The organism is Pseudomonas sp. VI4.1, from assembly GCF_002029345.1.
Classification (GTDB): domain Bacteria; phylum Pseudomonadota; class Gammaproteobacteria; order Pseudomonadales; family Pseudomonadaceae; genus Aquipseudomonas.
Map to the genome: position 1 here is coordinate 1 of NZ_MULM01000185.1, position 56,959 is coordinate 56,959.

A 56,959-nucleotide genomic window follows, 5' to 3' on the forward strand; every position below is an offset into this window, starting at 1 on the left:
GCTCGCAGCGAGGCGCCTTGCATACGCATGATCATTAGCGTTACGCGCTCTTCGATGGTCAAGTGGGTGTAGTGAGTAGTCATGCAGCACCTTACCTCGGGTGTTGCACTTGGTCACTGAGACCGCCCAACTCAAATGCGCTTCCGTGGAGCAGTCCATTCAGAAGAGAACCTGCCAGCAGGCTGACCGCAATCAACGCAAGTGTCTCGATAAACGAAAATGGCGTGATCGAGCGCTCTTTATTCGGCTGCTCAAAACCTTTTGGCACCCTTGGCTTTTCTGGCTCAATGCAGCCAGGTACTTGTGTACGTTTGATCAGCAGGCGAGCGACCGGCCCACCAATCAAACCACCCAGCACCAATCCAAACGTCGCGGAGGCCATCGCAAGCTCAGAGGCCGACGCCAGACCATACTTCTCACTGAATGTTGCGCCCCACGCTGCGCCCGTGCCGTGGCCGCCCGCCAAGGTAATCGAGCCGGTCAGCAGGCCCATCAGAGGATCGAGCCCCAGCGCCGTTGCGAGACCGATACCCATGGCATTCTGCACCACTAGAAGGCCGATGACCGCCAGCAGAAAAACCCCCACTACCCGCCCGCCTTTCTTCAGGCTGGCGAAATCCGCGCTCAAGCCAATGGTGGCGAAAAACGCCAACATCAACGGCGTTTGCAACGAAGTATCAAATCGGACTTCTACATCGAAGCTTCGCAAAGCCAAGAGAACCAAGGCCACCACCAGGCCACCTGCTACAGGTTCGGGGATGTTATAGGCGCGTAAAAAACCAATACGTGTAACCAGTCCGCGCCCCAGCAAAAGCACTAAAGAGGCGGCTACCAGTGTTCCATAAAAATCGAGTTGAACCATTGGGATTATTCTTGGATATATATTCAGGGGCGAACTTTTTACCTGGACACGCCTCTTGAACAGGTTGACTGTCTCAACACTGATTAATTTTAGATTCAAGGACCTTCAATGGTTTGAATATGTCGAAATATTTCATGAAATATTTCGTGAGGGCAACTTTATCAACCGCCAAGTCTTATTGCCAAGCATATAGGCAGCACTGTCACTGTGCAGTTGTGACTAAAAGTGTAAGATCCAGCGGTGCTCTTGGCGACAAGTAGCTTGCGACACTAATTGTCGTAAATTGCAAGTGACGCACATAACCAGAAACATTTATCCAACTTCAGAAAAGCAAATACCCCCATTCAAGGGGGTATTTACTTTAATTGGCAAACCGGGCTGACGGCCTGTTAAAGGCACTGGCTTTTAGTGGGTGAGGGTTTGATACCCTGAGACGTTGAAAATTATTTGATCAGGCGCCACGTGAACGGGTAGCGATACGGAAACCCTTCATTAGCTTTCACCCCGGCAATAATCGTCAGCACCACCGCACCAATCGCCACCAGCCCGATCAGGAAGAACCCGACGACCACCACCATCAGCAAGATGGAAAGGCCGGTGGCAATCGCGACGGTGATCTGGAAGTTCAGCGCCTCCTTGCCCTGCGCATCGATAAACGGGTCCGTCTCGCGCTTCATCTGCCACAGAACCAGCGGGCCGATCAGCGTTCCGAACGGAATCCAGATCCCCAACAAGGCGGACAGGTGACAAAACATCGCCCATTGCCGAACCTCTTTGCTCGGCGTGGGTAGCAGCTGTTGCTCGTCACTCATAACGCCCTCCTTGCCTGGATCGGGTTCGATCAGTCGGCCAGTGCAGCCTTCTGCAGCTCGAAGATTTCGCTCATGCCTTTCTTCGCCAGCTCCAGCATGGCGTTCAGCTCTTCAGGCTGGAACGGCGCGCCTTCGGCAGTGCCCTGTACTTCGATGAATCCGCCGGTGCTGGTCATCACCACGTTCAGGTCGGTCTCGGCAGCCGAGTCCTCCAGGTAGTCGAGGTCGAGCACTGGCTCGCCTTGATACATGCCCACCGAAACAGCAGCGATCATCTGCTTGAGCGGGTCGCCGCCTTTCAGGCCGCCGCGCTTCTTGATCACTTTCAGGGCGTCGACCAGTGCAACCATGGCACCGGTGATGGACGCTGTGCGGGTGCCGCCGTCAGCCTGGATCACGTCGCAGTCGACGTACAGGGTGACGTCGCCCAGCTTGGACATGTCCAGCGAAGCGCGCAGGGAACGACCGATCAGACGCTGGATTTCCAGGGTGCGACCGCCTTGCTTGCCACGGCTCGCTTCACGCTGGTTACGCTCGCCGGTGGCGCGCGGCAGCATGCCGTACTCGGCGGTCAGCCAGCCCTGGCCCTGGCCCTTGAGGAACCGCGGCACGCCGTTCTCGACGCTGACGGTGCAGATGACTTTGGTATCACCGAACTCGACCAGTACAGATCCCTCGGCGTGTTTGGTGTAGTTGCGGGTAATGCGGATCGAGCGGAGCTGATCGGCAGCGCGACCACTTGGACGTTTCATAGGGAATACCTGTACGGGGACGGAAAACTGCGGAGCATTATAGAGCCGTGGGCCGCGCGTGGGCACTTCTAAAAAAAATCAGCCGACGACTGAAGGCCCGCAATAGAGCATAACCGACGGCCTGCAGCTCTTTGTCACACGGTGTGTTTGGGCGCATCCACCCCACTGCGCTACAATCCTGCGCCTTTGCTGCCTCTGGGCATACATTCATATTGATCGGGTCCGCGAAACCTTTGGTGACGCATGAACCTGAATTGCGAGGTACCTCCATGGTGCACAGCATGACCGCCTTCGCCCGCGTCGAGAAAGCCGGTGCCCAAGGCACCCTGAGCTGGGAACTGCGCTCGGTCAACAGCCGCTACCTGGAGCCGCACTTGCGTCTGCCGGAATCGTTTCGCGACCTCGAAGGCGCGGTCCGCGAAGCGCTACGCCAGGGCATCTCCCGCGGCAAGCTCGAGTGCACCCTGCGCTTCACCGAAGAAAACACCGACAAACCCCTGCAAGTGGACCGCGAGCGCGCCGCGCAATTGGTCGCGGCTGCCGAGGCCATCGCGGACCTGATCAAGAATCCGGCCGCACTCAATCCGCTGGAAGTCCTGGCCTGGCCCGGCGTACTGGTGGGCGATGCCACCGACCCGCAAGCCTTGAGTGCCGAAGCACTGACGCTGTTCAACGAAGGCTTGAAAGAGCTCAAGGCCGGCCGCGAGCGCGAAGGCGCGGAGCTGGCGCGATTGATCAACGAGCGCCTGATGTCCATTGAAGAAGACGTGGTGACCCTGCGTGTACTGGTCCCGCAGATGCTCGCCACCCAGCGCCAGAGAGTCCTCGACCGCTTTGCCGACATGAAAGCCGAAATGGACCCGCAGCGCCTGGAGCAGGAAATGGTCATGCTCGCTCAGAAGAGCGACGTCGCCGAAGAACTGGACCGCCTGAGCACTCACATCATCGAAGTTCGCCGGGTGCTCAAGTCCGGCGGTGCTGCCGGTCGGCGCCTGGACTTCCTGATGCAGGAGCTCAACCGCGAAGCCAATACATTGGGCTCCAAAGCCTTCGACCCGCGCAGCACCCAGGCGGCGGTCAACCTCAAGGTGTTGATCGAGCAGATGCGCGAACAAGTGCAGAATATTGAGTAAGGCAAACCCGACATGACCCACAGCACCGGCACCCTGTACATCATTTCCGCCCCCTCGGGCGCGGGCAAGAGCAGCCTGGTCAAGGCCCTGACCGACGCTGACCAGGAGATCCGCGTTTCGGTCTCCCACACCACCCGGGCCATGCGCCCCGGTGAAGTGAACGGCGTGAACTATCACTTCGTCGAACGCGGCGAGTTCGTGAAGATGATCGAACACGGGGATTTCCTCGAGCGCGCCGAAGTGTTCGGCAACCTCTACGGCACCTCGCAAAGCCACCTGCAGCAGACCCTGGACGAAGGCCACGACCTGATTCTGGAAATCGACTGGCAGGGTGCCGAGCAAGTGCGCAAGTTGATGCCCCAGGCCCGTTCGATCTTCATTCTGCCGCCGTCCCTGCAGGCCTTGCACCAGCGCCTGACCAATCGCGGCCAGGACAGCGACGAGATCATTGATGGCCGGATGCGTGAAGCCGTCAGCGAAATGAGCCACTACGTCGACTACGACTACCTGATCATCAACGACGATTTTGCCCATGCACTGCGCGATTTGCAGGCGATTTTCCGTGCCAATCAGCTGCATCAGAAGCGCCAGCAGCAGCGCAACGGAAAACTTTTGGCTGAATTGCTTGGCTGAACAGCACTTCCCAAAAGTGCTTCAAGGGCTTTACATTGGCACTTATAGCGCGTTGAAGAGTCTGGTCAAAAAATCAGCGCTTCCCTAAACGCTGGTGATTTTTTAAACTGTCGAGTCCGCTCGCCCAACCGGGCAGCGCGCATATTGCATTCGCTCCGAGGAATACCATGGCCCGCGTAACCGTTGAAGATTGCCTAAACCACGTGGAAAACCGCTTTGAGCTGGTCATGCTGTCTACCAAGCGTGCCCGTCAACTGGCCACCGGCGGCAAAGAGCCCCTGGTTCAGTGGGAAAACGACAAGCCTACCGTTGTAGCCTTGCGTGAAATCGCTGAAGGCCTGATGAGCTACGAGTTCATCGCCAATGCTGAAATCGTCGAAGACGAACCGCTGTTCGCAGCGTTCGAGGACGAGTCCAACGAGGCCGTCTAAGCCATGCCTGGTCGACGTAGCACGGCGCGGGGTCACAACGAACGGCAGGATTTATCATGCCGAGCATAGACGCCCTCGCCGCTCGCTTATCGACCTACCTCGGCAAGGACCAGGTCAACCTGGTCCGCCGAGCGTACTTCTACGCCGAACAAGCCCACGACGGCCAACGCCGCCGTAGCGGTGAGGCGTACGTCACGCATCCTCTTGCGGTGGCGAATATTCTTGCCGACATGCACATGGACCATCAGAGCTTGATGGCCGCCATGCTGCATGACGTGATCGAAGACACCGGGATTGCCAAGGAAGCGCTGCAGGCGCAGTTTGGCGAAACCGTGGCCGAACTGGTCGACGGGGTCAGCAAACTGACCCAGATGAACTTCGAGACCAAAGCCGAAGCCCAGGCCGAAAACTTCCAGAAAATGGCCATGGCCATGGCCCGCGACATTCGCGTGATCCTGGTCAAGCTGGCCGACCGCCTGCACAACATGCGCACCCTGGAAGTGCTGTCCGGCGAAAAGCGCCGACGGATCGCCAAGGAAACCCTGGAAATCTATGCGCCCATCGCCAACCGGCTGGGCATGCACGCCATCCGCATAGAATTCGAGGACCTCGGCTTCAAGGCCATGCACCCGATGCGTTCCGCGCGGATCTACCAGGCGGTCAAGCGCGCCCGGGGCAACCGCAAGGAAATCGTCAACAAGATCGAGGAATCCCTCAGCCACTGCCTGGCCATCGACGGCATTCAGGGCGAGGTCAGCGGTCGTCAGAAACACCTCTACGGCATCTACAAGAAAATGCGCGGCAAGCGTCGGGCCTTCAACGAGATCATGGACGTCTATGCGTTCCGGATCATCGTCGACAAGGTCGATACCTGCTACCGCGTGCTGGGTGCTGTGCATAATTTGTACAAACCGTTGCCGGGGCGTTTCAAGGACTACATCGCGATCCCCAAGGCCAACGGCTATCAGTCGCTGCACACCACGTTGTTCGGCATGCACGGTGTTCCGATCGAAATTCAGATCCGCACCCGTGAAATGGAAGAGATGGCCAACAACGGCATCGCCGCCCATTGGCTGTATAAATCCAGCGGCGACGAGCAGCCCAAAGGCACTCACGCCCGCGCCCGCCAGTGGGTCAAAGGCGTGCTGGAGATGCAGCAACGCGCCGGCAACTCGCTGGAATTCATCGAGAGCGTGAAGATCGACCTGTTCCCGGACGAGGTCTACGTGTTCACGCCCAAGGGCCGGATCATGGAGTTGCCCAAAGGCTCCACGGCGGTCGACTTCGCTTACGCGGTGCACACCGACGTGGGCAACAGCTGCATCGCCTGCCGGATCAATCGTCGTCTCGCACCGCTGTCCGAACCGCTGCAAAGCGGCTCCACGGTCGAGATCGTCAGCGCCCCCGGCGCTCGGCCGAATCCGGCATGGCTGAACTTCGTGGTGACCGGCAAGGCGCGAACCCACATCCGCCATGCGCTGAAGCTGCAACGCCGCTCCGAGTCCATCAGCCTGGGTGAACGCCTGCTGAACAAGGTCCTCAACGGTTTCGACAGCTCCCTGGACAATGTCCCGGGCGAGCGCGTCAAGGCGATGCTCACCGAGTACCGCCTGGAATTGATCGAAGACCTGCTCGAAGACATCGGCCTGGGCAATCGCATGGCCTATGTCGTCGCCCGTCGCCTGCTCGGTGAAGGCGAACAGCTGCCCAGCGCAGAAGGTCCGCTGGCGATTCGCGGCACCGAAGGCCTGGTGCTCAGCTATGCCAAATGCTGCACGCCAATCCCGGGCGACCCGATTGTCGGCCACCTGTCCGCAGGCAAAGGCATGGTCGTGCACCTGGACAACTGCCGCAACATCAGCGAAATCCGTCACAACCCGGAAAAATGCATCCAGCTCTCGTGGGCCAAGGATGTCACCGGCGAATTCAACGTCGAACTGCGCGTCGAACTGGAACACCAGCGTGGCCTGATTGCCCTGCTGGCCAGTAGCGTCAACGCCGCCGACGGCAATATCGAAAAAATCAGCATGGACGAACGTGATGGTCGCATCAGCGTGGTCCAACTGGTGGTCAGCGTGCACGACCGCGTGCACCTGGCCCGCGTGATCAAGAAACTGCGCGCCCTGACCGGGGTGATCCGCATCACCCGCATGCGTGCGTAGCCCATCCATTACAAGGAGTCATTCATGACCAAGACTGTTATCACCAGCGACAAGGCCCCGGCCGCCATCGGTACTTACTCCCAGGCGATCAAGGCTGGCAACACCGTCTACATGTCGGGCCAGATTCCCCTGGACCCAAAAACCATGGAACTGGTCGAAGGCTTCGAAGCCCAGACCGTCCAGGTGTTCGAGAACCTCAAGGCCGTGGCCGAAGCCGCCGGCGGTTCGTTCAAGGACATCGTCAAACTGAACATCTTCCTCACCGACCTGAGCCACTTCGCCAAGGTCAACGAGATCATGGGCAAGTACTTCGACCAGCCTTACCCTGCCCGCGCCGCCATCGGCGTCGCCGCCCTGCCGAAGGGTTCGCAGGTCGAAATGGATGCCATCCTGGTCATCGAGTAAATGCGCACGGCGCAGCCTTCTCCAGGCTGCGCCGCTGATGCTGCAAAAAGAAGCGTTCTGAAAGGATTCCACCCATGCGCCACGCGCTAGCTCTTTCGCTGCTCGCCCTACTCTTGGGCGGTTGTGCCAGCAACCCTGCCGACCGTGACATCAGCGGCACCTGGATCAACCAGGTGGCGATCGATGCTGCATCCAGAGGCGGTCCCCTGCGTGAAGCGCTCCAGGCCTATGGCCCGAACCTGGAGTGGGACGTCAACACCAAGGCCGCTCAGGCCCGCTACACCAACGGTTTTGAAAACGTCGACGGCAAGCTGCTGGGCGAAAAATCCGGCGCCTGGAAAGTCGACTTTTATGGCAGCGCCGGTAGTGAGCTCAAGCGCGATGGCAAACAATTGAGTCAGGCCGCCAGCGAGAACGAGCCGGAACAGGTCTTCGACCGCGCACAGGTTCAGGTGCCAGACGGTGCACCACTGGGCGCCAGTTTCGAGCGCGCGCTGTACTCCTCTTATTTGGGAGGCAGCTGGAAAGTCGTCAACGGGCCCGGTGAGGGTAACACTGTGCAATTCCAGGCCGACGGCCAGATAGCCGGCCTGCCCGGTGCCGATCGTTATGCCCTCTGCCTGGCTGGCGATTGCGCTTCAATGAGCGGCGGCAATGACAACATGTGGCTGCAACTGAACGGCCAGGGCAACACCTGGATCTTTGCTCGTAAAGGCAAAGAACTGGAAATTCTCCAGGCTGTGAATACGGCGCAGACGGACGAAATGCCTCAGTTCACGCCGGGTGAGCGCAAGTGGTTGCTCGAGAAGCAGTGACCCGGTCTCACAGCCAACGCATGACAATGTAGGAGCCGGCTTGCCGGCGAAGGGGCCGTAACATTCAACATCACTGTTGACTGATACATCGCCTTCGCCGGCAAGCCGGCTCCTACAGGTGTTTTGAATGTCCGGAGGTCAGCAGCGACCTTCGAGAATCGCGGCATACCCTTCGCGATAGCTTGGATACTTCGGCATCCACCCCAACGCCTTTACCCGGGCATTGCTGCACTGCTTGCTGCCCGTACGACGCACGCTCGCATCCTCAGCCCACTCCGTCACGCCCAGATACTCACGCAGCCAGCCCACCACTTCCGCCAGGGGTGCAGGCGCATCGTCCACGCCGATGTAACAGTCATCCAACAGCACACCGCGTCGATCCGCCTCCAGCAGAAACGCCAACAGCCCCGCCGCGTCGTCGACGTGAATCCGGTTGCCATACAACGGCGGCTCGATCGCCACGCGATACCCTCGACGAACCTGGGTCAACAGCCACTCACGGCCTGGACCATAAATGCCGGTCAGGCGCACGATGCTGGCGGGGATCCCGCTCTGCAGCGCCACTTGCTCTGCTTCCAGCATCAAACGGCCTGAGTAGCCTGCTGCAATAGTCGGCGAAGTCTCATCCACCCACTCCCCCTCCTGCTGACCGTAAACGCTGCTGCTGGACACAAATAGCACCCGCGTTGGCTGCTGGCCATGCTGCTGCAACCAGCCCAGCACATGCTGCAAACCCTCGACATAGGCGGCGCGATAGCCCGCTTCGTCATGGTCGGTGGCGGCAGCGCTGTACACCAGATAGTCCAGCGGACCCATGGGCCAGTCAGCCGGACACTGCTCGCTGAACAAGTCACCGGCAACTCCGATGACCCCGGCCGGCAGCCGCGACACACTGCGTCGCAGACCATAAACCTGCCATCGTTCGGCCAGCAATTGCGTGGCCAGACGGCTGCCGACATCACCGCAGCCGGCGATCAAAACAGAGGGCGCGGACATCAAAAAACTCCTATCGCAAAGCTACAGACTAGCGCCGGCAGTGGACGAGCGGCTAGTAATGCAAGAAAAAAAGATACTCTATTACTTCTGTTAACAAGAATTACTTGCAATAATGCCCGCCACTTTTGTTCTCGGCCTCACGAGGCCTGGAAGAGCATTTACCGATTTTCTTTCTCAGGTCCGGCCAGCATGACACCCAATCAATTCCCCGCTTCGCCAACCAAACGACCTCGCGCCTGGAGCGCAGTGGCCGCCCTGCTGCTCAGCCTGATGCTGGCGCCAACTGCCGCTTTCGCTGACGCACAAGCCCCAACAACCCCGGCCGCTACGGCTGCGGCACCCGCCGATCAAGCGCCAGCTGGCGCACCAGCCGTGACGCCAGCCGCGACTGACCCGGCCCAGGCGGTAGACAGCATCGCCGAAGACGCTCCTGAAGTCCTCGAAGCCGACAACACCCTCGGCATGGCCCACGACCTGTCGCCATGGGGCATGTACCAGAACGCCGACATCATCGTGAAAATCGTGATGATCGGCCTGGCCATCGCTTCGATCATCACCTGGACCATCTGGATCGCCAAGGGCTTCGAGCTGATGGGTGCCAAGCGTCGTCTGCGCACCGAGATCGTCCACCTGAAAAAAGCCACCACCCTTAAAGAAGCCAGCGTGACCGCCACCAAGGCTGGCACCCTGGCCAACCTGCTGGTCCACGATGCGCTGGAAGAGATGCGCCTGTCGACCAACAGCCGCGAGAAAGAAGGCATCAAGGAGCGCGTCGCCTTCCGCCTCGAACGCCTGGTGGCCGCCTGCGGTCGCAACATGAGCAGCGGCACCGGCGTACTCGCCACCATCGGTTCCACCGCGCCGTTCGTCGGCCTGTTCGGTACCGTGTGGGGCATCATGAACAGCTTCATCGGCATCGCCAAAACCCAGACCACCAACCTCGCCGTCGTGGCGCCCGGCATTGCCGAAGCGCTGCTGGCGACTGCGTTGGGCCTGGTGGCCGCCATTCCGGCGGTGGTGATCTACAACGTGTTCGCCCGCTCCATCGCCGGTTACAAGGCGCAGGTATCCGACGCGTCGGCAGAAGTCCTGCTGCTGGTCAGCCGCGACCTGGACCACCAGCCTGAGCGCAGCTCGCAACCGCACATGGTGAAAGTGGGGTAATCGGCCATGGGCCTGCATTTGAAAGAAGGCGCAGACGACGATCTGGCCGAGAACCACGAAATCAACGTCACGCCGTTCATCGACGTGATGCTGGTGCTGTTGATCATCTTCATGGTGGCCGCGCCGTTGGCCACCGTGGACATCAAGGTCGACCTGCCCGCTTCCACCGCCAAACCGGCGCCACGGCCAGAAAAACCGGTGTTCCTCAGCGTGAAAGCTGACCAACGCCTGTTCCTCGGCGAACAAGAAGTGAAAGCCGACGCGCTCGGCGCCACGCTGGACGCCAGGACCCAGGGCAAGAAAGACACGACGATCTTCTTCCAGGCCGATAAAGGCGTGGACTACGGTGACCTGATGAGCGTGATGGACAACCTGCGCTCCGCCGGCTACTTGAAGGTCGGCCTGGTGGGACTCGAGACGGCAGTCAAGAAATGATCACGACGCGCCATAAGCTGACGCGTTACGGCGGGAGCCTGGCCGTGGTGCTGGGCGTCCATGCACTGGCCATTGCGCTGGCACTGAACTGGACCTCGCGCCCACCGATCGAGTTGCCGCCGCAGGCGATGATGGTCGAGTTGGCGCCGATTCCGGCACCGCCACCGCCGGCACCGCCCAAGGTGATAACGCCGCCACAGCCACCCGCCCCGGTGGAAGAACTGCCAATCCCGAAACTGGCTGAAGCGCCGAAAGCCGAGATTGCCGTGCCGAAGCCGGTCAAACCCAAGCCCAAGCCTCAACCGCCCAAGCCAGTAGAGAAAAAGCCGGAGCCGCCGAAGGAAAAACCTTCCGAGGAAAAACCGGCCGACACTCAACCGACCCAGGCACCGACGGAGAAATCCGCGCAACCGGCACCGGGCCCTTCGGCGGCGCAGCAAGCGGCCAAGGCCAGCTGGCAAGGCACCCTGCTCGCCCACCTGGCCAAGTACAAGAAGTACCCGGCCAGTGCCCAGGCGCGAGGCAAGGAAGGCTTGAACCGTCTGCGCTTTGTCGTGGATGGCGAAGGTAACGTGTTGTCGTTCGAACTGGTGGGCCGTTCCGGCAACGCCGATCTGGACCGGGCCACCCTGGAAATGATCCGCCGCGCCCAGCCGCTGCCCAAGCCACCGGCTGACATGTTGACCAATGGCGCCATCGAAATCGTTGCACCCTTTGTTTACTCGCTGGAAAAGCGCCGGCGCTAAAACACCGCCGACCTACTGTAGGAGCGAGCTTGCTCGCGAAGTAGGCGAACGATAACGCTCGAAACCTGAGACCCCGCGGCGGTCTCAGGTTTTTTCGCGAGCAAGCTCGCTCCTACGTCTGATAACGTGCGTCTATCGATTGCAGCCGGTATGCTTGGCCCGCAACTTCATGGACGCTTGCTATGACCCTCACAGAATTACGCTACATCGTTACCCTCGCCCAAGAGCAGCACTTCGGCCACGCGGCCGAGCGTTGCCATGTCAGCCAGCCGACGCTGTCGGTGGGCGTGAAAAAGCTCGAGGATGAACTCGGTGTGCTGATTTTCGAGCGCAGCAAAAGCGCCGTGCGCCTGACCCCGGTTGGCGAAGGCATTGTGGCCCAGGCGCAGAAAGTCCTGGAACAGGCCCAAGGCATCCGCGAACTGGCCCAGGCCGGCAAGAACCAGCTGACCGCCCCCCTGAAAGTCGGCGCCATCTACACGGTCGGCCCATACCTGTTTCCGCACCTGATTCCGCAACTGCACCGGGTCGCTCCGCAGATGCCGTTGTACATTGAAGAAAACTTCACCCACGTGCTGCGCGACAAACTGCGCAACGGCGAGCTCGACGCGATCATCATCGCCCTGCCGTTCAACGAAGCCGATGTGCTGACCTTGCAGCTCTACGACGAGCCGTTCTACGTCCTGATGCCGGCCCAGCACCCCTGGACGCAAAAGCAATCCATCGATGCCGCCCTGCTCAACGACAAGAGCCTGCTGCTGCTCGGTGAAGGCCACTGCTTCCGCGACCAGGTGCTGGAAGCCTGCCCGACGCTTGCCAAAGGCAACGACGGCGCCAAGCACACCACGGTGGAATCCAGTTCGCTGGAAACCATCCGCCACATGGTCGCTTCCGGCCTGGGCATCTCGATCCTGCCGCTGTCGGCGGTGGACAGTCACCACTACGCCCCCGGCGTGATCGAAGTGCGCCCCTTGTCGCCCCCGGTGCCCTTCCGCACCGTGGCCATCGCCTGGCGCGCGAGCTTCCCGCGGCCCAAAGCCATCGAGATCCTCGCTGACTCCATTCGCCTGTGCTCGGTGGCCAAGCCGCCGGCACCGGTAGTTGCCGGTTAAGCCGCAGCCATGACCGAGTTGTCGCAAGTGTCGGTGACGGCGCTCAAGGGTGTCGGCGAAGCCATGGCCGAGAAGCTGGCCAAGGTCGGCCTGGAGAATCTCCAGGACGTGCTGTTTCACCTGCCGCTGCGTTATCAGGACCGTACCCGTGTGGTGCCGATCGGCCATTTGCGGCCCGGGCAAGATGCGGTGATCGAAGGCACCGTCAGCGGCGCGGACGTGGTCATGGGCCGACGCCGCAGCCTGGTGGTGCGCTTGCAGGATGGCACCGGCGGGCTCAGCCTGCGCTTCTACCATTTCAGCAACGCCCAGAAAGAAGGCCTCAAGCGCGGCACCCGCATTCGCTGCTACGGCGAAGCACGGCCCGGGGCGTCGGGGCTGGAAATCTACCACCCGGAATACCGCGCCATCACCGGCGACGAGCCGCCGCCGGTGGATGAAACCCTGACCCCGGTCTATCCGCTCACCGAAGGCCTGACCCAGCAACGCCTGCGCCAACTGTGCATGCAGACCCTGACGATGCTCGGCCCCACCAGCCTGCCCGACTGGCTGCCGACCGAACTGGCGCGGGACTATCAACTGGCGCCGCTGGCCGATGCGATCCGCTACCTGCATCACCCGCCGGCCGATGCCGATGTCGACGAACTCGCCCTCGGCCACCACTGGGCGCAGCACCGTCTGGCGTTCGAAGAACTGCTGACGCATCAACTGTCCCAGCAGCGTCTGCGCGAGAGCATGCGTTCCCTGCGTGCGCCGGCGATGCCGAAAGCGTCGAAGCTGCCGGCCAAGTACCTGGCCAACCTGGGTTTCACCCCGACCGGCGCCCAACAACGGGTCGGCAACGAGATTGCCTACGACCTCAGCCAGCACGAACCCATGTTGCGGCTGATTCAGGGCGACGTCGGCGCGGGCAAAACCGTGGTCGCCGCCCTCGCCGCCTTGCAGGCGCTGGAAGCCGGGTATCAAGTGGCGCTGATGGCGCCCACCGAAATCCTCGCCGAGCAGCACTTCATCACCTTCAAGCGCTGGCTCGAACCGCTGGGCATCGAAGTGGCGTGGCTGGCGGGCAAACTCAAGGGCAAGAACCGCGTGGCCGCACTGGAACAGATTGCCAGTGGCACCCCCATGGTGGTCGGCACCCACGCGCTGTTCCAGGATGAAGTGCAGTTCAAGAACCTCGCGCTGGCGATCATCGACGAACAGCACCGCTTCGGTGTGCAACAGCGCCTGGCGTTGCGGCAGAAAGGCGTCGGCGGGCGGATGTGCCCGCATCAATTGATCATGACCGCCACCCCGATTCCACGAACCCTGGCCATGAGCGCCTACGCCGACCTCGACACCTCGATCCTCGACGAATTGCCGCCCGGCCGCACGCCGGTAAACACGGTGCTGGTCACGGACACCCGGCGGGTCGAAGTCATTGAACGGGTGCGCGGCGCCTGCGCCGAAGGGCGCCAGGCCTATTGGGTGTGCACGCTGATTGAAGAGTCGGAAGAGCTGACCTGCCAAGCCGCCGAAACCACGTATGAAGACCTCACTGCCGCCCTTGGCGAATTGAAGGTCGGGCTGATCCACGGCCGCATGAAGCCCGCCGAGAAAGCCGCCGTCATGGCCGAATTCAAGGCCGCAAACCTGCAACTGCTGGTCGCGACCACGGTGATTGAAGTCGGCGTCGACGTGCCCAATGCCAGCCTGATGATCATCGAAAACCCCGAACGCCTCGGCCTCGCGCAACTGCACCAGTTGCGCGGGCGCGTCGGTCGGGGCAGTGCCGCCAGCCATTGCGTGTTGCTCTACCATCCACCGCTGTCACAGATCGGTCGTCAGCGGCTGGGCATCATGCGCGAAACCAACGACGGTTTTGTCATCGCCGAAAAAGACCTCGAGTTGCGTGGCCCCGGCGAAATGCTCGGCACCCGCCAGACCGGCCTGCTGCAATTCAAGGTCGCCGACCTGATGCGCGACGCCGATCTGTTGCCTGCCGTGCGCGACGCGGCGCAGGCGCTGCTGGAGCGCTGGCCGGATCACGTCAGCCCGCTGCTCGACCGCTGGCTACGCCATGGGCAGCAATACGGCCAAGTGTGAGCAGCGTCGCAGTTTCCAGACCGGCGTGTTAAACATGATGGTTATACTCCTGCAACTGTTCGAGAACGGATCGACACCATGACTGACGCTGCCCTCGCCCCCGAAACTCCGCGTACGCCGTCTGCAATTCGGCTGCTGCTGGGCAAGCAGGGCATTGCCTTTGATGAAGTCTTCGACCACCGCGGCCTGAGCGCCGCGCGCAAAGTGCAGGCGGTTCTGCTCGACGATACGGTCGGCACGCTCATGGTACTGTTTCCTCAAAGCCAATTGCTGGACCTCCACCGCCTCACCGAACTCACTGGCCGCCGCCTGACCGCCGTGTCCCCCGAACGTCGGGTTAAAATGCTCGGCAAGCACAACCTGAGCCTGCTGCCCGGCCTGCCGGCGCTGACCAGTTCGCCGTGCCTGTACGAAGAAAGCCTGCTGCGCGAACCGACCTTGTTGATCGACTCGGGGGAGCCAGGCGTATGGCTGGAAGTCGCCCGCGAAGACTTCAAAACCCTGCTGACCAAGGCCAGCGCCGCCCACTTCGGCGAAACCCTGACCAGCATCCGCCCCAACCTCGATCGGCCCGACGATGACCGCCAGGAAATCACCCAGGCCGTCCAGGCGTTCACTGCACGACGCATCCAGCAACGCCTGGAAGAGACCATCGAAATTCCGCCCCTGGCCACGACCGCGCAAAAAATCATCAAGCTGCGGGTCGATCCCAACGCCACCATCGACGACATCACCGGCGTCGTCGAAACCGACCCGGCCCTGGCCGCACAAGTCATCAGCTGGGCGGCGTCACCCTACTACGCTTCGCCGAGCAAGATTCGCTCAGTGGAAGACGCCATCGTCCGGGTGCTGGGCTTCGACCTGGTGATCAACCTGGCGCTGGGCCTGGCCCTGGGCAAAACCCTGAGCCTGCCCAAGGATCACCCGCAACAGACCACGCCGTACTGGCAGCAGTCGATCTACACCGCCGCCGTCATCGAAGGCCTGACCCGCGCCATGCCCCGCGCCCAGCGTCCCGAAGCCGGCCTGACCTACCTTGCGGGTCTGCTGCACAACTTCGGCTACCTGTTGCTGGCCCACGTGTTCCCGCCGCACTTCTCGCTGATCTGCCGCCACCTGGAGGTCAACCCGCACCTGTCCCACAGTTTTGTCGAGCAACACCTGCTGGGCATCAGTCGCGAACAGATCGGCGCGTGGCTGATGCGCTACTGGGACATGCCCGATGAACTGGCCACCGCCCTGCGCTTCCAGCACGACCCGAGCTACGACGGCGACTACGCCGAATACCCGAACCTCGTCTGCCTGGCCGTACGTCTGCTGCGCAGCCGCGGCGTCGGCGCAGGCCCGGTCGAAGACATCCCCGACGCGCTGTTGGAGCGCCTGAACATCAGCCGCGACAAAGCCGACGAGGTCGTCAGTAAAGTGCTGGAAGCTGAAATGCTGCTGCGCGAACTCGCGTCCCAATTCACCCACCCCTGAAAAGCATCCCACAGGATCGCGTCGCTCACCCCATTTGGTAACGACGCAAAACCTGTGGGAGCGTGGCTTGCCCGCGATGAATCCACCTCGGTCTGACTGACTATCTCAAACCTTGGCTTTGGCCTTGCGCGGCTTCAAATACTTGGTCAACCCCTGAAACCAGATCACCAGCGCCGGGTTGCCCTTGATCTGAATCGACTTGTCCTGAATCCCCGTCATGAACGCCAACTGCTTGTTCTTCGCCTGCATCGTGGCAAAGCCATAGGCGGCGTCTTTAAAGGCAATCGCAAACGCCGGCTCGGCATACACACCGGACTTGCTGGTAATGCGCTGATCCTTCACCCGGAAATGCCGCGCCACCTTCCCATCAAGAGTCTGCAGCTGGAACACCAGATCCTTGTCACCCAACTGCTGCTGGAACGCAGGATTAGTCCGGCTGGCCTTACCCATCAACAGACCCAAAACCCACAGAAGAAAACGAAATTTCATACGCACAGCCTCAAAAAAAATAAACGGCCGGCGCAGTTTAGCGACTTCAAGTCAGAACGCCACCATCGATTGCGATAGCAGAAGATAACGTGTTTTTTGACGCCGATGACTACCAAGTCATTAACGAAACGCACCATTTAAGCGCCAATCCGACCTCTCTGTAGCAGCTGCCGCAAGGCTGCGATCTTTTGATCTTGACCCTCTCAATCTTTTCGGAAGTTTCCTGCAATACGCGGCGCCCGCCATGAACTATCCGCGCTTCGCCTTTTGCCGCTAATCTCTGGCCGTCATCGCAAAATCGGTGACACGGATGTGCAAGTCCGTAACTCGGGAGAACACTTGTTAATCCATGAGGTTCATCATTATGAAAAACCCAAGCTTCCATCCTGACAAACTCAATTCATCCAGGCCCAAAACCCTAAATGGCCACCTCTTCACTGTTTCCCCCGACATCCACACCGAAGCCCTCCTGGCCAACGCCTCCGAAGACCTGCTGTCCATCAGCGCCATCGCCGCCGACCTGGCCGACGACGTAGAAGGCCGAAGCCGTTCCGTTGCCCTGGCAATCAGCAGAATGGCCGACGGCGTGTATCTACTGGTGGAACGAGCACTGGATCACATCGACTCACCGAATCCGGCGGCGCCTGCGGTCAAGGCGTAGAGAGATATCGAGGACATCCACCTGTAGGAGCTGGCTTGCCAGCGAAGAGGCCGTGTCAGTCGACATCGCTGCCGGACACCAGTCCACCTTCGCGAACAAGCTTGCTTCTACGCAATGTTGCTAATCACTTCAGAAACAAAAAACGTTCCACTGCATAACGACACCCCATCACGTTGCAACTTGAAACACGCCATTACCAGTCACCAATGCAACATCCCGAAATAAGGGAAGTTTCCGACAACGGCAAAAGACCCTTCCTACATCCCCCCTTTCAATAACTTGTTAGCGTAATTCGGTAATGGACACCGGGATTATCAACGCACTAACGGGCGAATTGTCAGGAAGACTCTCGAATGTTTTTATCGCACATCGTGCCCACGTGGCGCGAGATTGAAAACCGTATAACTCATCAGATGGGCTACCAAGGAGGAGCCACCTATCGCACGCAGTTCAACGAGCGTGCCCCCTCCCTGTCCCTCAACATCCGTCGTATCAACAGTGTCAGGTCTGCGTTCATCCAAGCCGAGTGGGAAGCCGGCCGTCTATTGAGGCAACGTTTCTCTGACCTCGACATCTCCAGCATCCTCAACGAGTTGATCGAAGTCGTCAGCCAAATGGCAATGATCGTTGCCGGCAGTGTGTTGATCGGAGGAGCCATTGGTGCGGGTACAGGCGCGTTTCTCGGAGGGGCTGGCGCCATTCCCATGGGAGCCGCCGGTGCCGCGATGGGGTTGCAAGCCAGCACCTGGATATTGGGCATACTCGGCCTGTCGTCCATCGCCGAGTTTTTCGTCGAAGGCTTGCCGCGCATTGGCGAGTATTACCTGACTGGCATCAACACCGCATGGAAAGGCCCTCGGGGAGAGGAAGGATTAAACCCGTTCAGCCGGGACGATCCGTTCGCCCAAAGAAGCGCCGCACATGACATCGCGCTGGGGCATGTGGAGGTCGTCGCCCTGCTGCTGGGCGCCATCGTTGCTTATATCACCCGTGGACGAGGCAATGCCCACGTCCTTGCCCAGGAAATGCGAGCAAGCCCCAAAGGTGCGCGGCTAGCCGAATGGATGCTCAAGCATGAAGACGCACTGAAAAAACGACCCGACCTGCAAACCTCGGCACCGCGCAAAGGTGCACTCGGCAAGCAGGAGCCTGGGCCACCCGCACATCGTCCATCTGGAAAAGAAAAAGACGCCCCACGTGACAAACCGAACGCGATGCCGCTTCATAAAGTCGAATGTTTCAAAGCGGACAAGCTGCCAGCGTCTAAAATCGGAGAGTTCGAGCGGCAGTTGAAGGGGCAAGAGGACGGGTTGAATCGGCTGACGGTTGATGAGTATTTGGAGAATATTGCAAATCCGGTGAAGCGCAGCAGATCTGCCGCCAGTCAAGCCCGAGAAGCTTTGGCAGCTCAACTGCAAAAGCGTTTTCAAGGTGAGTTTTCGCAGACCATGGATGCATTCGACGCTGAAGCGGCAGCCATCAAAAAATCCAAGGATACTATGTCAAATCTTGCAGGACTGCATAATCCCGATCTGAGCGCTGGCGGCAAGGATATAATTGGTGACTTCGGTGATCGACAAGTCAATTCCAGTATCGGTCCTCAGTGGAGGCCGAAAATCGCAAACTTGAAGGCTGCGGCTGAAAGCGTTCCCCCATCAATGCGTGAATCAACCTTCCTCAATGTAAAACTACATAAGTGTTAGTAATAAGGAGGCATGGCGTGGATAAAATATTTGCAAGGTTTATAGAGAAATTCGGTGGACCGGTTGATCGGCAGGAAGTACCGATTTCAAGTATCGACCGTTACAGAGGTAAACTGCCCAATCTGTTGCTGGAATACTGGGCCGAACACGGATGGTGCGGTTATGGTGAGGGAATTTTCTGGATCGTGAATCCTCAGGAATATGATGGGGTGGTGGCGTCCTGGATTGAAGGGACAAAATTTGAAGCGGCTGATAACTATCATCTAATTGCTCGCAGTGCCTTTGGCCACCTGCACCTTTGGGGCGAAAAAACGGGTGCTTCACTTACTATTACGAGTTGTCTTTCACGATATACTACCCACACCTCGATATTTGCAGGAGAGCAATTGAATAAAGAACTGCAAAATTTCTTGCTTTCCACGGAAGTTAGTTACAACAATTATGACGACCTGTTCAAACCGGCAAAGAAAAAGCTCGGCACTCTTCGTCACGACGAGATGTACGGTTTTGTTCCAGCGCTGCTGTTCGGCGGTCCGGACACTCTCGCTCATCTTGAGAAAGTAAAGTCGGTAGAGCATCTGACATTACTGTCTCAGATCGCCGAGCTTCAGCCGTATAGCTTTTCAGATCTTTAAAGCATCAAAGCGCAGATTTCCAAGGAATCACCGATCATTAACACCTATCTCATTGTCAGATTTCATAAATGTTAAGGAAAAAGCAATGGATGAGGTGTTTTCAATTTTTCTGGAGACGTTTGGCGGACCTGTTGATCGGCAGGAAGTACCAGCGTCAAGCATCGAGCGCTATAGAGGCAAGCTGCCTAATCAGCTATTGGAATACTGGGCCGAACACGGCTGGTGCGGTTACGGTGATGGCATTTTTTGGATAGTGAACCCTCAAGAATACGAGGGGGTGGTGACGTCCTGGCTTGAGGGGACGGAATTCAAAGCATTTGATACCTACCACCTAATTGCCCGTGGCGCCTTTGGCGACTTGTATCTCTGGGGCGAAAAAACGGGATTTTCGCTTAAAATAACAAGTGTTCTTTCCCGGGTAGTTATTAAAAGTTTCGACATTACGAATGAGGAGATGGACAGCGAATTACAAAATTTTGTACTTTCCAGGAATGTGGATTCCAACGATTATGGCGACCTGTTCAAACCGGCAAAGAAAAAGCTCGGAACTCTTCGTCACGACGAGATGTACGGCTTTGTTCCAGCGCTGATGTTCGGCGGCCCGGACACTCTCGCTCATCTGGAGAAAGTAAAGGCGGTGGAGCATCTGACGCTGCTGTCTCAGATCACCGAGCTTCAGCCGTACAGCTTTTCAGATCTTTAAAGCAGGCATCAAAGCGCAGATTTCCAAGAAATCACCGATCAGTAACACCTATCTCATTGTGATTTCATAAATGTTAAGGGAGAAAGCAATGGATGAGGTGTTTTCAATTTTTCTGGAGACGTTTGGCGGACCTGTTGATCGGCAGGAAGTACCAGCGTCAAGCATCGAGCGCTATAGAGGCAAGCTGCCTAGTCAGCTGTTGGAATACTGGGGGGAACACGGCTGGTGCGGTTACGGTGATGGCATTTTTTGGATAGTGAATCCTCAAGAATACGAGGGGGTGGTGGCATCCTGGCTTGAGGGGACGAAATTTGAGGGTTTTGACACCTACCACCTGATTGCCCGTAGCGCCTTTGGCGATTTGTTCCTCTGGGGTGAGAAAACGGGAGCCTCTCTTGACATAACAAGCCACCTTTCTCGTTATGCAACACACACTTCTATATATACAGGAGACCAAATGGATAAGGGCCTTCAGTCCTTCCTGTTGTCGATCGATGTGGATGCTAACGATTATGGCGACCTGTTCAAACCAGCGAAGAAAAAGCTGGGCACTTTGCGTCACGACGAGATGTACGGCTTTGTGCCAGCGCTGATGTTCGGAGGTCCGGACACTCTGGATCATCTGGAGAAAGTAAAGGCAGTGGAGCATCTGACACTGCTGTCTCAGATCACCGAGCTTCAGCCCTACAGTTTCACGGATTTGTAGAAGTGATCATTTCTACGCCCCGTTTGGAATGCATCCCATCTCGCTCCGCGTCAAAAATAAAGCCCTCCATGGCATGGCTTATGGAGACAAAGTGTTTTGAGCAAGGGGCATTGCATGGACAAAGTATTCGCTAGGTTTTTAGAAAAATTTGGTGCGCCTGTTGATCGGCAGAAAGCACCGACGTCAAGTATCGAACGTTACAGAGGCAAGCTACCCAATCTTTTACTGGATTACTGGGCCGAGCACGGCTGGTGCGGATACGGCGACGGCATATTCTGGTTAGTCAATCCTCAGGAATACGAAGGGGTGGTGTCATCTTGGATCGAAGGGACGACTTTTGAAGAACGTGATACCTACCACCTTATTGCCCGTAGTGCTTTCGGGGACTTGTACCTCTGGGGTGAAAAAACGGGTTTTTCGCTTAAAATAACCAGTGTTCTCTCTCGATGTGTTCTCCATAATTTCGAACTTAAAAGTGAAGAAATGGATAGAGAACTGCAAGGTTTCATATTGTCCCGGGAAGTAGACACTAACGATTATGGCGAAATGTTTAAACCGGCAAAGAAAAAGCTCGGCACCCTGCGTCACGACGAGATGTACGGCTTTGTTCCAGCGCTGATGTTCGGCGGTCCGGACACTCTCGATCATCTAGAGAAAGTAAAGGCGGTGGAGCATCTGACATTTCTGTCTCAGATCGCCGAGCTTCAGCCCTACAGTGTTTCAGACCTTTAAAACAGAATCAGGGGACAACTCAGAAAATCTACTGGCCGTCAGCGCCATCTCCGACGATGTGGAAGGCTCACACCGCTCAGTCGCATGCCGACAGAGTGCATTGGTGGAGCGAGTGCTGGATCATCCGGATGAGCCCAAAATGGCGATGGCGGCGCGTCGCTCAATATTGATGTCGCCTGACACACCGCCTTCGCTGGCAAGCCAGCTCCTACAAAGAACAGCGTCGTGCCGCATAAAAAATGGGCACCCAACCTGGTTGGCGTGCCCATTTTTTTTTCCACTCCCCCGCAATGCGGGTGGGGGGACGTATTACGGATTAACGCTATCTTTCAAAAACTTGCCCGGCTTGAACGCAACGGTATTACTGGCCTTGATTTTCACTGGCTCACCGGTTTGCGGGTTCTTGCCCGTACGTGCTCCGCGATGGCGTTGCAGGAAGGTTCCGAAGCCCACCAGCGTGACGCTGTCCTTGCGGTGCAGAGCGGCGGTGATTTCTTCGAGAACGGCGTTGAGAACGCGATTGGCCTGTTCTTTGGTGAGGTCTGCTTTTTCCGCGATGGCGGCGGCGAGATCTGGTTTACGCATTAGTGAAGCCCCTTTGACGGTTTTTTGTTGTTATGTCCGTGCCGTTCTCGTTGGAACAGCGCCCAAGGTGCCGCAGATGCTCTACTCTGCGGCAGACAGGAGTGAGGATGGCACGCACGGCAGGGCCGCGCCAGTCTCGGCGCGACCTTTGTAGGGGCAAAAGCGGGGTGATTCCGACAGAACGACCGGTATTTACGCCAGCAGTGGCGGAAGCGCTTTGTTCAGTGCCAGTTTTTCCATCACCGCCGCGCCTGTCAGGGCATAACCGAGCAAATTTCCACTGGCGTCACGGCATAAAACCTTGATGTCGGCGCCCTGCCCTTCGACCGTCCAGACACCTTCCGTGCCCCGTGGTGGTGGCGACACCACCAATGGGCAGACCGGGGTTTTCACGGTGATCGGCATCGGTCCGTAACTCACGGCGGTGGGGTTTCCGGCGAGGGTTTGCGCCAGTGCTCTCGCACAGCTCATCAGGGGCATGACGTACAGCAGATTCAGCCCATCGACCTCGGCGCAATCCCCCAGCGCGTAGATATTGGCGTGGGAGGTTTTCAGGTGACGGTCCACCACCACCCCGCGATTGACCTGCACACCGGCAGCAGCGGCCAGGTCGATGCGCGGGCGCAGGCCGATGGCCGACACCACCACATCGCAAGGAATCACCTGGCCATCGGACAGATGCGCTTCCAGCCCGTCAGCGACTCGCTGCAGGCGGTTGAGCACCGGCCCGAGGTGGAAGCGTGCGCCCAGGCTTTCCAGTCCGGCCTGGACCGCCGCGGCAGCCGCCGGGTGCAGCAGGGTCGGCATCACCTGCTCGCAGGGTGCAACCAGTTGCACCTGGTAACCGCCGAGCATCAGGTCGTTAGCGAACTCACAACCGATCAGGCCGGCGCCGAGCAACAACACCCGACGCTTGCCGGCCGCTGCCGCGCGAAAGCGGGCGTAGTCTTCCAGGTCGTTGATCGGGAACACGCAATCCGTCGCATCGCCGTCGATGGGCACGCGCACGGTTTCCGCACCCCAGGCCAGCACCAGGTCGCGGTAGATCACCGATTCTTCGCCGATCCACAGGCGCTTGTGGCCCGGGTCGATGCCGCTGATACGGGTGTGGGTACGCACTTCGGCCTTCAACTGTTCGGCCATGGTGCCCGGCTCGGCCATGCTCAGGCCATCGGCGTCCTTGTTCTTGCCAAAGCCGGTGGAGAGCATCGGCTTGGAGTAGGAGCGTCCGTCATCTGCGGTAATCAATAGCAGCGGGGTTTCGCCATCGAGTTTGCGAAACTCCCGGGCCAGGTTGTAGCCAGCCAGCCCGGTGCCAACGATCACGACAGGTGCGTTCATGCCTTACTCCTCTGAAGTCTTAGTTGATTTCGATCATTTCGAAATCCATCTTGCCCACGCCGCAATCCGGGCACAGCCAGTCTTCCGGCACGTCCTGCCACAGGGTGCCCGGCGCAATCCCGTCATCCGGCCAGCCGTCGGCTTCGTTATAGATCAGGCCGCAGACTACACATTGCCACTTTTTCATTCAGGTACATCCTCAGATTCAGGCTTTTGCCGGCGCGAACGGTCGATGGTTGGAGCGCTGCCGTCCGGCTCAGGGGCGTTTTGTACTGATCGGGCCCGGCAGATGCAAGCCTTCGGCGTAACGAAAGGGCGGATCAATCAAAATCGCCGACTGACATGGTAAGCTCGCGGCCTCATTTGCTGCCAATAATGACTCACTGTGCAACACTCAAACTCCCCCTGCGCGACGCTTCTCTGGCTCTCCCAAAGCCGGCTGACGCCCCTCCCCGACACGTCTACCCTCGACTGGCTGTTCGATGAAGGTTCGCTGACCCGGCGACTGACCCGGCTGTCGAATGACGGTTTCAGTGTCACGCCGCTGTTCGAAGGCTGGCAGCCACTGCGGGCCGACGAATGTGCCGCGCTGGACCTGGCCGAAGGCAGCGAGGGTTGGGTGCGCGAGGTGTATCTGCGCGGGCATGGCGAAGCCTGGGTCTTTGCCCGCAGCGTGGCGTCGCGCAGTGCGTTGCAGGGCGACGGTTTGCACATGGACGAATTGGGCAGCCGTTCCCTGGGTGAATTGCTATTTTGCGACCAGGCATTCCAGCGCCGGGCCATCGAGGTTTGTCACTATCCTCAGGAATGGCTGCCGGCAGAGGCCCGAGCGCCCGGGTTGTGGGGCCGCCGTTCGCGCTTCGACCGTGGCGCCCTGAGCGTGCTGGTGGCCGAAATTTTCCTGCCGACCTTGTGGCGCGCTACCCGCGCCCATCCGGAGAATTGCTGATGTACCAGAGCCTGCTCAAGTCCCTGAATCGCGTGAACCCTCGGGCATGGGACTTCATTCAGCTGACGCGCATGGACAAGCCGATCGGCATTTACCTGCTGTTGTGGCCGACGCTGTGGGCGTTGTGGATTGCAGGGAAAGGTTCACCGTCCCTGGCCAATATCGTGATTTTCGTCCTCGGCGTGGTGCTGACGCGCGCGGGCGGTTGCGTGATCAACGATTGGGCCGATCGCAAGGTCGACGGCCATGTGAAACGCACCGAACAGCGACCGTTGGTGAGCGGCAAGATCAGCTCCAGGGAAGCGTTGATATTTTTTGCGCTGCTGATGGGCCTGAGTTTCCTGCTGGTGCTGTGTACCAACGCGGCGACCGTCTGGCTATCGTTCGGCGGCCTGGCGCTGGCGTTCAGTTATCCGTTCATGAAGCGCTACACCTATTACCCGCAGGTAGTGCTGGGCGCGGCGTTCTCCTGGGGGATGCCGATGGCGTTCACCGCCGAAACCGGCGAACTGCCCGCCGCGGCGTGGTTGCTGTGGATCGCCAACCTGCTGTGGACAGTGGGCTACGACACGTATTACGCCATGACCGATCGCGATGACGATTTGAGAATCGGCGTGAAATCCACGGCCATTCTGTTCGGTGAGGCGGACCGGGTGATCATCCTGACCCTGCAAGGGTTGGCGCTGGGTTGCCTGCTGCTCGCCGGCTCGACGTTCGAGTTGGGCGGCTGGTTTCATCTAGGATTGCTGGCGGCGGCGGGCTGTTTTGCCTGGGAGTTCTGGTACACCCGCGGCAAGGACCGGATGCGTTGCTTCAAGGCGTTCTTGCACAACCACTGGGCGGGGTTGGCGATTTTCGTGGGGATTGTGCTGGATTACGCGTTGCGTTGAGGCAACAGATGCTTGCACAGGTCGCATCATGTAGGAGCGAGCTTGTTCCGGGCGGCGTTCCGACGATAAATTTGAAGGCGACGCGTTTTTCCAGGCAGCCCGCGTCATCGTTAACGTCCATCGCGAGCAAGCTTGCTCCTACAGGTGCAGGGCGCTTACATCTTCGGCCCTTGGAGGACGTGCCACTTGTCCATTTTCTTGTCGCCTGTCATGTCGCCTGGCTTCTTGTCTTGAACGAAGTAGTACAGCGGCTTGCCGTCGAACGCCCACTGCATCGTGCCATCGTCACGCTTGATGATGGTCCACTTGCCTTCAGCCTTGTCGGCCGTGGTGGCTTTCAGCGGTGGCCAGTTTTCTGCGCACTTGCCGGTGCAAGCCGACTTGCCGCCCGTGTCGTTGTCGAAGGTGTACAACGTCATGCCCTTGTGGTCGGTCATCATGCCGTCTTTAACCATGCCCGGGTCGGCGGCGAAAGCCATTGTCGGCAGCGTTAGCGCAGCAGTGACCAGCAATGCCTTCCAGGATTGAGCGATGTGCTTCATGGAAACCTTCCTTTTGTGGTTGTCAGGATTCGGACTTAAAGCTTAGTTCAGGATCATGACAATCGCCGGGCGACTAAAATACTGTCACACGACTGCAATAATTCCGTTATCTAATGCGGCGCAAGACAGTTAAATGACAAGAGGATTAACGCATGGTTGGCAGGAGCATTCTGATCGTCGACGACGAAGCGCCCATTCGCGAAATGATCGCCGTTGCGTTGGAAATGGCCGGCTACGATTGCATGGAGGCGGAAAACTCGCAGCAAGCCCACGCCATCATCGTCGACCGCAAGCCGGATCTGATTCTGCTGGACTGGATGCTGCCGGGCACGTCCGGTATCGAACTGGCCCGCCGCCTCAAGCGCGATGAGCTGACCGGGGACATCCCGATCATCATGCTCACCGCCAAGGGCGAAGAAGACAACAAGATCCAGGGCCTGGAAGTCGGCGCCGACGACTACATCACCAAACCCTTTTCCCCGCGCGAGCTGGTGGCGCGCCTCAAGGCCGTGTTGCGCCGAGCCGGGCCTACCGACGGTGAAGCGCCAATCGAAATAGGCGGCCTGCTGCTGGACCCGATCAGCCATCGCGTGACCATCGACGGCAAACCCGCCGAGATGGGCCCGACCGAATACCGCCTGCTGCAGTTTTTCATGACTCACCAGGAACGCGCCTACACCCGTGGTCAGTTGCTGGACCAGGTCTGGGGCGGCAACGTCTATGTCGAAGAGCGCACCGTCGATGTGCATATCCGCCGCCTGCGCAAAGCCCTCGGCGATGCCTACGAAAATCTGGTACAAACCGTGCGCGGCACCGGCTACCGGTTTTCTACCAAAGCCTGATCTTCGCCCGACAAGCTGACAAGGACGCGCTTTTAGTGAACCAAAACTGGCATGGCACCCTGATCCGCCACATGCTGCTGCTGGTCACCGCCTGCCTGGTGATCGGCCTGATTTCCGGCTACTACGGCTGGAGCCTCGCCGCGGGCCTGGGCCTGTACCTGGCCTGGACCCTCAAGCAACTGCTGCGCCTGCACGAATGGCTGCGCCTGCATAAACCCGACGAAGCGCCGCCCGACGGCTATGGCCTGTGGGGTGAAGTGTTCGACAGCATCTACCACCTGCAACGCCGCGACCAACGGGTTCGCGGGCGCCTGCAAGCGGTGATCGACCGGGTCCAGGAGTCCACCGCCGCATTGAAAGACGCGGTGATCATGCTCGACAGCGACGGCAACCTCGAATGGTGGAACCGCGCCGCCGAAACCCTGCTCGGCCTCAAGACGCCACAAGACAGTGGCCAGCCGGTGACCAACCTGGTACGCCATCCGCGCTTCAAGGAGTACTTCGAGCAGGACAGCTACGCCGAGCCGCTGGAAATCCCTTCACCGATCAACGATCGCCTGCGCATTCAGCTGTACATCACCCGCTACGGCAACAACGAACACCTGATGCTGGTGCGCGACGTCACGCGCATTCATCAGCTGGAGCAAATGCGCAAAGACTTCATCGCCAACGTCTCCCACGAGCTGCGCACGCCACTGACGGTGATCTGCGGTTACCTGGAAACCCTGCTCGACAATGTCGAAGACGTGAACCCGCGCTGGTCCCGCGCCTTGCAGCAAATGCAGCAGCAAGGCGGGCGCATGCAGACCTTGCTCAACGACTTGCTATTGCTGGCCAAGCTGGAAGCCACCGATTATCCGTCGGACAACCAGCCGGTGGCCATTGACGGCTTGCTGCAATCGATCAAGAGCGATGCTCAACAGCTGTCGGGCCAGAAAAACCAGCGCATCACCCTGGAAGCCGACCCGACCATCCTGCTCAGGGGCAGCGAAGCCGAATTGCGCAGCGCATTTTCCAATCTGGTGTTCAACGCGGTGAAATACACCCCGGCCGAAGGCAATATCCGCATTCGCTGGTGGGGCGATGAGCAAGGCGCGCACCTGAGCGTGCAGGATTCCGGGATCGGCATCGACAGCAAACACCTGCCGCGCCTGACCGAACGTTTCTACCGAGTCGATTCCAGCCGCAACTCCAACACCGGCGGCACCGGACTCGGGCTGGCCATCGTCAAACACGTGCTGCTGCGACACCGCGCGCGGATGGAAATCAGCAGCGTGCCCGGCCACGGAAGCACCTTTACCTGTCATTTTGCGCCAGCCCAGGTCAGCAAAACCCGGGTCATCAGCCCCGCCGACTGATACCGGCCAGCACACGCCACTAGTCAATCACATGGTCAGCCGCTACATTGGCTGACTTGTGCCTGCCCTTCAGGCACCGCATTTCCTCCTTTTTTGAATACACGGAAACCGCAAAACTCCATCATGGACCCATCCCCTGGCTTGACCCTCGCAACACTTTTCGCCGATTTCGGCATGATTCTTTTTGCTCTGATCCTGGTTTTGCTCAACGGCTTTTTCGTTGCGGCGGAATTCGCCATGGTCAAATTGCGCTCGACCCGGTCGAGGCCATCGCTGAAAAGAACGGCTGGCGCGGACACATTCTGCGCACCGTACACAGTCAGCTCGATGCTTACCTGTCGGCGTGCCAACTGGGTATCACCCTCGCCTCCCTGGGCCTTGGCTGGGTCGGTGAACCCGCGTTCGCTCACATTCTCGAGCCGGTATTGAGCGCCGTGGGCGTAGAGTCCGCCGAAGTGGTCAAGGGCGTCTCGTTCTTCACCGCGTTTTTCATCATTTCGTACCTGCACATCGTGGTCGGCGAATTGGCGCCGAAATCCTGGGCCATCCGTAAACCCGAGCTGCTGTCGCTGTGGACCGCGGTGCCGCTGTACCTGTTCTACTGGGCCATGTACCCGGCGATTTACCTGCTGAACGCCAGCGCCAACACGATCCTGCGTATCGCCGGCCAGGGTGAACCCGGCCCGCATCATGAGCACCATTACAGCCGCGAAGAACTCAAGCTGATCCTGCACTCCAGCCGCGGTCAGGACCCGAGCGACCAGGGCATGCGCGTGTTGGCGTCGGCGGTGGAAATGGGCGAGCTGGAAGTGGTCGACTGGGCCAACTCCCGGGAAGACCTGGTGACCCTGGAGTTCAACGCGCCGCTCAAGGAAATCCTGGCGATGTTCCGTCGCCACAAATTCAGCCGTTACCCGGTGTACGACAGCGATCGCCAGGAATTCGTCGGCCTGCTGCACATCAAGGATCTGTTGCTGGAACTGGCGGCCCTGGACCACATTCCCGAGTCGTTCAACCTCGCCGAACTCACGCGCCCACTGGAGCGCGTGTCGCGCCACCTGCCGTTGTCGCAGTTGCTGGAGCAGTTCCGCAAGGGTGGCTCGCACTTCGCCTTGGTCGAAGAAGCGGATGGCAACATCATCGGCTACCTGACCATGGAAGACGTGCTGGAAGTGCTGGTGGGCGACATTCAGGACGAACATCGCAAGGCGGAGCGCGGGATCCTCGCGTACCAGCCGGGCAAGCTGCTGGTGCGGGGCGATACGCCGCTGTTCAAGGTCGAGCGCCTGCTGGGCATTGACCTGGACCACATCGAAGCCGAAACCCTTGCCGGGTTGATCTACGAAACCCTGAAACGGGTTCCGGAAGAGGAAGAAGTGCTGGAAGTCGAAGGGTTGCGGATCATCATCAAGAAGATGAAAGGGCCGAAGATTGTGCTGGCGAAGGTGTTGATGCTCGATTGATGTGCTGATCCGGATCGGCGTCGATCCCTTCGCGAGCAAGCCCGCTCCCACACTTGATCTGCGTCGAGCCAATTTCATGTGATCGACACAAAACCAATGTGGGAGCGGGCTTGCTCGCGAAGGCGTCAGAACAGGCAATACATCATTGTCTGCCCAACGCAAAGTTGGGCAACGCCCCCACCGGCTGATTGAACTGGTACGGAATCGACACCAGCCCCAACCCGGTATTGCGCTGAACGACAAAGTGCAAATGCGGCCCGCTGCTGTTGCCGGTGTTGCCCGACAGCGCCAGCGCACTCCCCACCGAAACCCGCTGCCCCTCGCCAACGCTTACCGACCCTTGCTTGAGGTGCAAATACACGCCCATGGTCCCGTCATCGTGCAGCACCCGCACGAAATTCCCCGATGGATCGGTGCCGCGCCCGGTCTGACTGTTCTCGGTTTTCACCACCACCCCGCCCCGGGCCGCGATGATCGGCGTACCTTCAGGCATGGCGATGTCCATGGCGTAACGGCTCTTGGCACCGAAGTGGCTGTATTGACCATTGGCCCCCTGACTCAAGCGAAACGGCCCGCCACGCCAGGGCAACGGATAACGATAGGCCATGGCGGTTCCTGAGGGGTCGCCCAGGGAATACTGGAACCTTGGGGCATACACCAGAGGCTTTCCGGCTTGGGTGGCGGTGAGCAGCGCCAGACGAATGTTGCTGCGCGCCGGCATGACCCGGCGGATCGGCCGGCTCGGTGCGCCGCTGACGTTCTTCAACCCGGCAAAACTTAATTCGATCTCGACCGGGGCATACAGGTCATTGCGCACGTAAACGCTGTCCATGCCCTTCTGCTTCTTGATATCGAGGTACACCTGACGCTCGAGGCGCTCGACCATGCGATCGCGAAAAACGAACACCTGGGCGCCTGCGTGGGGCGGTCGCTGTAGGAGACCACGCCATGGGCGTCTTTGGACTTGTAGATCGTAATGGCCACAGCCGAGGTGGAGGCCAGGAAAAGACCACAGAAAAACAGCAGGCGCGCGAGCATGGGCAAGATTCTGTCGAGTAAGGCCTGGGAGATGAGCCTAGCAGCTGCAATGGACCGGGCTAGTGGGCAGATGTTTCAAAATGGGCAGGCCGACGGATGTGTGGTGTATGTGCCGGCCCCTTCGCGAGCAAGCTCGCTTGTATGTTTAGACTTGAAGGGGTGGGCGGCGTTCCGACGAAGGCGGTCTGACAGGCAACGACGATTACGCGCCGGGAATGAAATGCTTCTGCGCCGTGCCACGCGCAATCAACCGGGAGATGTAGTCCAGCTTCTGCGCATCCTGATCGACAAAACGAAACGTCAGCTGCAACCATTGGCTGTCGGGCTTGGGCTCATGGGCGACGATGGCGTGCAGGTAGCCGTTCAGGCGAGCGGTTTCGGCGTTGTCGCCCTGTTCCAGATCGAGCACGGCGCAGTCGAGGACTTGTGGCAGGGAGTCAGTACGCTTGACCACCAGCAGTGCCTCCCTGAGGCTCAAGGCCTTGATCACACACTGCGCAATGCCATTGGGTAAACGCAGTTGGCCCTGGCCGCGACCACCGCTGAGTCCCGAGGACGCTGGCGCCTTGACCGGTGGGCTGTTGAGCAAACCGCGAGACGCTGCAGTCGGCGCGGCGGCGACGGCAGGTGGCGCGACCACAGCGGACGTACCGCCCGTCAATGCATTCAGGGAATCATTACCGAAGGCCGAATTGATTTTGCTCGGCACGCTGTTGATCAAGGCATCGAGCTTGCCAACCTTGTTCAGTGCCTGCTTGACCTTGGTCACCAACTGCTCGTTGGTGAAGGGTTTGCTGACGTAACCGGAAACGCCGGCCTGGATCGCCTGGACGACATTCTCTTTGTCGCCGCGACTGGTCACCATCACGAATGGCAGGGTCTTGAGGTGGTCCTGCTCGCGGCACCAGGTCAGCAGTTCCAGGCCGGACATTTCCGGCATTTCCCAGTCGCACAGCACGAGGTCGAACATCCCCCGTGCCAGCAAGGACTGAGCTTTCCTGCCGTTGACCGCTTCTTCGATGCGGATGCCCGGGAAGTAGTTGCGCAGGCACTTCTTCACCAGGTCACGAATGAACGACGCGTCGTCCACGACCAATACACTGACCTTACTCATCCACCACCCCTTTAAAAATCCTGGCAGGCATTGCCTTTCGCTGACGGCACATTGCCAAAACTGTAGAAGCCGGCTTGCTGGCGAAGGCGGTGTATCAGACGATACCAATGTGGCAGCTGACGACCCCTTCGCTGGCAAGCCAGCTCCTACAGAACTGCATTGCAGTCACGCCGGGACTTTTCGTTCGCGGGCGCTGCTTTCAAACAGGTAACCCACAAACAAAAACGCCCGGCCAAAGGGCCGGGCGCTTTTCTCGGGGCATCTTACTTATCGTCAGCGTTGCCCGGAACATTAGCGGTTTCGCTACTGGTACCTTCAACTTCTTCTTTCATGCGTTTAAGGCCCAGGTGACGCACGTCCGTGCCGCGCACCAGGTAAATCACCAGTTCGGAAATGTTGCGCGCGTGGTCGCCAATCCGCTCCAGCGAACGCAGGACCCAGATAATGCTCAAGACTCGCGAAATAGAACGCGGGTCTTCCATCATGTAGGTGGCCAGCTCGCGCAATGCCGTCTTGTATTCGCGGTCGATGATTTTGTCGTACTGCGCCACCGACAACGCGAGGTCGGCGTCGAAACGGGCAAAGGCGTCCAGTGCGTCGCGAACCATGTTGCGCACCTGGTCGCCGATGTGGCGCACTTCGACGTAGCCGCGTGGCGCTTCGCCTTCTTCGCACAATTGAATGGCGCGACGGGCGATCTTGGTCGCTTCGTCACCGATGCGCTCCAGGTCGATCACCGACTTGGAGATGCTGATGATCAAGCGCAGGTCGGACGCCGCCGGTTGACGTCGGGCCAGGATGCGCAGGCATTCTTCGTCGATGTTGCGTTCCATCTGATTGATCTGGTCATCGATCTCGCGAACCTGCTGGGCCAGGCCGGAGTCGGCCTCGATCAGCGCGGTGACCGCGTCATTGACCTGCTTTTCCACCAGCCCGCCCATGGCCAGGAGGTGACTGCGCACTTCCTCGAGCTCAGCGTTGAACTGCGCAGAGATGTGATGGGTAAGGCCTTCTTTACTAATCATCGGTTTCGCTCCGCGAAAGTTGCAAGCTTCAAGCTGCAAGCTTCAAGCAGTTATGTATGAGTCCTGGTATCGCACGCTTGTTTCCAGCCGCTTGCAGCTTGATGCTTGCGGCTGCCCTGCTAGCCATAACGACCGGTAATGTAGTCTTCGGTCTGCTTCTTCGCCGGATTGGTGAACAGGGTGTCGGTGTCGCCGAACTCCACCAGTTTGCCCATGTACATGAATGCGGTGTAGTCGGAAACCCGCGCGGCCTGCTGCATGTTGTGGGTCACGATGACAATGGTGAACTTCGATTTCAATTCGTAGATCAGTTCTTCGACTTTCAACGTGGAGATCGGGTCGAGTGCCGAGCACGGTTCGTCGAGCAGCAGCACTTCCGGTTCCACGGCGATGGTGCGCGCGATCACCAGACGTTGCTGCTGACCACCGGACAGGCCGAGTGCCGATTCGTGCAGGCGGTCTTTGACTTCTTCCCACAAGGCGGCGCCTTTCAACGCCCACTCAACGGCTTCGTCGAGCACGCGTTTCTTGTTGATGCCCTGAATGCGCAAACCGTAAACCACGTTTTCGTAGATGGTCTTCGGAAACGGATTCGGCTTCTGGAACACCATGCCGACGCGACGACGCAGCTCGGCCACGTCTTCGCCCTTGCGGTAGATGTTGTTGCCGTACAGGTTGATGGCGCCTTCTACACGGCAACCGTCGACCAGGTCGTTCATGCGGTTGAAGGTGCGCAGCAGCGTGGACTTGCCGCAGCCGGACGGGCCGATGAAGGCCGTCACGCGCTGTTTCGGAATGTTCATGCTGACGTCGTACAGCGCTTGTTTATCGCCGTAGAACAGGCTCAGGCCCGGCACTTCGATGGCTACGGTTTCCTGCTCGAGGCTCAGGCTCTGCTTGTCGCGGCCCAGGGCGGACATGTTGATGCCGTGGGTATGTGCTTCGTGCTGCATGGGAGGCTCCCTGTGCTGACAAATTCGGTTCGTTTAACCGTTGGCTTAGTATTCGGGCCAGCGGCTTACTCAAAATCTATGTCTGACGCCGGTCCCCTGTAGGAGCTGGCTTACCAGCGAAGGCGATTTCAGATTCAACGATGATGTTGACTGATCCGCCGCCTTCGCTGGCTTGCCAGCTCCTACAGGGTCCGCGGTGATTAGCTATCCAGCGCTTTGTATTTTTCGCGCAGGTGGTTACGGATGTAGACGGCCGACAGGTTCAATGTCGCGATCACCAGCACCAGCAACAGCGCTGTGGCGTACACCAGCGGCCGTGCGGCTTCGACGTTCGGGCTCTGGAAGCCGACGTCATAAATATGGAAGCCCAGGTGCATGATCTTCTGGTCCAGGTGCAAGTACGGGTAGTTGCCGTCCAGCGGCAGCGACGGTGCCAGTTTCACCACGCCCACCAGCATCAGCGGCGCCACTTCACCGGCGGCGCGCGCCACGGCGAGGATCATCCCGGTCATCATCGCCGGGCTGGCCATCGGCAGCACGATCTTCCACAAGGTTTCAGCCTTCGTCGCGCCGAGGGCCAACGAGCCTTCACGCACGGTGCGGGGAATCCGCGCCAGGCCTTCTTCGGTGGCCACGATCACCACGGGCACCGCCAGCAGCGCCAGGGTCAGGGACGCCCAGAGCAGACCCGGCGTACCGAAGGTCGGCGCCGGCAATGCTTCAGGGAAGAACAACCGGTCGACCGAGCCGCCCAGCACATAGACGAAGAAGCCCAGGCCGAACACGCCGTAAACGATGGCCGGAACACCCGCCAGGTTGTTCACCGCGATGCGGATAATCCGGGTCAAGGCGTTCTGCTTGGCATATTCACGCAAGTAAACCGCCGCCAGTACACCAAACGGCGTCACGATCATCGCCATGATCAGGGTCATCATCACGGTGCCGAAAATTGCCGGGAAGATCCCGCCTTCGGTGTTCGCTTCACGCGGGTCGTCGCTGAGGAATTCCCAGACCTTGCTGAAGTAGAAGCCAATCTTGGTGAAGGTGCCCATGGCGTTCGGCTGGTAGGCGTGCACCACCTTGCCGATATCGATGACGATTTCTTTGCCGTTGGCATCGCGGGCCGTCAGGCTGTCGCGGTTGAACTGGGCGTGCAGGTCGGCAAGACGCGCTTCGATGTCCTGATAACGCGCGTTCAGCTCGGCGCGCTCGGACTCCAAGTCCGCTTGCGCGGTGGCGTCGAGTTTACCGGCCAGTTCCAGTTTGCGACCATGCAGGCGGATGCGTTCGAGGCCGGCGTTGATCGCGCCGATATCGGACTTCTCCAGGGTCTTGAGTTGTGCCGCGAGCTCATTGACGCGAGCGACACGGGCCTGCAACTCCGGCCATGCGGCTTCGCCTTCGGCGATGACCTTGCCGTCCTGTTTGACGTTGACCAGGTAGCCGTAGAAGTTGCCCCACTCACGACGCTCGACGGCCATCAGCTCCGGCGGCGTTTTCTGATTCGTCAGCCACTCGCCGACGATCCAGGTGAAGTCGTTGCCGTTCAGGTCACGGTTGCCGACCTTGATCAGCTCGCGGGTCATGAACTCCGGGCCCTGATCGGGCACCGGCAGGCCAGCGCTTTTCAGGCGCTCGCGGGGCACTTGTTCCTTTTGCACCACTTCGCCGACGACCAGGTGATTGGCCTGGCCCGGCACGTCGTAGCTGGCGTGGATCAGGTCCGCCGGCCAAAAGTGACCCAAGCCGCGCACGGCAATCACCGCGAGCAGGCCAATGGTCATGATGACCGCGATGGACACCGCGCCACCGCTCATCCAGACGCCAGGGGCGCCGCTCTTGAACCATCCATTCAGGGAGTTCTGTTTCACAGACTTCTACCTTTCTTAAAGCGACGAGTATTTCTTGCGCAGGCGCTGACGAATCAGTTCTGCGAGGGTGTTCATGACGAAGGTGAACAACAGCAGCACCAGCGCCGAGAGGAACAGCACGCGGTAGTGGCTGCCGCCGACTTCCGACTCCGGCATTTCCACCGCGACGTTGGCGGCCAGGGTGCGCAGGCCTTCGAACAGGTTCATTTCCATGACCGGGGTGTTACCGGTGGCCATCAGCACGATCATGGTTTCACCGACCGCACGGCCCATGCCGATCATCAGTGCCGAGAAGATGCCCGGGCTGGCGGTGAGGAGCACCACGCGAGTCATGGTCTGCCATGGCGTGGCTCCGAGGGCCAGGGAACCCAGGGTCAGGCCACGCGGCACGCTGAACACCGCGTCTTCGGCGATGGAGTAGATGTTCGGAATAACGGCGAAGCCCATGGCCAGACCGACCACCAGTGCGTTGCGCTGGTCGTAGGTGATCCCTAAGTCGTGGGAGATCCACATGCGCATGTCGCCGCCGAAGAACCAGGTTTCCATGTACGGGCTCATGTACAGCGACAACCAGCCCACAAACAGGATCACCGGAATCAGAATCGCGCTTTCCCAACCGTCCGGCACTTTCAGGCGAATGGACTCAGGCAGGCGGCTGAAGACAAAACCGGCGACCAGGATGCCGATCGGCAACAGCATCAGCAGGCTGAAGATGCCCGGCAGATGCCCTTCTACATAAGGCGCGAGGAACAGGCCGGCGAAGAAACCGAGGATCACCGTCGGCATCGCTTCCATCAGCTCGATCACCGGCTTGACCTTGCGGCGCATGCCCGGGGCCATGAAGTAGGCGGTGTAGATCGCCGCGGCAACCGCCAGCGGCGCGGCCAGCAACATGGCGTAGAACGCGGCCTTCAACGTACCGAAGGTCAGGGGCGCCAGGCTCAATTTGGGTTCGAAATCGGTGTTTGCGGCGGTCGATTGCCAGACGTATTTAGGCTCGTCGTAGTTCTCGTACCAGACCTTGCTCCACAGCGCGCTCCAGGACACTTCCGGGTGCGGGTTGTCGAGCAGCAGCGGTTGAATCTTGCCGCCCGCTTCCACGATCACGCGGTTGGCCCGTGGCGACAGACCGAAGATCCCTTGGCCTTCGACCACCTGGTCCACCAGCAAGGTGCGGTGGGCGGTGCTGTGGAACACGCCGAGCTTGCCGGAGGCGTCGAGGGCGATGAAGCCTTTGCGACGTTCTTCGGCGGTGATTTCAACGATCGGCGTGCTGCCCATCTGGAAGCTGCGGATTTGCTTCAGACGCGATTCGCCATCAGGGTCGCGCGCCATGAACCACTGGGCCAGGCCGCCTTTGGAATCGCCGAGGATCAGCGAGATACCGCCCACCAACTGGGTGCTGGCAGTAATCTCGGCCTCGCCGTTTTCGAGCAACTTGTAGCGACCGTTGAGGCTCTTGTCGCGCAGGCTGAACACATCGGCTTGCGCACGACCGTTGATCACGTACAGCCACTGCTGACGCGGGTCGACGAAGATGTTTTTTACCGGCTCGGTCATCTGCGGCAGATCGATGCGCTTCTGCTCGCTGGTGATTTCACCGGTCATCATGTTTTCTTCGCTGGTCAGCGACAAGACATTGAGTTGCGAACCGGTGGAACCGACCAGCATCAGGGTCGTATCGGTGGCGTTGAGGCTGACGTGCTCCAGCGCACCGCCTGCCTCGTTCAACGTAATCGGGGTTTCGCCATACGGGTACTCGATGGCCGGCGAGATGGTCTTCTTGCCGTCCGGGTAAGTGACTTTATAGGTATGACGGAACACCAGGGCCTGGCCGTTGGAAAAGCCCACGGCTACCAGCGGATGACCTGGCTGGTCTTCACCGATCGAGGTGACGCTGGCACCCGCCGGAACCGGCAGGTCGACGCGCCTGAGTTCGGCGCCATTGTCGATGTCGAAGAACAGTGCCTGCCCCTTGTCGGAAACCCGCAAGGCGACCTGGTTCTGCTCTTCCAGGGAGATCATCAATGGCTTGCCGGCGTCTTGCATCCAGGCAGGGGTGATGGCGTCTTTGGCGGTCAGGTCGGCGCCCTGGAACAGGGGCAGAACGACGTAGCCGAGGAAGAAGAAGATCAGTGTGATCGCGCCCAGGACAGCGAGGCCGCCAATAAGGACGTACCAGCGGGTCAGGCGATCTTTGAGCGCACGAATACGGCGCTTGCGTTGCAGCTCAGGCGTATTGAAGTCAATTCGCTTGGGGGGATTTGTAGTCATGGGGGAATTGGCCAGATCATTCATTCGCACACCCTAGCGATCCTGTATGACAGAAAGATGACAGTGCAGTGACGCAACAAATCCGCCGCCTGTGGAAACCGGCAGCGGAGTGAAGATTCGGGGATGTAGGAGCCGGCTTGCTGGCGAAGGCGGTGGATCATTCAACATCAATGTTGAATGTGCTGACCCCTTCGCCGGCAAGCCGGCTCCTACACAGGTCCGGGGTTATCCCCCGGACCTAGGGTTTTACTTTTTTGCTACGTTGTTACCTTCCTGCAGACCCAGGTCAGCCAGTGCTTTTGCAGCAACCTTGGCTGGCAGCGGGATGTAGCCGTCTTTCACTACAACTTCCTGGCCCTGCTTGGACAGGATCAGCTTCACGAACTCGGCTTCCAGCGGGGCCAGAGGCTTGTTCGGCGCTTTGTTGACGTAGACGTAGAGGAAGCGCGACAGCGGGTACTTGCCGTTCAGGGCGTTCTCTTCAGTGTCTTCAATGAACTCTGCGCTGCCTTTCTTGGCCAGGGCCACTGTCTTCACGCTGGCGGTCTTGTAGCCGATGCCCGAGTAGCCGACACCGTTCAGCGAGGAACTGATCGACTGCACAACCGAAGCCGAACCAGGCTGTTCGTTGACGTTTGGCTTGTAGTCGCCTTTGCACAAGGCTTCTTCCTTGAAGTAACCGTACGTGCCCGAGACCGAGTTACGACCGAACAGTTGAACCGGCTTGTTGGCGAGGTCGCCCGTCACACCCAGATCGCCCCAGGTTTTCACGTCGGTTTTAGCGCCGCACAGACGTGTCGAGGAGAAAATCGCGTCGACCTGCTCCATGGTCATGTGCTGGATCGGGTTGTCCTTGTGCACGAACACCGCCAAGGCGTCCACGGCAACCGGAATCGCGGTTGGCTTGTAGCCGTATTTGGTTTCGAAGGCCTGCAGCTCGTTGTCCTTCATCTTGCGGCTCATCGGGCCCAGGTTAGCGGTGCCTTCAGTCAGCGCAGGGGGTGCGGTAGACGAACCGGCGGCCTGAATCTGGATGTTGACGTTCGGGTATTCTTTTTTGTAGTTCTCAGCCCACAGGGTCATGAGGTTGGCCAGGGTATCGGAGCCGACGCTGGACAGGTTGCCCGACACACCAGTGGTCTTGGTGTAGCTCGGGATCGCAGGGTCAACAGCGGCAACCGCGTTGGCAGTCGCAACGCCAGCAGCGACAAAAGTCATTGCCGCCATCAAACGCTTCAGTTTCATGCCTTACTCCTAGCAGATAGGGTGTGTTAAGTCGGGGCCAAGTATCAGCAGGCCGTGTGAACACTCTATGGCTGAAATATGACAATTGGATGAAAGGCCAGCATTCGGTGTTCTATAAGTACACCGAGTTATCGTTCTTCGTCGGAACGCCGCCCGGAGCAAGCCCGCTCCCACACTCGACCGCAATCCTCTGGGAGAACTCGGTTAAATGTGGGAGCGGGCTTGCTCGCGAAGGGGCCAGTGCAGTCGATACATCAAGCCGGCTTAGCGGCCCTTTCTCCAGAGATACCCACCCACCACAATCCCGACCCCACACAACACCGCCACGTAATACGCCGGCCCCATCGGGCTTTCCTTGAGCAGCAGGCTGACGATCATCGGGGTCAGGCCGCCAAAGATGGCGTAGGCGACGTTGTAGGAAAACGACAGGCCACTGAAACGCACCACGGGCGGGAAGGCCTTGACCATTACATAGGGCACGGCGCCGATGGTGCCGACCAGCAGGCCGGTCAGGGAGTACAGGGGGAACAGCCAGTCGGGGTGCGCTGCCAGGCTGTGGTAGAAGGTCCAGGAGGTGAGCAATAGCGCCGTGCAGCCGAACACGAAGACCCGGCCTGCGCCGAACCGATCCGACAATGCGCCGGCAATGATGCAGCCGAAGCTCAGAAACACGATCGCCAGGCTATTGGCTTGCAGCGACGTGGTCGGCGAGAAGTGGTAGACGGTCTGCAGCACGGTCGGCGTCATCAGGATCAATACCACGATCGCAGCGGACAGCAGCCAGGTCAGCAGCATGGAAATCAGGATCGCACCGCGATGGTCACGCAACACCGCACGCAACGGCACTTCTTCCGCCAGCGCCTTGCGCAGCTGCAACTCGGCGAACACGGGGGTCTCGTGCAGCCAGCGGCGCAGATAAACCGAGAACAGGCCGAACACACCGCCCAGCAGGAACGGAATCCGCCAGGCATAATCCGCGACTTCCACCGGGGTGTAGAAGCTGTTGATCGCCGTGGCGACCAATGAGCCCAGCAGAATACCCGCCGTCAGACCGCTGGTCAGGGTGCCGCAAGCGTAACCGATGTGCCGCTGGGGCACGTGTTCGGACACGAATACCCAGGCGCCCGGCACTTCACCGCCAATCGCCGCGCCCTGGATCACCCGCATCAGCAGCAACAGGATCGGCGCCCACATGCCGATCTGCGCGTAAGTCGGCAGCAAACCCATGATCAGGGTCGGCACCGCCATCATGAAAATACTCAACGTGAACATCTTCTTGCGACCCAGCAGGTCACCGAAGTGCGCCATGACGATGCCACCCAGCGGTCGTGCCAGGTAACCGGCGGCAAAAATGCCGAATGTCTGCATCAGGCGCAGCCATTCCGGCATGTCGGCCGGGAAGAACAGCTTGCCCACCACCGTGGCGAAGAACACGAAAATGATGAAGTCGTAGAACTCCAGCGCACCACCCAGGGCAGACAGCGATAACGTCTTGTAGTCGCTGCGGGTCAACGGACGTGCGGATTGGGAGGGTTGCGCGATGTTCGAAGGCGCTGTGGTGGTCATGGCAAGGGCTTCTCTTTAGTCGGATCTGCAACCCCCACAACGCTGGCGGAGGCTTGGGCAGGTCCGGCACGATAGCAAATTGGTCGAAAAAGCACATGGATGTGCGTATTTGACGGTCAAAATGAGAACCAGACGGTCGTCTCGGAGTCTACCGATCGATATACTTGCAATCTTGCGACAACCTGCAAGGGTTGCTGTGCGAAAACGCCTGCCGGGGTTGATAGGCGATTTCGCAGAGTTTCCCTTTAGGCGCCTTACGAAAAACGTGACGAACGTAGTATGTTCGGGGCTGAATCGTTTTTCCTTGAGACGGCTATTCACCTTGAAGTACCAATGAGAGTTACGGGTCAGAGGCACCCCCGGCATGTTAGAGCTCGAACAAGAAGATCCAATCCCGCAAGGCGACCTGGCCCTGCAAATCACCGCACTCCCCCGCGAAACCAACGGCTTTGGCGATATTTTCGGCGGCTGGCTGGTGGCGCAGATGGATTTGGCCGGCACCGCAATGGCCAGCAAGGTCGCGGGCGGGCGCGTAGCCACCGTGGCGATCGATCGCATGGCGTTTCTGGTACCGGTTGCGGTGGGCGCTCAGCTCTCCTTCTATACCCAGGCGCTGGAAATCGGCCGCAGCTCGATCCAGATGATGGTCGAGGTCTGGAGCGACGATCCGTTGTCCAGCGAATGGCGTAAAGTGACTGAAGCGGTATTCGTATTCGTCGCCATCGATGGCAGCGGCCGCACGCGCTCGGTTCCGCCCAGAGCTCGTTAAACAAGGCCCAGGTAAAACAGGAACCGTTAAACGCGGGGACCGTTTTGCGGTCCATAGCAGATATTGTTCCTGATCGAGAGCCGTTCCATGACAACGCCCAACGTTGAAGCCGTGAAACTGGATGAACTGAACTGCTGGCGCATCCGCCACGGGCAGGCCGAATTGCTGGTGGCCCAGCAAGGTGCGCACATCCTCAGTTACCAATTGGCCGGCGAGCCGCCGCTGATCTGGCTCAACGACGAGGCTGCGTTCAAGACCGGCAAGAGCATCCGCGCGGGCGTGCCGGTGTGCTGGCCGTGGTTCGGTAATTTTTCGCGCAACCCGCAAAGTGTCCAGGCGATGCGCTTCAGTAGCGAACCGCCGACTGCCCACGGTCTGGTGCGGGCGATGGACTGGGAACTGGGGGGCATCGAAGCGCAAGGCGAGAGCCTGAACGTGGAATTTCTCCTGCCCTGCCCCGAAGGCGGTTTTCCAGGTTGGCCGCATCAGGTGGATTTGAAGCTGAGCATTCGTCTGGATGAGCAACTGCACATCAGCTTGACCAGCCATAACCAGGGCTTCGGCCACGTCACCATCAGCCAGGCGCTGCACAGCTATTTCGCGGTCAGCGATGTGCGCAACGTGCATGTCGAAGGCCTGGATGGCTTGAGCTACATCGAGACGCTGGACGACTGGAAAACTGTGCGTCAGGCCGGTGATTTGCGGTTTGCTGGCGAGACCGATCGCATCTATCTCGATACTCCGGCGAAGCTGAGCATTGTCGACCCGGCCTGGGAACGACGCATCGAGCTGACCAGCAGCGGTTCGCGCTCCTCGGTGATCTGGAACCCGTGGATCGATCGTGCCGCAGCGTTCAGCGACATGGCCGACGACGGCTGGCAGCGCATGCTGTGCATTGAGACGGCGAATGTGATGGATGATGTGGTGACGTTGGCGCCGGGCGCCAGTCATACCCTTGGCGTGAGTATCGCCAGCAAATCCCTGTAACACCGCAACACCAAAATGTGGGAGCGGGCTTGCTCGCGAAGAAGCCATAACATTCAACATCATCGTTGACTGTTACACCGCTTTCGCGAGCAAGCCCGCTCCCACATTTTTGGTTTGTGCCTGGCCAGAATGGCCGTTACAAGTCTGATTCCTCTACTACCCGCACCTTCGCCGCATCCAGCGCATACGCCGCATCAGCCAGGTCGTTGTTGACCTTCTCGATCTTCAGCGTGCCCGTCACCCACAGCGGCGTGTAGATATCATCCAGCTTCAAGCCTTTCGGATAACGCACCAGCACCAACTGGTTGGGCGGCGGTGGCGGTACGTGGATGCAGGCGCCCGGATAGGGCACCAGGAAGAACAGCGTGCTGCGCCCCTTGGCGTCGGACTCCAGTGGCACCGGATAGCCGCCGAGGCGGATATTCTTGTCATTCATCGACGGCACGGTTTTGGTCGAGTACATCACCGCCGGCAAGCCTTTACTCTGCTTCATGCCACCCTTTTCGGTGAAGGTGCCATTGGCTTCGGGGGAGTCGTGGTCGATTTCAGGCATGGCCTCGAGGGCCTTCTGGTCCGACTTGGGCATCAGGTCGAGCCAGTCGGTTTCCGGCAGTTCGCCGGCATGGGCAAGGCCCGCACCCAGTAATAGGAAAGTCAGCAGAAGACGGCGCATGAAAGTGCTCGGCAAAGGAGTGGACGGTGCAACGCCGAGCATTCTAGCCCTCCCCCGCGTGTGGCAGAGAGGGCTTTGTCGCTTCCATCAGTTCTTTTTGATCATGCCGTAAATCACCAGCAATATCACGGCACCCACCAGCGCGCCCAGGAAGCCTGCGCCTTCGCCGGCCTGGTAGAAGCCCAGAGCCTGGCCGCCGTAAGTGGCCGCCAGCGAACCGCCGATACCGATCAGGATGGTCATGATCCAGCCCATGCTGTCATCGCCCGGTTTCAGAAACCGCGCCAGCAGGCCGACAATCAAGCCGATAAAGATGGTTCCGATAATTCCCATGTCATTTCCCTCTGATTGAATTGGCTGTGTCCTGTCTCACCAAGAGTATTGGTGGGACAGGATACCTAGCGAAAGCCTAGTCAGACTTTGGCATCCTGCCATGAGAGAACGGCGGCCCCTGGATGGTTCCGCCGGCGCCACATGAAACTATTCGGCGATGAGTGCTTCGACCTTGAGGATCTGCGCAGCCAGGGTCTCGCGGTCCGCACAACGCAGGTTGGCGTGACCGACCTTGCGGCCGACCTTGTACGCCTTGCCATAGTGATGCAGATGGCAATCGGCGATGGCCAGGACTTTCTCGGTGTCCGGCACTTTGCCGATGAAGTTGAGCATCGCGCTCTCGCCGACCTTGGCTGTCGAACCCAGCGGCAGACCGGCAACGGCCCGCAGGTGGTTTTCGAACTGGCTGCACTCGGCGCCTTCGGTGGTCCAGTGCCCGGAGTTGTGCACACGCGGGGCGATTTCGTTGGCCTTGAGGCCACCATCGACCTCGAAGAACTCGAACGCCATCACGCCGACGTAATTCAGCTGCTTGAGCACCCGGCTGGAGTAGTCTTCAGCCAGCGCTTGCAACGGGTGGTCGGTGCTGGCCACGGACAGCTTGAGAATCCCGCTGTCGTGGGTGTTGTGCACCAGCGGATAGAACCGGGTTTCGCCATCGCGGGCACGCACGGCGATCAACGAGACTTCACCGGTGAACGGCACGAAGCCTTCCAGCAGGCAAGCCACACTGCCCAATTCCGCGAAAGTGCCGACCACATCGTCAGGCTTGCGCAAGACTTTCTGGCCCTTGCCGTCATAACCCAGGGTGCGGGTTTTCAGCACGGCCGGCAGGCCGATGGCAGCCACGGCGGCGTCCAGGTCGGCTTGCGATTGAATGTCGGCGAACGCCGGGGTTGGAATGCCCAGGTCCTTGAACATGCTCTTCTCGAACCAGCGATCGCGGGCGATGCGCAGGGCTTCGGCGCTCGGGTAGACCGGGACGAATTGCGACAGGAAGGCTACGGTTTCGGCCGGGACGCTTTCAAATTCGAAGGTCACCAGATCGACTTCATCGGCCAGCTGACGCAGGTGGTCCTGGTCGCCGTAATCGGCGCGCAGGTGTTCGCCCAATGCAGCAGCGCAGGCATCCGGCGCCGGGTCCAGGAAAGCGAAGTTCATGCCCAGCGGAGTACCCGCCAGCGCCAACATGCGGCCCAACTGGCCGCCACCGATTACACCGATCTTCATCGTCAACAACCTCAGGCGATGCGTGGGTCTGGATTTTCCAGGACGCTGTCTGTCTGCTCAGCACGGAAAGTTTTCAGCACCGCGTGAAACTGCGGGTGCTTCGCGCCCAGGATGCTCGCCGAGAGCAGGGCGGCGTTGATTGCGCCGGCCTTGCCGATGGCCAGGGTCGCGACCGGAATGCCCGCTGGCATCTGCACGATAGACAGCAGCGAGTCGACGCCCGACAGCATTGAAGACTGCACCGGCACGCCCAGTACCGGCAGGTGGGTCTTGGCCGCACACATGCCTGGCAAGTGGGCCGCGCCACCGGCACCGGCGATAATCACCTCGATGCCCCGCGCCTCGGCCTCTTCGGCGTACTGGAACAGCAGGTCCGGGGTGCGGTGGGCAGAGACCACTTTCACCTCGTAGGGGATGCCGAGCTTTTCCAGCATATCGGCGGTGTGGCTAAGGGTGGACCAATCGGACTTGGAGCCCATGATCACGCCAACCAGTGCGCTCATCGTCGTGCCTCTTCTCTCTGGGCGCCCGCAGGCGCGTCAAAAAACAACAAGCCACGCGGGAGATCCGGCGTGGCTTGAGTGTACGAATTAAGGCCGGGCGAACCGGCCGAAGGCCGCGCAGTATACCGTAATGAGGCAGATAAACAGCCCCCGAATCGACCATCTGTCATAGCGCACAAAGTCCCGGTTTATTGACTTGAAGGTCAATCCATTACACCGCTCCCACAGGGTTAGTCGATATGCTCAAGTACCCTGCGCTGCGCCGCCCTCCAGCTTGCGCCACAACAACCGCACATTCGCCTTGCGCACCAGCGCACATCGATACAGGCGAATCTCCAGCGGCACATGCCATTGCGGGCCGCCGCAGACCACCAGCTCACCGCGCGCCAGTTCGGCGCGTACGCTGAGCTGCGGCACCCAGGCGATGCCCAGCCCCTCCAGCGCCATGCTTTTCAAGCTATCGGCCATGGCCGTCTCATAGATGGTGGTGAAACGCAGCGCGCGCTGACGCAGCAGCAGATTCACCGAACGCCCCAGAAATGCACCGGCGCTGTAGGCGAGCAGCGGCACACTGCCGTCGCCTTCCAGATCAAACAGCGGTTGGCCCTCGGCGTCAGCCGCACAAACCGGCAACATTTCGGTATTACCCAGATGCAGCGACGGGAAAATTTCCGGATCCATCTGCATGGCAGCGTCCGGGTCATAGAACGCCAGCATCAAGTCACAGCCTCCTTCACGCAGGGCGTGCACCGCGTCACCCACGTTGGTCGCCACCAGCCGCGTGGCAATGTTCAAGCCCTCGTTGCGCAGTTGCGCAATCCACCGCGGGAAAAATCCCAGCGCCAGCGAGTGGGCGGCAGCGACTTGCATCACCTCGCCCTGCCCACCTTCCAGGTGATGGAGATGGCGCAGCACTTCGCCGAGCTGTTCGACCACGGTCCGCGCGGTCACCAGAAATAATTGCCCCGCCGCTGTCAGTTCGACCGGCGTGCGCGAGCGGTTGACCAACGTCAGACCCAGCGCGGCTTCCAGGCTGCGGATTCGCCGGCTGAAAGCCGGCTGGGTCACGAAACGCCGTTCGGCAGCCTGGGAGAAGCTGCGGGTGGCGGCCAGGGCACTGAAGTCCTCAAGCCATTTACTTTCCAGATTCATCACGTCCTCCCGGACACGCACCAAAATAGATCACACGCTCGCCGTAGACACGGCGTCACACCGACATTATGCCGAATATGCATAGGCCAGTGTTTAACAGCATTGGCCCAAAATGCTGCACAAGCCTAGCATTTGCAGTGTTCCGGCACAGCCCGGGTCCATATCGAGATGATTTCTATCATGTCCTCCGCTGCATCTTTCCGCACAGAAAAAGACCTGCTTGGCGTACTCGAAGTACCTGCTCAAGCGTATTACGGCATCCAGACCCTGCGAGCGGTGAACAACTTCCGCCTCTCCGGCGTTCCGATTTCGCATTACCCGAAGCTGGTTGTCGGCCTGGCAATGGTCAAACAGGCTGCCGCTGACGCCAACCGCGAGCTGGGTCATCTGAGCGAAGCCAAGCACGCTGCCATCAGCGAAGCCTGTGCCCGATTGATCCGCGGCGATTTCCACGAAGAGTTCGTGGTGGACATGATTCAAGGCGGCGCTGGCACTTCGACCAACATGAATGCCAACGAAGTGATCGCCAACATTGCGCTGGAGGCCATGGGTCACCAGAAAGGCGAATACCAATACCTGCACCCGAACAACGACGTGAACATGGCGCAGTCGACCAACGACGCCTACCCGACTGCCATCCGTCTGGGTCTGCTGTTGGGTCACGACGCGCTGCTGGCCAGCCTCGACAGCCTGATCCAGGCGTTCGCCGCCAAGGGTCAAGAGTTCAGCCACGTTCTGAAGATGGGTCGTACCCAGCTGCAAGACGCCGTACCGATGACCCTGGGGCAAGAATTCCGCGCCTTCGCCACCACGTTGGGCGAAGACCTGGCGCGCCTGAAGACTTTGGCACCTGAACTGCTGACCGAAGTGAACCTCGGCGGCACCGCGATCGGCACCGGCATCAACGCCGACCCGCGTTACCAGCACCTGGCCGTGCAACGCCTGGCACTGATCAGCGGTCAACCGCTGGTTCCGGCCGCCGACCTGATCGAAGCCACCTCCGACATGGGCGCCTTCGTGCTGTTCTCCGGCATGCTCAAGCGCACCGCGGTCAAGCTGTCGAAGATCTGCAACGACCTGCGCCTGCTGTCCAGCGGCCCTCGCACCGGCATCAACGAAATCAACCTGCCGGCGCGTCAGCCAGGCAGCTCGATCATGCCAGGCAAGGTCAACCCGGTTATCCCGGAAGCCGTCAACCAGGTGGCGTTCCAGATCATCGGCAACGACCTCGCGCTGACCATCGCGGCCGAAGGCGGCCAGCTGCAACTGAACGTGATGGAGCCGCTGATCGCGTTCAAGATCTTCGACTCGATCCGTCTGCTGCAACGCGCCATGGACATGCTGCGCGAGCACTGCATCGTCGGCATCACTGCCAACGAAGAGCGTTGCCGCGAACTGGTCGAACACTCGATCGGCCTGGTCACCGCACTGAACCCCTACATCGGCTATGAAAACGCCACCCGCATCGCCCGTATCGCCCTCGAAAGCGGCCGCGGCGTGCTGGAACTGGTGCGCGAAGAAGGCTTGCTCGACGACGAAATGCTCGCCGACATCCTGCGCCCGGAAAACATGATTGCTCCGCGTCTGGTGCCTCTGAAGGCATAACCGAACGCCCGGCTCTTCTCATCAAGAGCCACGCTCACCAGGTCGAGGGACTAGACACCTCTCACCTTTTGAGGGCTTGGGGATTTAATCCCCAGGCCCTTTTTTTTGGATTTGTGGTGCTTGGGCTGGCCCCTTCGCTGGCAAGCCAGCGCCTACACAGGCAACCCGGTCCCCTGTAGGAGCTGGCTTGCAGCGAAGAGGCCCTCAAGTTCAGCCCAAACCCTACAAAGCACCTCCGTTTCAACGCCTGCACAACAACCGCGTACGCCCAACGTGACACCAGGTGCCGTCAGCGTCATGCTCACCCGCATGCTGTCATCGCTCTCGGAGAACCCTCATGAATTCCTCGAATTATCCCGCAGCCCGGCACGTCATGGTGCTCTACACCGGCGGCACCATCGGTATGCAAGCCAGTGCCCACGGCCTGGCCCCGGCGTCCGGTTTCGAAGCGCGGATGCGCGAGTACCTCTCCAGCCAGCCTGAGCGGGTAGTGCCGCAATGGCGCTTTCGCGAGATGTCACCGCTGATCGACAGCGCCAACATGAGCCCGGCTTACTGGCAGCAACTGCGCGAAGCGGTGGTCGACGCTGTTGATGGACAAGGCTGCGACAGCGTACTGATCCTGCATGGCACCGACACGTTGGCCTACAGCGCTGCCGCCATGAGTTTTCAGTTGCTCGGACTGCACGCCCGCGTAGTCTTCACCGGCTCGATGCTGCCGGCTGGCGTGATCGACAGCGATGCCTGGGAAAACCTCAGCGGGGCACTGGTTGCTTTGGGCCAGGGCCTGGCACCGGGCGTTCATCTGTACTTCCACGGCGAACTGCTGGACCCGACCCGTTGCGCGAAGGTTCGCAGTTTCGGTCGTCATCCCTTCAAGCGACTTGAGCGTCAGGGCGGCGGTGTGAAGGCGACATCCCTGCCAGCACAGCTGAATTACAACCAGAGCAAGCAATTGGCGAAAGTCGCCGTATTGCCGCTGTTCCCCGGCATTGGCGCCGAGCAGCTGGATGGCGTTCTGAATAGCGGCATTCAGGGTTTGGTGCTGGAGTGCTATGGCAGCGGTACCGGGCCAAGCGACAACCCAGCGTTTCTTGCCAGCCTGGAACGGGCGCGGGACAAAGGGGTGGTGGTGATCGCGGTAACGCAATGCCATGAAGGTGGCGTCGAGCTGGATGTTTATGAGGCCGGCAGCCGATTGCGTGGCGTTGGCGTGCTGTCGGGTGGCGGCATGACCCGTGAAGCCGCGTTCGGCAAATTGCACGGATTGCTGGGTGCCGGACTCGACACCGCAGAAGTACGGCGCCTGGTCGAACTCGACCTGTGCGGCGAGCTCGGCTGACACACCACCCCCCCTGTAGGAGCTGGCTTGCCAGCGAAGGCGGCGTGTCAGGCGACATCAATGTTGGAAGTGATGGCCTCTTCGCTGGCAAGCCAGCTCCTACAGGTGCTCGTCATTGGGCATGTAACTTGCTGCGCTCCAGCCATCCCAAGGCTGGAAGCCACCCATGCTCCACTCCCACCTCACCACCCTCAACGCCGTGTCCCTGGTGCTCAACGCCTTTAAGGCCGACGGATTGTCCAGCGAGGCGCTACTGGCGGGCAGCGGCATCAGCCCCGCGGATCTGAACCGCGCGGACACCCGCATCACCACCAACCAGGAAATGCAGGTTTGCGCCAACGCCGTCGCGCTCAAGCGTGACATCGGCCTGGAACTGGGCCGGCGAATGCACGTTTCTTCCTACGGCATGCTGGGCTATGCCCTGCTCACCAGTGCCACCTTCGGTGACGCATTACGTCTGGCGATACGTTATCCGGCGCTATTGGGAACACTTTTCGAGTTGAGCCTCGAGGGCGACGGCGAACGTATCTGGTTCGTGGCCGCCGACTACAGAGAAAATCCGGCGCTGGCCGTATTCAACGCCGAGTTCTGCCTGGTGTCGTTGAAAATCATCTGCGACGACCTGCTCGGCCATCCGCTGCCATTGCTGGCTGCCCGCTTCGAACATGTCGCGCCCGACTATGAAGCCAGCTACGCCGAACACTTCAACTGTCCGCTGCGCTTCGAGGCCCGGGATAATGCCTTCGCTTTCGACAAACGCTGGCTCGACCAGCCCCTGCCGCTTGCCGATGTCATCACCCATCAGGCCATGGCCGAACGCTGCCGCAAACAGAACACCGAGTTCACTGGACGCCAGGCCTGGCTGGGACGGATTCGGCAGCTGCTTCGGGCGCAACTGCACGCGGCACCGGGGCTGGAGGGGTTGGCCGAGCAGATGAACTGTTCGACGCGCACGTTGCGTCGGCATCTGAAGGACCTTGGGTGCAGTTATCAGGAGTTGCTGGATGAATTGAGATTCGAACAAGCCAAGCTGATGCTGTGTGAAGACCAGATGCCGATCTACCAGATCGCAGAGGCGCTGGGCTTCAGCGAGACCGCGAGCTTTCGTCATGCGTTTGTGCGCTGGAGCGGCGTGGCGCCCAGCCAGTTTCGACCTTGAATCATTCGTTGCCTGAAATACCGCTATTGCGTCAATAAGGGGCGAATTTCGGTCAAACCTTTTGGCCATATCGATCCCCTTTTGGCCTTTCCTGCCGTTCTCCCAAACGCCGCGCCCCGCAAGACTGTGTTCAACCTAATCAGCCTGCGGAGAACAAGAAAATGCTGACGATCTACTCGGACGATCACCATCTGCACCACGGCCGTTGTGAATTGATGGACGGGCAATTGATGCCCTGCTTCGAAATGCCTTCCCGTGCCGACCACGTTCTACAGCGCGTGCGAAACCGCGACCTCGGTTCGGTGGACGCGCCGCAGGATTTTGGCCTGGGGCCGATCCAGCGCATTCACGACCGCGACTACCTCGACTTCTTCAAAGGCGCCTGGGCGCGTTGGACCGAGTTCAATACCGACGGTGACTTGCTGCCCTACACCTGGCCGGCCCGCACGCTGCGCCGGATCAAACCCACCAGCCTGCACGGCCAGCTCGGCTATTACAGCTTCGACGGCGGCGCACCAATCACCGCCGGCACCTGGCAAGCGGCGTACAGTGCGGCGCAAGTGGCGCTGACTGCCCAAGCCGCCATCCAGCGCGGCGCCCGCAGTGCCTTTGCCTTGTGCCGCCCGCCGGGACACCATGCCGCCAGCGACTTGATGGGCGGTTATTGCTACCTCAACAACGCCGCCATCGCCGCCCAGGCCTTCCTCGATCAGGGCCACAAAAAGGTCGCGATCCTCGACGTCGATTACCACCACGGCAACGGCACTCAATCGATCTTCTACGAACGCAGCGACGTGCTGTTCACCTCGATCCACGGCCATCCAGAAGCCGAATTCCCGTTCTTCCTCGGCTACGAAGATGAGCTCGGTGAAGGCCCCGGCGAAGGCTTCAACTTCAACTACCCTTTGCCCGCCGGCTCGGGCTGGGACACCTGGAGCGCTGCGCTGGAGCAAGCCTGCAAAGAGATTGAAAAGTACGACGCCGACATCATCGTCGTGTCCCTGGGCGTCGACACCTTCAAGGACGACCCTATTTCCCAGTTCAAGCTCGACAGCCCGGATTACCTGGCGATGGGCGAGCGCATCGCACGCCTCGGCAAGTCGACATTGTTCGTGATGGAAGGCGGTTATGCGGTAGAGGAAATCGGCATCAACGCCGTGAACGTTCTCGAAGGTTTTGAAAGCGCTCAATGAGGAATTGAAACAATGAATCAACTCAAGCGTTTTATCGCTCCCGCACTCTTCCCTGCAGTGCTCTGCGCCACCGTGCTCAGTGGCGCCGTGCACGCGCAAGAGCGAACGTTGCGCGTCTACAACTGGTTCGACTACATCACCCCCAAGGCACTGGAAGACTTCAAGACCCAGAACACCCAGACCAAGCTGGTCTACGACATCTTCGACACCAACGAAGCATTGGAAGCCAAGCTGCTGACCGGCAACTCCGGCTACGATGTGGTGGTGCCCTCCAACGTGTTCCTCGCCAAGCAGATCGAAGCCGGTGTGTTTCAGCCACTGGATCGCAGCAAGCTGCCGAACTGGAACCACCTCGATCCCAAGCTGATGAAGCTGATCGAAGCCAACGACCCCGGCAATAAATTCGCCGTGCCCTACATGTACGGCACCATCCTGATCGGCTTCAACCCGGACAAGGTCAAGGCTGCCTTGGGCGACAATGCGCCGGTGGACAGTTGGGACCTGATCTTCAACGAAGAGAACATCAGCAAGCTCAAGCAGTGCGGCGTCGCCCTGCTCGACTCGCCGTCGGAGATCCTTCCGCTCGCCCTGCAACACCTCGGCCTGGACCCCAACAGCAAGAAGCCGGCGGACTACGCGAAGGCTGAAGCCTTGCTGATGAAGATTCGTCCATACGTCACTTACTTTCACTCATCCAAATACATGGCCGACATCGCCAACGGCGACATCTGCGTCGCAGTCGGTTACTCCGGCAGTTTCTCCCAGGCCGCCAACCGCGCCAAGGAAGCCAAGAATGGCGTGATCGTCGACATGCGCCTGCCGAAAGAAGGCGCACCGATCTGGTTCGATATGCTTGCCATCCCCAACGGCGCGAAGAACCCGCAAGACGCCTACACCTTCATCAACTATTTGCTGCAACCTCAGGTGATCGCGCCGGTCAGCGACTTTGTCGGCTATCCGAACCCGAACAAGGATGCTACGGAAATGGTCGACCCGGCGATCCGCAACAATCCGAACCTGTACCCGACCGAAACGGCGATGGGTACGCTCTACACCCTGCAACCGCTGCCGCGCGATGCCGAACGCGCGCGAACCCGGGCCTGGACCAAGATAAAATCAGGTACCTAAGCCTTGAAAACCTCCTGCTGCTGGCAGGAGGTTTGTTTTTCAAGTCAGGGACAAGAATTGCAAGTCGCTGACCTTAATACTGGCTTCCCCAAGCGTTTGTTCGCCTGCGGTAATTAGTTACCACCTCCCTTCAATCGCAGGCCTCTACCTTCGATGCCATCGCCAGGATTGACGCGTTCGTCTGATCCCTGCATCGAAGGAAACAACCATGACAGACAACACCGACAGCGGCAAAACCGAACCTCTTGTGGAAAAAAGCGACCTGGTCAACCAGACAAGCCACGGTCCCACACTGAACGAGGTCGCGTCGCACTTGCTGCGCCAAATGCTGAAAGAACAATTCCCCGACCTGGACATCGACCCCGACAAAGCAGTTGTCGGCAGCCCGCAATGGCAAGTGATCGACGATGAGGTCCAGAGCGGGCCGATCCGTTACGAATCGCTGACCCATGCGCTGGTGAGTCACGGGCTCAACGGAACGACTGTGGACTATATCGAAGGGGACCACTTCCTGACGCTGGAGCCGCAGGCCGACGACCCGGTCCAACTCGCGGTCAGCATCGAGCAAGTCGCCCTGACGCTCAATGAAGCGGTCGCCTTGTTGTTCATTGAATTCCAGGGCCGCCAGCTGAGTTTCTGGAATCAGAAGGTGGATGAGCGACCTCGCTGGCAAACACTTTCCGACTCGCTGCGAAAGGCGCTCAATGTAAACCAGGTGAAAGGCTGGGATGCGGACGAGTGCACCATGGCCCGGGAAGTCTTCGCCGACCCGGACAGAACTTCACGGAAAAACACGAATACCGATTTTTCGACCATTCAGGCGTGCCTGATCGATATCGACGTCGTTGAAAATGAAATACCCAGGCATCTTCTGGTCGGCGGAGCACTGGTGATCAAGGCAACTTACCGCCTTCGCCAGCTCATCGTCCTGTACACGATCGAGCGAGGCTACGAGTCGTTCGATTCGCTGGAAAAACTCGGAAGCACCCTGCCTGGGCGGCTCGACCAGCTGCCGACAGGGGCCGCACTGGAATGGCGATTATTCGAGCCCGATGGCAACGTTTTCGATCATATGGCCTGGGCGTTGGTGTCATCGCAACTAGACAGCATTGATCAACTCAGATACGCCGACGCGTACACCGACGTACCGGAGCCCGGAAAGGGGCTGGATACCCTCGATCAATCACGTGTCAAACAACTGGACGCGGCAATCCCTGACTGGCTGCGCAATGCACCCGCCAAGGACATGGATGATTACCGTCGTTACATCACCGCCCTGGGAAAACTGTATCGCAAGGCCAAGTACAGGGTCGCCAGAACCGAAATACCCTCCATCAGGCAATTTGCTCACCAATCGATGCGTGACGCGATCATCGCCGATACACGTGCAGCGGGTGCCGCAGCACTGCCGTGGGACGCCTTGCAAATCAAGGTGATCAACAGCTTTACCGTTGATAATTTCACCCTGCCCAACCCTCTTGATCAGCACACTGAAACACTGGCTGAGTTCGCGCTGGAGAACAATGCGCCCTATAGGGCGGCACTCTCGTTCAAAAACGGTGCGCAGGTTCCTGACTGGCTGACGCCGCAATTGCTCACCCGCATAGCGGCCAACGTGGACGTAGGCGGTGCCTACCCGGCACTGATCAAGAAAACGCTGATCGATGACCCGGTCACATCCCAACGTCAGGCCCACTTCTATCGTGATCAATTACGCTGGCTGTTACCGCTCAAGGCACTGGAAGAGAAGATCAAACAAGAGTCGGGGATTACCGAGCAAGGCTATCTGTACATTTGCCAATGGATGAATGCTGGCCCTGCCAACCCCATCGCTATCTACCCCCTGACGCTGAGGCCGCAACACCGCTTGATCAGCGCCAGCGACCCCGTGACCAACATGTTCATTATCAGCCCTCGGGACGATACCAAGGGGGCCTGTCTGCTTTACCGGCCGATGCAGGATGTACCGTTGATGCAGTTCCCCTCGCGGCAGAATCTGCTCTATGCCTTGCACCAGCCCGGAGAGCTGCGCGACTCGGTACTTGCCTGGCTTGCGACCAAAACGCTGAGCTTCGAGTATTCCCAGTACGTGTTTCCGGTGGGGTTGCCGTCTCCGTGGTTAGCGGCTGAACAACTGGTCAATCCTTTCCTCAGGGCGGAGCAGTTCGGGCGAGTGGTATTGGAAACCCAGGAAATGACTGGGGACACTCTCACTGTACTGTTCAGAAAAAATGCCCAGGCGCTGGTCACCCTTGCGGACCGCCAGTCGCAATCGAATGCCGAGCGGCGCTGGACGCTGCTCAAAGACAGCAGCTGGGCATTGTTCGGCGTCGCGACCAACTTCCTCAGTGGCGCCGTCGGCACCGCGGTCTGGGCCTGGCAGGTTATCGAGCAAATTCAACAAGCCCTCGACGCCCATGAAAAAGGCGACAGCTTTAACCAGTGGCGATCCGAGGCAGACATCCTGTTATCCTTGGGTATTCTGCTCAGTCATCACGCGGTAATGCGGCGTAAAGCGCTGTCCAACAAGCCCCGTATCAGCCCCGAGCCGTTGGAAGAGCGCGCCGTTCCATCCCCCGCGACCACCGCCATCACGCTGGACACCAGCCGCTTGCTCCGAGAACTTCCATCGGCTCATAACGCTTTGGTAGAGACCGCCGGGTCAGTTCCCCGGCGTACGCCACTGGAACTCGGCACCTACCTGGACACCCTCAAAGTCACGTCGCCAGACTTGAACAACGAAGAGGTCAGCCGCACTAACGAGAAACCACCCCATCTCTATCATTTTGATCAAAAAACGTACGCCAATGTCGGTACGCGCTGGTTCAACGTCAGCGTCACCGAGGATGGCCAAGTGCAGATCGTTTATCCCGATGATCCTGGAAAATATGGTCCATGGCTGACCAATGATCGTGACGGGAGATGGGTTCTTGACCTGCGATTGCGCCTGAGGGGCGGCGGGCCAAAAAATCGTCTCAAAGCCCTGCTAAAGGAGAAGGGTGAACGGAAAAAAAAACTGCAAACAGAACTGGATCTGTTTCAAGGCAAGAAGGTCGCGGAAGGGGGCGAAGAGCAAAAAAAGAACGATGTGATCAAGGCTCAGGCAGATATGTTTGCAGCCACGGAAGAGGACCATGACCGATTAACAACCGTTTACGTGGAAAAACTGGACGTGATGATCCAAGCCTACCAGCAGGCCCTTGAGCAGCTGAAGGAATGGCATACGCTGGGCGGCAGTGAGGGTTACATCCATGACTCCCTTCGAATGCATACCGAATTGCAGAAACATCTTTCGTTCTGGTTCGTCGTAAAAAAATGTGAATACGCCAAGCTGACCAATGTCTTGCGGTCTGAAACCTCGATAGAGGAAACATCACAGCAAACCCATGTCAGGCATGTGCAGCAAGCAACAGACTTAAGCCAGGCGATGGTCGAAAAACTTGGACTATCACGCTCGGCGCTCGATGCAATGCGAACGCTTGGAAGGCCAGGCATTGAACAGGCACAGGCCATCCGCAAAATGACCCCTTTATTCACTGAATGGGAACTCAAGGCCAATGAAATCGGTATCGCTCAAGAACTGTGCATGGAAGATCAGGCCAGCGTGACAATGCCGCAGGCTCGCAGTGACGTCGCAAAACTGATCGTCAGAGGGGCCACCGCCGCCCACCGGATTGCACAGCTCCTGAAAAAAACAGCAGACGATACCAGCCCGCAAAAACAGATCGAAGAGCTGAGTCAGATACTCGAAACCTTTGCCGATATCGACCAGCGACTTCTGGAACTGCCAAAAACCTATCCCGGTCATTTCAAGCAGGCGCGACTTGACCATCTGCGCGACCTCATTGGCGGATTTGCAACAAACGCTCAAGTTCTGCGCTTATCGCTGATAAATGAGGAGAAGTCCTTGAACCCGAGTGAGTCTGCCGGGCCTTCGAAGTCGGCAGCGCCACACCCGACGGGCAAGGTGAGAAAGACCCGGCCGCGGCAGTCGACCAGCAGTGAAGCACCGCCGACCATTGACGAGTCTCTTGGCTTGCTCACTTTGGAAAGTCGTCCAAGACTGCCCTCGACGCTGAGTGACGGTGAAATCATCAGCAAAGGTCTGATGCTGTCTGAAGATGCAGATCCGTTCATCAAACGTACCATCAAGGACGCTTATCGACCTTCGCGTGTCC

The 56,959-nt window shown here is 59.4% G+C and carries 51 protein-coding genes and 3 pseudogenes (1 of these 54 cut by a window edge); 31 read left to right on the forward strand and 23 right to left on the reverse strand.

The window, feature by feature from the left end; genetic code table 11:
• From BZ163_RS35215 to rph, 4 genes and pseudogenes are all read right to left on the reverse strand, one after another.
• Positions 1 to 83, reverse strand: an 83-nt coding sequence (locus tag BZ163_RS35215; RefSeq protein WP_143510986.1) for a helix-turn-helix domain-containing protein, incomplete at its 3' end; no start/stop codon positions are given.
• 44 nt (positions 84 to 127) lie between these two features.
• Positions 128 to 862, reverse strand: a pseudogene (gene gltS / locus BZ163_RS33300) (sodium/glutamate symporter); the annotation flags it as partial.
• A 443-nt stretch (positions 863 to 1,305) separates the two neighbouring features.
• Positions 1,306 to 1,674: a DUF4870 domain-containing protein gene (locus BZ163_RS33305; RefSeq protein ID WP_128874492.1), complete on the reverse strand. Its 369-nt coding sequence runs from the start codon at positions 1,672 to 1,674 to the stop codon at positions 1,306 to 1,308.
• Between the two features lie 29 nt (positions 1,675 to 1,703).
• Positions 1,704 to 2,426 (reverse strand): ribonuclease PH, encoded by a 723-nt coding sequence (rph, locus tag BZ163_RS33310; RefSeq protein WP_046045041.1) that lies wholly within the window; start codon positions 2,424 to 2,426, stop codon positions 1,704 to 1,706.
• Between the two features lie 269 nt (positions 2,427 to 2,695).
• Here rph and BZ163_RS33315 point away from each other — a divergent pair, with 269 nt between their 5' ends.
• The 6 genes from BZ163_RS33315 to BZ163_RS33340 all read left to right on the forward strand — a co-directional run bounded on the left by BZ163_RS33315 (position 2,696) and on the right by BZ163_RS33340 (position 8,005).
• On the forward strand, positions 2,696 to 3,559 hold the full coding sequence (locus BZ163_RS33315; protein WP_128874493.1) for a YicC/YloC family endoribonuclease: 864 nt from the start codon (positions 2,696 to 2,698) through the stop codon (positions 3,557 to 3,559).
• Positions 3,560 to 3,571: 12 nt separating this feature from the next.
• Entirely contained in the window at positions 3,572 to 4,192 is a 621-nt protein-coding gene (gene gmk, locus BZ163_RS33320; protein ID WP_128874494.1) for a guanylate kinase, read from the forward strand.
• 167 nt (positions 4,193 to 4,359) lie between these two features.
• Complete coding sequence (rpoZ, locus tag BZ163_RS33325; protein ID WP_007894670.1) at positions 4,360 to 4,623, forward strand: DNA-directed RNA polymerase subunit omega; 264 nt, start codon at positions 4,360 to 4,362, stop codon at positions 4,621 to 4,623.
• Positions 4,624 to 4,679: 56 nt separating this feature from the next.
• The gene (gene spoT, locus BZ163_RS33330; RefSeq protein WP_128874495.1) at positions 4,680 to 6,785 is read left to right on the forward strand and encodes a bifunctional GTP diphosphokinase/guanosine-3',5'-bis pyrophosphate 3'-pyrophosphohydrolase; all 2,106 of its coding nucleotides are present in this window, start codon (positions 4,680 to 4,682) and stop codon (positions 6,783 to 6,785) included.
• A gap of 24 nt (positions 6,786 to 6,809) precedes the next feature.
• The gene (locus tag BZ163_RS33335; RefSeq protein WP_003229509.1) at positions 6,810 to 7,190 is read left to right on the forward strand and encodes a RidA family protein; all 381 of its coding nucleotides are present in this window, start codon (positions 6,810 to 6,812) and stop codon (positions 7,188 to 7,190) included.
• Between the two features lie 74 nt (positions 7,191 to 7,264).
• Positions 7,265 to 8,005 carry a hypothetical protein gene (locus BZ163_RS33340; protein ID WP_128874496.1) on the forward strand — a complete coding sequence of 247 codons (741 nt, stop codon included), beginning with the start codon at positions 7,265 to 7,267 and terminating at the stop codon, positions 8,003 to 8,005.
• Between the two features lie 138 nt (positions 8,006 to 8,143).
• On the opposite strand, the gene BZ163_RS33345 is transcribed toward BZ163_RS33340, so the two are convergent.
• Positions 8,144 to 9,001 (reverse strand): SDR family oxidoreductase, encoded by an 858-nt coding sequence (locus BZ163_RS33345; protein ID WP_128874497.1) that lies wholly within the window; start codon positions 8,999 to 9,001, stop codon positions 8,144 to 8,146.
• A gap of 189 nt (positions 9,002 to 9,190) precedes the next feature.
• Here BZ163_RS33345 and exbB point away from each other — a divergent pair, with 189 nt between their 5' ends.
• From exbB to BZ163_RS33375, 6 genes are all read left to right on the forward strand, one after another.
• Positions 9,191 to 10,165 carry a tonB-system energizer ExbB gene (exbB, locus tag BZ163_RS33350; protein ID WP_128874498.1) on the forward strand — a complete coding sequence of 325 codons (975 nt, stop codon included), beginning with the start codon at positions 9,191 to 9,193 and terminating at the stop codon, positions 10,163 to 10,165.
• A 6-nt stretch (positions 10,166 to 10,171) separates the two neighbouring features.
• A complete protein-coding gene (exbD, locus tag BZ163_RS33355; RefSeq protein ID WP_128874499.1) occupies positions 10,172 to 10,600 on the forward strand; it encodes a TonB system transport protein ExbD in 429 nt (142 codons plus the stop codon).
• Positions 10,597 to 11,346: an energy transducer TonB gene (locus BZ163_RS33360; protein WP_128874500.1), complete on the forward strand. Its 750-nt coding sequence runs from the start codon at positions 10,597 to 10,599 to the stop codon at positions 11,344 to 11,346. Before exbD ends, BZ163_RS33360 begins: the two co-directional genes overlap by 4 nt.
• 182 nt (positions 11,347 to 11,528) lie before the next feature.
• Entirely contained in the window at positions 11,529 to 12,458 is a 930-nt protein-coding gene (locus BZ163_RS33365) for a hydrogen peroxide-inducible genes activator (protein ID WP_064680448.1), read from the forward strand.
• Between the two features lie 9 nt (positions 12,459 to 12,467).
• Positions 12,468 to 14,543, forward strand: coding sequence for an ATP-dependent DNA helicase RecG (recG, locus tag BZ163_RS33370; protein ID WP_128874501.1), 2,076 nt, complete (start codon positions 12,468 to 12,470; stop codon positions 14,541 to 14,543).
• Between the two features lie 78 nt (positions 14,544 to 14,621).
• Positions 14,622 to 16,022 (forward strand): aminoacyl-tRNA deacylase and HDOD domain-containing protein, encoded by a 1,401-nt coding sequence (locus tag BZ163_RS33375; protein WP_128874502.1) that lies wholly within the window; start codon positions 14,622 to 14,624, stop codon positions 16,020 to 16,022.
• 105 nt (positions 16,023 to 16,127) lie between these two features.
• Here BZ163_RS33375 and BZ163_RS33380 read toward each other — a convergent pair whose 3' ends face one another.
• Complete coding sequence (locus BZ163_RS33380) at positions 16,128 to 16,511, reverse strand: helicase (protein ID WP_128874503.1); 384 nt, start codon at positions 16,509 to 16,511, stop codon at positions 16,128 to 16,130.
• A 364-nt stretch (positions 16,512 to 16,875) separates the two neighbouring features.
• Here BZ163_RS33380 and BZ163_RS33385 point away from each other — a divergent pair, with 364 nt between their 5' ends.
• The 6 genes from BZ163_RS33385 (at position 16,876) to BZ163_RS33410 (ending at position 21,651) form a co-directional block, all read left to right on the forward strand.
• Positions 16,876 to 17,172: a DUF6124 family protein gene (locus BZ163_RS33385; protein ID WP_256579192.1), complete on the forward strand. Its 297-nt coding sequence runs from the start codon at positions 16,876 to 16,878 to the stop codon at positions 17,170 to 17,172.
• Positions 17,173 to 17,525: 353 nt separating this feature from the next.
• Positions 17,526 to 18,875, forward strand: coding sequence for a DUF6861 domain-containing protein (locus BZ163_RS33390; RefSeq protein ID WP_128874504.1), 1,350 nt, complete (start codon positions 17,526 to 17,528; stop codon positions 18,873 to 18,875).
• Positions 18,876 to 18,892: 17 nt separating this feature from the next.
• Positions 18,893 to 19,510 carry a GAD-like domain-containing protein gene (locus BZ163_RS33395; RefSeq protein ID WP_128874505.1) on the forward strand — a complete coding sequence of 206 codons (618 nt, stop codon included), beginning with the start codon at positions 18,893 to 18,895 and terminating at the stop codon, positions 19,508 to 19,510.
• Between the two features lie 85 nt (positions 19,511 to 19,595).
• On the forward strand, positions 19,596 to 20,213 hold the full coding sequence (locus BZ163_RS33400) for a GAD-like domain-containing protein (protein WP_128874506.1): 618 nt from the start codon (positions 19,596 to 19,598) through the stop codon (positions 20,211 to 20,213).
• 88 nt (positions 20,214 to 20,301) lie between these two features.
• Positions 20,302 to 20,919, forward strand: a complete 618-nt coding sequence (locus BZ163_RS33405) for a GAD-like domain-containing protein (RefSeq protein WP_128874507.1) — start codon at positions 20,302 to 20,304, stop codon at positions 20,917 to 20,919.
• A 114-nt stretch (positions 20,920 to 21,033) separates the two neighbouring features.
• Positions 21,034 to 21,651 carry a GAD-like domain-containing protein gene (locus BZ163_RS33410; RefSeq protein ID WP_128874508.1) on the forward strand — a complete coding sequence of 206 codons (618 nt, stop codon included), beginning with the start codon at positions 21,034 to 21,036 and terminating at the stop codon, positions 21,649 to 21,651.
• A gap of 309 nt (positions 21,652 to 21,960) precedes the next feature.
• Here the strand turns inward: BZ163_RS33410 and BZ163_RS33415 are convergent, their stop codons facing one another.
• From BZ163_RS33415 to BZ163_RS33425, 3 genes are all read right to left on the reverse strand, one after another.
• Entirely contained in the window at positions 21,961 to 22,236 is a 276-nt protein-coding gene (locus BZ163_RS33415) for an HU family DNA-binding protein (protein WP_064680455.1), read from the reverse strand.
• Between the two features lie 192 nt (positions 22,237 to 22,428).
• Positions 22,429 to 23,577 (reverse strand): NAD(P)/FAD-dependent oxidoreductase, encoded by a 1,149-nt coding sequence (locus BZ163_RS33420; RefSeq protein WP_128874509.1) that lies wholly within the window; start codon positions 23,575 to 23,577, stop codon positions 22,429 to 22,431.
• A gap of 19 nt (positions 23,578 to 23,596) precedes the next feature.
• Positions 23,597 to 23,764, reverse strand: a complete 168-nt coding sequence (locus BZ163_RS33425) for a rubredoxin (RefSeq protein WP_007954349.1) — start codon at positions 23,762 to 23,764, stop codon at positions 23,597 to 23,599.
• Positions 23,765 to 23,962: 198 nt separating this feature from the next.
• Between BZ163_RS33425 and BZ163_RS33430 the strand changes: the two genes are divergently transcribed.
• Both BZ163_RS33430 and ubiA read left to right on the forward strand, forming a co-directional pair.
• A complete protein-coding gene (locus BZ163_RS33430; protein WP_128874510.1) occupies positions 23,963 to 24,526 on the forward strand; it encodes a chorismate lyase in 564 nt (187 codons plus the stop codon).
• Positions 24,526 to 25,416 (forward strand): 4-hydroxybenzoate octaprenyltransferase, encoded by an 891-nt coding sequence (gene ubiA, locus BZ163_RS33435; protein WP_128874511.1) that lies wholly within the window; start codon positions 24,526 to 24,528, stop codon positions 25,414 to 25,416. Before BZ163_RS33430 ends, ubiA begins: the two co-directional genes overlap by 1 nt.
• A 155-nt stretch (positions 25,417 to 25,571) precedes the next feature.
• On the opposite strand, the gene BZ163_RS33445 is transcribed toward ubiA, so the two are convergent.
• Complete coding sequence (locus BZ163_RS33445) at positions 25,572 to 25,958, reverse strand: hypothetical protein (RefSeq protein WP_128874513.1); 387 nt, start codon at positions 25,956 to 25,958, stop codon at positions 25,572 to 25,574.
• A 152-nt stretch (positions 25,959 to 26,110) separates the two neighbouring features.
• Here BZ163_RS33445 and phoB point away from each other — a divergent pair, with 152 nt between their 5' ends.
• From phoB to BZ163_RS33460, 3 genes and pseudogenes are all read left to right on the forward strand, one after another.
• Positions 26,111 to 26,800, forward strand: coding sequence for a phosphate regulon transcriptional regulator PhoB (phoB, locus tag BZ163_RS33450; protein WP_128874514.1), 690 nt, complete (start codon positions 26,111 to 26,113; stop codon positions 26,798 to 26,800).
• Positions 26,801 to 26,835: 35 nt separating this feature from the next.
• On the forward strand, positions 26,836 to 28,158 hold the full coding sequence (gene phoR / locus BZ163_RS33455) for a phosphate regulon sensor histidine kinase PhoR (RefSeq protein WP_128874515.1): 1,323 nt from the start codon (positions 26,836 to 26,838) through the stop codon (positions 28,156 to 28,158).
• 123 nt (positions 28,159 to 28,281) lie between these two features.
• Positions 28,282 to 29,621, forward strand: a pseudogene (locus BZ163_RS33460) (hemolysin family protein).
• Positions 29,622 to 29,763: 142 nt separating this feature from the next.
• Here BZ163_RS33460 and BZ163_RS33465 read toward each other — a convergent pair.
• The 8 genes and pseudogenes from BZ163_RS33465 to BZ163_RS33500 form a co-directional block, all read right to left on the reverse strand.
• Positions 29,764 to 30,659, reverse strand: a pseudogene (locus BZ163_RS33465) (peptidoglycan DD-metalloendopeptidase family protein).
• 202 nt (positions 30,660 to 30,861) lie between these two features.
• Positions 30,862 to 31,773 carry a response regulator gene (locus tag BZ163_RS33470; RefSeq protein WP_128874516.1) on the reverse strand — a complete coding sequence of 304 codons (912 nt, stop codon included), beginning with the start codon at positions 31,771 to 31,773 and terminating at the stop codon, positions 30,862 to 30,864.
• 263 nt (positions 31,774 to 32,036) lie between these two features.
• Positions 32,037 to 32,798 carry a phosphate signaling complex protein PhoU gene (phoU, locus tag BZ163_RS33475; protein ID WP_128874517.1) on the reverse strand — a complete coding sequence of 254 codons (762 nt, stop codon included), beginning with the start codon at positions 32,796 to 32,798 and terminating at the stop codon, positions 32,037 to 32,039.
• A gap of 119 nt (positions 32,799 to 32,917) precedes the next feature.
• Complete coding sequence (gene pstB / locus BZ163_RS33480) at positions 32,918 to 33,751, reverse strand: phosphate ABC transporter ATP-binding protein PstB (RefSeq protein WP_128874518.1); 834 nt, start codon at positions 33,749 to 33,751, stop codon at positions 32,918 to 32,920.
• Positions 33,752 to 33,951: 200 nt separating this feature from the next.
• Positions 33,952 to 35,568 carry a phosphate ABC transporter permease PstA gene (gene pstA / locus BZ163_RS33485; RefSeq protein ID WP_178110528.1) on the reverse strand — a complete coding sequence of 539 codons (1,617 nt, stop codon included), beginning with the start codon at positions 35,566 to 35,568 and terminating at the stop codon, positions 33,952 to 33,954.
• Between the two features lie 69 nt (positions 35,569 to 35,637).
• Positions 35,638 to 37,920 carry an ABC transporter permease subunit gene (locus tag BZ163_RS33490; protein ID WP_128874520.1) on the reverse strand — a complete coding sequence of 761 codons (2,283 nt, stop codon included), beginning with the start codon at positions 37,918 to 37,920 and terminating at the stop codon, positions 35,638 to 35,640.
• Positions 37,921 to 38,142: 222 nt separating this feature from the next.
• The gene (locus BZ163_RS33495) at positions 38,143 to 39,141 is read right to left on the reverse strand and encodes a phosphate ABC transporter substrate-binding protein PstS family protein (RefSeq protein WP_128874521.1); all 999 of its coding nucleotides are present in this window, start codon (positions 39,139 to 39,141) and stop codon (positions 38,143 to 38,145) included.
• Positions 39,142 to 39,405: 264 nt separating this feature from the next.
• Positions 39,406 to 40,707 carry an MFS transporter gene (locus BZ163_RS33500; protein WP_128874522.1) on the reverse strand — a complete coding sequence of 434 codons (1,302 nt, stop codon included), beginning with the start codon at positions 40,705 to 40,707 and terminating at the stop codon, positions 39,406 to 39,408.
• 364 nt (positions 40,708 to 41,071) lie between these two features.
• On the opposite strand from BZ163_RS33500, the gene BZ163_RS33505 reads away from it, so the two are divergent.
• Both BZ163_RS33505 and BZ163_RS33510 read left to right on the forward strand, forming a co-directional pair.
• A complete protein-coding gene (locus tag BZ163_RS33505; RefSeq protein ID WP_128874523.1) occupies positions 41,072 to 41,476 on the forward strand; it encodes an acyl-CoA thioesterase in 405 nt (134 codons plus the stop codon).
• A gap of 87 nt (positions 41,477 to 41,563) precedes the next feature.
• The gene (locus BZ163_RS33510) at positions 41,564 to 42,463 is read left to right on the forward strand and encodes a D-hexose-6-phosphate mutarotase (RefSeq protein ID WP_128874524.1); all 900 of its coding nucleotides are present in this window, start codon (positions 41,564 to 41,566) and stop codon (positions 42,461 to 42,463) included.
• Positions 42,464 to 42,599: 136 nt separating this feature from the next.
• On the opposite strand, the gene BZ163_RS33515 is transcribed toward BZ163_RS33510, so the two are convergent.
• The 5 genes from BZ163_RS33515 to BZ163_RS33535 form a co-directional block, all read right to left on the reverse strand.
• Positions 42,600 to 43,136: a DUF3299 domain-containing protein gene (locus BZ163_RS33515; RefSeq protein ID WP_128874525.1), complete on the reverse strand. Its 537-nt coding sequence runs from the start codon at positions 43,134 to 43,136 to the stop codon at positions 42,600 to 42,602.
• An 87-nt stretch (positions 43,137 to 43,223) separates the two neighbouring features.
• Entirely contained in the window at positions 43,224 to 43,469 is a 246-nt protein-coding gene (locus BZ163_RS33520) for a GlsB/YeaQ/YmgE family stress response membrane protein (protein ID WP_128874526.1), read from the reverse strand.
• 147 nt (positions 43,470 to 43,616) lie between these two features.
• Complete coding sequence (locus tag BZ163_RS33525) at positions 43,617 to 44,699, reverse strand: 5-(carboxyamino)imidazole ribonucleotide synthase (RefSeq protein ID WP_128874527.1); 1,083 nt, start codon at positions 44,697 to 44,699, stop codon at positions 43,617 to 43,619.
• 11 nt (positions 44,700 to 44,710) lie between these two features.
• Complete coding sequence (gene purE / locus BZ163_RS33530; protein ID WP_017341565.1) at positions 44,711 to 45,202, reverse strand: 5-(carboxyamino)imidazole ribonucleotide mutase; 492 nt, start codon at positions 45,200 to 45,202, stop codon at positions 44,711 to 44,713.
• Positions 45,203 to 45,445: 243 nt separating this feature from the next.
• Positions 45,446 to 46,354 (reverse strand): LysR substrate-binding domain-containing protein, encoded by a 909-nt coding sequence (locus tag BZ163_RS33535; protein WP_128874528.1) that lies wholly within the window; start codon positions 46,352 to 46,354, stop codon positions 45,446 to 45,448.
• 180 nt (positions 46,355 to 46,534) lie between these two features.
• Here BZ163_RS33535 and aspA point away from each other — a divergent pair, with 180 nt between their 5' ends.
• From aspA to BZ163_RS33570, 6 genes are all read left to right on the forward strand, one after another.
• Positions 46,535 to 47,959, forward strand: a complete 1,425-nt coding sequence (gene aspA / locus BZ163_RS33540) for an aspartate ammonia-lyase (protein WP_128874529.1) — start codon at positions 46,535 to 46,537, stop codon at positions 47,957 to 47,959.
• A 337-nt stretch (positions 47,960 to 48,296) separates the two neighbouring features.
• On the forward strand, positions 48,297 to 49,301 hold the full coding sequence (locus tag BZ163_RS33545; RefSeq protein WP_128874530.1) for an asparaginase: 1,005 nt from the start codon (positions 48,297 to 48,299) through the stop codon (positions 49,299 to 49,301).
• 166 nt (positions 49,302 to 49,467) lie between these two features.
• Positions 49,468 to 50,460 carry an AraC family transcriptional regulator gene (locus BZ163_RS33555; protein WP_128874531.1) on the forward strand — a complete coding sequence of 331 codons (993 nt, stop codon included), beginning with the start codon at positions 49,468 to 49,470 and terminating at the stop codon, positions 50,458 to 50,460.
• 161 nt (positions 50,461 to 50,621) lie between these two features.
• Positions 50,622 to 51,653 (forward strand): histone deacetylase family protein, encoded by a 1,032-nt coding sequence (locus tag BZ163_RS33560; protein ID WP_128874532.1) that lies wholly within the window; start codon positions 50,622 to 50,624, stop codon positions 51,651 to 51,653.
• A 12-nt stretch (positions 51,654 to 51,665) separates the two neighbouring features.
• Positions 51,666 to 52,781 carry a polyamine ABC transporter substrate-binding protein gene (locus BZ163_RS33565; protein ID WP_128874533.1) on the forward strand — a complete coding sequence of 372 codons (1,116 nt, stop codon included), beginning with the start codon at positions 51,666 to 51,668 and terminating at the stop codon, positions 52,779 to 52,781.
• A 208-nt stretch (positions 52,782 to 52,989) separates the two neighbouring features.
• Positions 52,990 to 56,959: the 5' portion of a dermonecrotic toxin domain-containing protein gene (locus tag BZ163_RS33570; protein ID WP_128874534.1), read on the forward strand. Its footprint extends 551 nt past the window's final position; the window shows 3,970 of its 4,521 coding nt (coding positions 1-3,970); its start codon is at positions 52,990 to 52,992; its stop codon lies beyond the right edge, outside the window.

Excerpts from the sequence above, each read along its gene's own strand:
- BZ163_RS33305 (WP_128874492.1), bottom strand. The coding sequence starts at position 1,674 with ATGAGTGACGAGCAACAGCTGCTACCCACGCCGAGCAAAGAGGTTCGG.
- rph (WP_046045041.1), bottom strand. The coding sequence starts at position 2,426 with ATGAAACGTCCAAGTGGTCGCGCTGCCGATCAGCTCCGCTCGATCCGC.
- BZ163_RS33315 (WP_128874493.1), top strand. The coding sequence starts at position 2,696 with ATGGTGCACAGCATGACCGCCTTCGCCCGCGTCGAGAAAGCCGGTGCC.
- gmk (WP_128874494.1), top strand. The coding sequence starts at position 3,572 with ATGACCCACAGCACCGGCACCCTGTACATCATTTCCGCCCCCTCGGGC.
- rpoZ (WP_007894670.1), top strand. The coding sequence starts at position 4,360 with ATGGCCCGCGTAACCGTTGAAGATTGCCTAAACCACGTGGAAAACCGC.
- spoT (WP_128874495.1), top strand. The coding sequence starts at position 4,680 with ATGCCGAGCATAGACGCCCTCGCCGCTCGCTTATCGACCTACCTCGGC.
- BZ163_RS33335 (WP_003229509.1), top strand. The coding sequence starts at position 6,810 with ATGACCAAGACTGTTATCACCAGCGACAAGGCCCCGGCCGCCATCGGT.
- BZ163_RS33340 (WP_128874496.1), top strand. The coding sequence starts at position 7,265 with ATGCGCCACGCGCTAGCTCTTTCGCTGCTCGCCCTACTCTTGGGCGGT.
- BZ163_RS33345 (WP_128874497.1), bottom strand. The coding sequence starts at position 9,001 with ATGTCCGCGCCCTCTGTTTTGATCGCCGGCTGCGGTGATGTCGGCAGC.
- exbB (WP_128874498.1), top strand. The coding sequence starts at position 9,191 with ATGACACCCAATCAATTCCCCGCTTCGCCAACCAAACGACCTCGCGCC.
- exbD (WP_128874499.1), top strand. The coding sequence starts at position 10,172 with ATGGGCCTGCATTTGAAAGAAGGCGCAGACGACGATCTGGCCGAGAAC.
- BZ163_RS33360 (WP_128874500.1), top strand. The coding sequence starts at position 10,597 with ATGATCACGACGCGCCATAAGCTGACGCGTTACGGCGGGAGCCTGGCC.
- BZ163_RS33365 (WP_064680448.1), top strand. The coding sequence starts at position 11,529 with ATGACCCTCACAGAATTACGCTACATCGTTACCCTCGCCCAAGAGCAG.
- recG (WP_128874501.1), top strand. The coding sequence starts at position 12,468 with ATGACCGAGTTGTCGCAAGTGTCGGTGACGGCGCTCAAGGGTGTCGGC.
- BZ163_RS33375 (WP_128874502.1), top strand. The coding sequence starts at position 14,622 with ATGACTGACGCTGCCCTCGCCCCCGAAACTCCGCGTACGCCGTCTGCA.
- BZ163_RS33380 (WP_128874503.1), bottom strand. The coding sequence starts at position 16,511 with ATGAAATTTCGTTTTCTTCTGTGGGTTTTGGGTCTGTTGATGGGTAAG.
- BZ163_RS33385 (WP_256579192.1), top strand. The coding sequence starts at position 16,876 with ATGAAAAACCCAAGCTTCCATCCTGACAAACTCAATTCATCCAGGCCC.
- BZ163_RS33390 (WP_128874504.1), top strand. The coding sequence starts at position 17,526 with ATGTTTTTATCGCACATCGTGCCCACGTGGCGCGAGATTGAAAACCGT.
- BZ163_RS33400 (WP_128874506.1), top strand. The coding sequence starts at position 19,596 with ATGGATGAGGTGTTTTCAATTTTTCTGGAGACGTTTGGCGGACCTGTT.
- BZ163_RS33405 (WP_128874507.1), top strand. The coding sequence starts at position 20,302 with ATGGATGAGGTGTTTTCAATTTTTCTGGAGACGTTTGGCGGACCTGTT.
- BZ163_RS33410 (WP_128874508.1), top strand. The coding sequence starts at position 21,034 with ATGGACAAAGTATTCGCTAGGTTTTTAGAAAAATTTGGTGCGCCTGTT.
- BZ163_RS33415 (WP_064680455.1), bottom strand. The coding sequence starts at position 22,236 with ATGCGTAAACCAGATCTCGCCGCCGCCATCGCGGAAAAAGCAGACCTC.
- BZ163_RS33420 (WP_128874509.1), bottom strand. The coding sequence starts at position 23,577 with ATGAACGCACCTGTCGTGATCGTTGGCACCGGGCTGGCTGGCTACAAC.
- BZ163_RS33425 (WP_007954349.1), bottom strand. The coding sequence starts at position 23,764 with ATGAAAAAGTGGCAATGTGTAGTCTGCGGCCTGATCTATAACGAAGCC.
- ubiA (WP_128874511.1), top strand. The coding sequence starts at position 24,526 with ATGTACCAGAGCCTGCTCAAGTCCCTGAATCGCGTGAACCCTCGGGCA.
- BZ163_RS33445 (WP_128874513.1), bottom strand. The coding sequence starts at position 25,958 with ATGAAGCACATCGCTCAATCCTGGAAGGCATTGCTGGTCACTGCTGCG.
- phoB (WP_128874514.1), top strand. The coding sequence starts at position 26,111 with ATGGTTGGCAGGAGCATTCTGATCGTCGACGACGAAGCGCCCATTCGC.
- BZ163_RS33470 (WP_128874516.1), bottom strand. The coding sequence starts at position 31,773 with ATGAGTAAGGTCAGTGTATTGGTCGTGGACGACGCGTCGTTCATTCGT.
- phoU (WP_128874517.1), bottom strand. The coding sequence starts at position 32,798 with ATGATTAGTAAAGAAGGCCTTACCCATCACATCTCTGCGCAGTTCAAC.
- pstB (WP_128874518.1), bottom strand. The coding sequence starts at position 33,751 with ATGCAGCACGAAGCACATACCCACGGCATCAACATGTCCGCCCTGGGC.
- pstA (WP_178110528.1), bottom strand. The coding sequence starts at position 35,568 with ATGAGCGGTGGCGCGGTGTCCATCGCGGTCATCATGACCATTGGCCTG.
- BZ163_RS33490 (WP_128874520.1), bottom strand. The coding sequence starts at position 37,920 with ATGAATGATCTGGCCAATTCCCCCATGACTACAAATCCCCCCAAGCGA.
- BZ163_RS33495 (WP_128874521.1), bottom strand. The coding sequence starts at position 39,141 with ATGAAACTGAAGCGTTTGATGGCGGCAATGACTTTTGTCGCTGCTGGC.
- BZ163_RS33500 (WP_128874522.1), bottom strand. The coding sequence starts at position 40,707 with ATGACCACCACAGCGCCTTCGAACATCGCGCAACCCTCCCAATCCGCA.
- BZ163_RS33505 (WP_128874523.1), top strand. The coding sequence starts at position 41,072 with ATGTTAGAGCTCGAACAAGAAGATCCAATCCCGCAAGGCGACCTGGCC.
- BZ163_RS33510 (WP_128874524.1), top strand. The coding sequence starts at position 41,564 with ATGACAACGCCCAACGTTGAAGCCGTGAAACTGGATGAACTGAACTGC.
- BZ163_RS33515 (WP_128874525.1), bottom strand. The coding sequence starts at position 43,136 with ATGCGCCGTCTTCTGCTGACTTTCCTATTACTGGGTGCGGGCCTTGCC.
- BZ163_RS33520 (WP_128874526.1), bottom strand. The coding sequence starts at position 43,469 with ATGGGAATTATCGGAACCATCTTTATCGGCTTGATTGTCGGCCTGCTG.
- BZ163_RS33525 (WP_128874527.1), bottom strand. The coding sequence starts at position 44,699 with ATGAAGATCGGTGTAATCGGTGGCGGCCAGTTGGGCCGCATGTTGGCG.
- purE (WP_017341565.1), bottom strand. The coding sequence starts at position 45,202 with ATGAGCGCACTGGTTGGCGTGATCATGGGCTCCAAGTCCGATTGGTCC.
- BZ163_RS33535 (WP_128874528.1), bottom strand. The coding sequence starts at position 46,354 with ATGAATCTGGAAAGTAAATGGCTTGAGGACTTCAGTGCCCTGGCCGCC.
- aspA (WP_128874529.1), top strand. The coding sequence starts at position 46,535 with ATGTCCTCCGCTGCATCTTTCCGCACAGAAAAAGACCTGCTTGGCGTA.
- BZ163_RS33545 (WP_128874530.1), top strand. The coding sequence starts at position 48,297 with ATGAATTCCTCGAATTATCCCGCAGCCCGGCACGTCATGGTGCTCTAC.
- BZ163_RS33555 (WP_128874531.1), top strand. The coding sequence starts at position 49,468 with ATGCTCCACTCCCACCTCACCACCCTCAACGCCGTGTCCCTGGTGCTC.
- BZ163_RS33560 (WP_128874532.1), top strand. The coding sequence starts at position 50,622 with ATGCTGACGATCTACTCGGACGATCACCATCTGCACCACGGCCGTTGT.
- BZ163_RS33565 (WP_128874533.1), top strand. The coding sequence starts at position 51,666 with ATGAATCAACTCAAGCGTTTTATCGCTCCCGCACTCTTCCCTGCAGTG.